We start from the raw sequence: 44,735 nt of genomic DNA on the forward strand, positions 1-44,735 counted from the left end.
CGCGATGCCTTTATTGAGCATCTGACTCATGACAGCTACGTGATCCAGGTATCTGAACTTAAGCAGCGTCGGCGTAACAAGCTTGAGCGGCTATTGTCATTTTTTGAACAAATGCATCTAAAGGCCAATGGACATCTCAAAGTTTACCATGATGATCTTGATGAAGAATTTCAAATTGTTCTGGATCGCCTGGCTCGTGCAGCTTTGGATAAGGTCATCCGTGATGAGATGGATGTTGAGGATGAATTTCTGGAGCTTTTAAAACGCAAGGAACGCTCTCACGCTGAAACCTTGAAGGCAACGAGAAAGGAGTTGGAAGAAGTTAAAGTAAGGGAAGAAGAAGCGCGTGCACGGGCAGAGGAAGCACGAACACGGGAGGAGGAAGCACGAACCCGGGAAGAGACTGAACGTCGTCAGAAGGAAGAAGCACTTGCCGAGCTTGCAGATCTAAAACGCATGCTGCAAAAGGTGAACACATGAGCATTTTGAATGCTGTTTCACTTTTCTATCAGTACAGCGACATCTTGTGTAAATTATGCTTTGTTCATCGGGGACTTGATCCAGGGACCAGGTATTTTTATTTGATCTTGCTGGACACTTGCCAAATGAATACCAAAACACTTTGACTGTCCAGTTCTTTATGGAGATGAGTTTATGGCTACATTAAGGGACTATGGTTCAATAATCAGATTCAGCAGGGATGACGGCCTGAAAAGATGTATGGGGAAAGTTGAGCTGGCCCAGGAAATGTCTCATATTTTTGTTAATGAAAGTTTGCCCAAATATCTACCTTCCTTAATCAAGGGCGTCCAGGAAAGGGATTGTCTTCTTGTTCAGAAGAATGCTCATGGTATCAAAGGTGGATGCGGGGCAATAGGTTTTATCAGGTGCATGGAAATGGCGTATGATCTGGAAAAGGCTGCAAAAGAAAATGATTATGATAGGGTTAAACTGATATTTCCATTATTGCTTGATGAGATCAACGAGGTATCTCAGCTTATTAAAGATGGTAGTTATAGCGAAAATATTAACAATTAACTGATAACAGATAACTTTTAACTCTGAAGTTAAGACAGGAACAGGTTATGAGCGGTGATTCTTTTGGCAGAATTTTTCGGGTTACTACTTTTGGTGAGTCCCATGGACCAGGCCTTGGGGGAATAGTTGAAGGATGCCCAGCAGGCATTGAAATCAGCGAAAATATTATTCAGGCAGAGCTGGACAGGAGAAAGCCTGGCAAGGGTCCACTTTCAACCAAAAGAAAAGAGCCTGATGTCGTCAGACTTTTGTCTGGAGTTTTTAATGGTATGACTACAGGTACAGCCATAGGTTTTTATATTGAAAATAAAGATCAGCGGTCAAAGGATTATTCCCAAATCAAGGATATTTACAGGCCCGGCCATGGCGATTATACTTATGATGCCAAGTTTGGGTTCAGAGATTATCGTGGGGGAGGCAGATCTTCAGGCAGGGAAACAGTATCGAGAGTTGCGGCCGGTGCCATTGCCGGGTCTTTATTGCAGAATTATGGAATCAGCCTGTTTGCTTATACTAAAGAGCTTGGCGGAATTTCCGCTGGCTTTAAGTCAGCTCAAGCCATCTACGAAAATGTTTTTGCCTGCGCTGATCCAGATTCAGTTCCAATATGGGAAAAATTAGTGGCAGAGGTCAAAAAAGAAGGGGATACCTTAGGTGGAGTTGTAGAGATTGTTGTTGAAAATGTTCCAGCTGGACTTGGTGAACCCGTGTTTGACAAACTCGATGCCAGACTGGCCTATGCCCTTATGGGAGTTGGGGCTGTTAAGGGTGTTGAAATTGGCAGCGGTTTTGAAGCAGCCAGGCTTAAAGGAAGTGAAAATAATGACACCATGACTAAAAGCGGTTTTAATTCCAATATGGCTGGAGGAATTCTGGCAGGTATTTCATCAGGACAGCCTGTAGTTGTCCGGGTGGCAGTGAAGCCCATTCCTTCCATAGCCAAAACCCAGACAACGCTTAACAATAAAGGTCAAGAGACTGATATTAATATCGGAGGCCGCCATGATATCAGTGCCATACCCAGGATTGTGCCTGTTTTGAAGGCTATGACTGCTATAACCGTTGCGGATATGCTCCTGCTTCATCAGGCAAGAAAGAATGAGTGATGCTCACATTGATAGATTTTATAACAGGATACATCAAAAGGCTTGAATTATGAAAATTCTTATTGCTGATGATGAAAGGATAAGCAGAAAAACAATTAGCAGAATTGTCGAGGAGTTTGGAGAAATTACTGCTGTTGATGATGGAAAAACTGCTTTTGCCAGCTTCATCAGGGCCCATGAGTCAGGCAAACCATTTGAACTGATACTTCTGGATGTTGGTATGCCTGGAATGCTGGGTACTGAGGTCCTTTTTTTTATCCGTAAATTTGAGGAAAAGAAGAATATTGATCCTGAAAACAGATCCAAGGTCGTAATTATTACTTCATATTCAGATGAAGAAACAGTTAAAAGCAGCATCAAGCATCAGTGCAACGCATATCTGCTTAAGCCATTGAACCGGGAAAAGGTCATGGCCAAGATCGGTGGGCTGTTAAAGGCTGCACCATCCGAGTAGTGTTAAAAAATCATGAGGTTATTATGAGAAAATTTATATGTGTAATGATTTGTTTAATTTTTTTGGCAACATTATCCTGTTCAACGACTCATGTTAATGAACAGACAAATGAGCTGAGTTACTTAGATCAGCTGCCACTTCTGCTGGATCGGGAGCTGTTTTTTGATGACGCAGATATTGACGGAGCCAGGCTGTCTCCAGATGGCAAGTCCATCATGTTTCGGCAAAGGTACAATGGGGTGATGAATATCTGGGTCAAAAGTATTGGCGAGCCCTTTGAAATGGCAAGGCCCATGACTGCTGACTCCCGTCCAGTGCATGGTTTCTTCTGGAGCAGAGACAGCAGGCTGATTCTGTATGTCCAGGACCAGGATGGTGATGAGAATTATAACCTTTTTGCAGTCAATCCAGCACATGAGCCTGATCCTGAGACAGGTGTTCCTGCTCCAAAAATTATTACTGAATATCAGGATGTTCAGACCAGAATTTTTTCTGTTCCCCGTGAAGATCATGAGCATATTATAATTGGCATTAATGAGCGGGATCCATCACTACATGATGCATACAGGGTAAATCTCAATACTGGTGAGCGTGAGCTGATTTTTGAAAATACTCAGAACATTACAGGCTGGACTTTTGATGACTATGGAAAATTACGTTTTGTTTCCAGACAGACCCCGGATGGAGGATCAGAAATCCTGAGGGTAGAGGAAGATGAACTTCAGCAGGTATATCAGGTAGCTTTTGGAGAAAGTGCCTGGATTACAAGGTTTTGTGAAGATAATGAGCGGGTATACATGGTCACAAACAAAGGTGATGATGTTGATCTCAGCAGACTGGTCATTTTTGATCCTGAAACCGGACGAAAAGAGCTTGTGCAAAAAGATCCCAAAGGCGAAGTAGATTTTGGAGGAGCAATTTTTTCTGAATTAACTCATGAATTGCTGGCTACTTTTTATGTTGGAGATAAGGCTCGGATTTACTTTCACGATGAGCAGTTCAAGGAAGATTATGAACAGATAAGATCACAAATCACTGAGGGAGATATTCATTTCAGATCAAGAAGTGATGATGAAAATACTTGGCTCATAGTAGTCAGTCGCGATATTGATCCGGGCAGCGTTTATACTTTTGACCGCAACACTCAGGAAGTTGATCTGTTGTACAGATCCAGGCCTGATCTGCCTTCAGACCATCTGGCATTTATGGAGCCCATCAGGTACAAGTCAAGGGATGGATTGTCCATTCCAGCTTATCTGACTCTGCCGAGAGGCCCGGAACCTGAAAACCTGGCATTGGTAGTGCTCCCGCATGGCGGCCCCTGGGTTCGGGATACATGGGGGTATGACCCGCAAGTTCAGTTTCTGGCAAATCGGGGATATGCGGTACTGCAGCCCAATTTCAGAGGATCTTCTGGTTTTGGCAAAAGTTTTTTGAATGCCGGTAACAAGGAATGGGGCACTGGTTATATGCAGCATGATATAACAGCCGGAGTTAAATATCTGATTGACAAAGGTATAGCCGATCCTGAACGTGTAGCTATTTACGGGGCATCCTATGGTGGGTTTGCTGCATTGTCCGGTCTGACTTTCACCCCGGATCTTTATGCGGCAGGTATATCCAATGTCGGCCCTTCCAATATTATTACCCTTATTGAATCTGTTCCACCTTACTGGCTGCCGGTAATCAGAACCTTTCATCTGCGTGTGGGCGATCCGGATGATCCGGAAGACAGGGCCAGACTGAAGGAACAGTCTCCACTTTTTTCAGCAGATCAGATCAAGGCCCCTCTGCTTGTGGTGCAGGGAGCTAATGATCCGAGAGTCATTCAGCGTGAATCAGATCAGATTGTAGAAGTTTTGCGTGAAAAGGGGAGGCAGGTTCACTATCTTGTGGCCCCTGATGAGGGGCACGGTTTCACTGCAAGAGAGAACAGACTTGCTTTGTTTGTGAAAATGGAACGCTTTTTTTCCCGGTATCTTGGAGGAAGATCTCAGACCCAAGTAGATCCGGATATCGCGCAAAGGCTTGAAGAAATTACTGTTTATCCCAGGTAAATATATTTCCCGCCCCCTGCAAAGGTAATAGGAAAATGAAATCAGACGACAAACTGTTAAATCTGCTTAAGCAAATTCAAGGTGTCAATGTATTGCCTTATGATTTGAATCAGGAAGAACTTGTGATTCTTGATTTGACAGCTGAAAATCAGGAAATGAATAATATAGATCCTGCTGATGCAGTGGCTTTCAGTAAATATATTTTATCGTTGTTGAACCGTTCTGGGGCGCGAGTGGCTATTGGCAAATATAATGAAAATAGAACCATATATGATAAAAGTGCTGTATTCGGCTCAGAAAATACTGATCAAGGCCAGCGTACTCGACGAAGAACTCTACATATTGGTCTGGACTTATGGACTGCATCAGGAACGTCAGTTCTGGCAGCACTGGATGGATGGGTGCACAGTTTTCAGGATAATAATGCACTGGGCGACTACGGACCGACCATTATCCTGAAACACGTAATTGACGAGGTTGAGTTTTTTACATTGTACGGACATTTAAACAGGCAATCTCTCGAAGAAAAAGATATCGGTCAATTTGTAAAGGCAGGCCAGGAAATAGCGCAACTCGGTGATCCTGATGAGAATGGCAACTGGCCGCCTCACCTGCACTTTGAAATTATTAGAGATATGCGCGGAATGCATGGAGATTTTCCTGGGGTGTGTGCTCTTAGCAGAAGAGATGAGTTTCTTGAACTATGTCCTGATCCTAATCTTCTTCTGAAAATCAAAGCCCTTATGGATTGACGGCCATGGGAGATTAAGCATTTCTGAAAAGTCAATATAGGGGGGGCATTATGCGTTTCTGACAATTAGATAGGGGACAGTCCCGAAGCCAGGAACAGTCCCAGCTCCAATCCATTCTGCCTTCCTTCCGTCTTCAGCTTCCCACTTTCCGCTTTCAGCCTTCCACCTTCTTTACTCCCTTAGAAAAAAGTGTCTGTTGCTCGCAACAGTCAGGCCCTTGACTTCTATGACTGGGTGGCCGTCCTGCTCGCTGACTCCCTGAGGCCAATGATAGTCAGGATCTATTTTACGATAGTAGCTTAGAGAGTACGGAAGCAGCTTCATCCATACACTGCCCTCATTTTTGTCTGGATCGCTGCTGTCTGGAATTTCAGCTTTGACTATTCTGGCTGTGAAGTTAAAATCTGCGTCTCCAAGAGGAGTTTTAACTGCGTACAGAGGCACTTCCCTTCCGCTCTGATGTCGGCGCAAATTGGTGGCTATATGAATGACTGTTGTGGCATCTACCGGTGAAGACGCGTTCCATTTTTCCTGGACCGGCATGCCCGCAGTATAAAGAAGCAGCAACTCTATTCCGATCTGCCTGCATTTATAGCAGATTTTTTTCATTTCATCTTCATTGTCGTTTATTCCTGATAAAAGAAGAATATTGTTGTAGACCGTGACTCCTTTGCTCAGGAAATTGCGGATAAGGTGGCCATGTACTTCTTGTATCTCTGAAGAATGAATGAATTGTGTTTCAAGCTCCACTCTTGTGGGAGAGGACGCATTGAGTAGATTGAGCCCGGCAATGGTGTCCACAACTTCATCACTGAAGAGATCGGGCTGATAAGCAAAAGTCAGGCTGCGTACCCGCATGGCCCTGATATGAGGTATCAGCTGCAGTTCTTTGGCATACATGGGCAACATTTCAACGCAATCCAAAAGGCTCTTGCGGGGAGTAAGAATAACATCGGTCAGTTCAGTATGCTCAGAGATGTAGTTCATGGCATCACGAAAGTCTTCAAGAGCCTGGATATCCATTTCAACAGTGGTCAGGTGAGGGCGTTTAAGTGCTGGTATCCCTGTATTAACAATGGAAAAGGGCAGGCGCTGATCTTTGATTGTTTCTTTTTGCAGAAATTCTAAATTTTCCTGTTTAAAAGGTCTGGCCGGGGCAGCGTGTTCAGTTATGGATCCAAGGTAAAGAGACTCATCGCCTATCTCTGCCATAAAAGCTGAATCCAAAGTGCCTGCACTGTTTACTCTTGCTTCCTTGAGTTCAAACTGAGGCGCAAATTCTCTGAAGTATTCCTGGGTATATGGAGAGCGAATCCATATTTTTCCGGAATATTCCCTGCTTGGCTCCACAGCCCATCCACTGGTGTTCCAGTCGATCTTTCCGATGCGGGTGGCAGTGCAGATGATGGGGATGGCCCGATCTGAAAGATAAGCGCGCATGTATGCGGCAGCCTTGTGACCTGCTGAAATGGGTGTCCAATAGACCTTGTTGCCCTGAATGGGGCTGCATGGGATATACACATAATGTATTTCAGAGCCTGCTCCGCGCAATTCATTATACAGGCTGGTAAGCTCCTGCCCTGAGTCGTTGCAATTGTTGAGGAAAGGTGTCTGGGTATAGACCCCGACTCCATTGCTGACCAGCTTGGAGATGATGTCTAAGCTGTAATGTGATATTTCATCAGGGTGGATAAAATGTGTAGCTATTTCAATACGCTTGTTGTCAGCCTGAAGGGATCTGCTTTTTTCAGTAAGATATTCCAGCCAGAATGATTCATGGGCATAAAAGAGCTGGGGATAATATGAGATGCATCTTGAGGCGATTCTAATGGTCTGGATGTGCGGAATCTGCTCGAGCCCTTCGATGGCGCAGGTCAGGGTGTCCTTGTTGAGTAATGGCTCCCCACCTGTCAAAACGATCTCCTTGATGCGCGGTGAGTTCTTAATGTGTTCTAATGCAGTAAGAACGTCTTTAATCTTGGGCGTCGGCAAATTGCGGCAATCCTTATGTTTGCGGAAACAGAATCTGCAATACACGGGACAACTCATATGCAGCACAAATATGGGCCGGTTCTGATACATCTGTTCCAGGAGCCCTTTATGAAACTGACCAACCCAGGTGTTTCTCAGCCCTGATTCGTCCAGTTCCTCTACAAAAGGCATAAATTGATAAGCTACATGCTTAGAAATGCGTGACTGCCTGATTACATGCTTGGATAAACGCACCGGATACTTGTCAATTACTTTCTGCAGATCTTCCCGTTCATCTTCAGGCACACTGACATTGGTCAGCTGTTCATAAGTGGCAACATCTTTTATGCCGCACAGTGTGTCACCAGGTATGATTACCTCCAGAATGGGCAGTAGAAATCTCTTGGGAAGCTCAATATCTCCGGCAAATACCCTGGTTTCTGATTTATGATTTGCAGGTTCAAGCTGAGAAATGACGGTCTTGAAAAAGTCATATTCGCTCATGCCGGCAACATGCAGAAGATTGGAAAAACGGTTTTCGGTACCCAGTATCCGGCAAAATTCCTGCCCCAGGAAAGCCGGTTCACCATAAAGGTCCAGAAATCCCAAAACAGCATTTTTCAATTCTTCAACAAATACTTCAATGTTTTCCCCTGAATGGGTGAAAGTAACATTAATCTCCTGCATGAGTGATTCCTTATTCTTGCACTATATAAGTTTGTGAGGCATGAAGTACTAATAACAGCACAATTATTTAAAGTTGATATTTCTTTTTTTCCACAATTCCATTTCATTCATTTTTTTACGCCGATCTCTTGCCAGTGACTTGCATACCAGTGACGCATTCTTTTTGAATCCCCATTTTTCTTTGTATTCGTCCGGGGTGAGATCGTGTTTGGCAAGGTGTTTTTTGGTTATTACCTTGAATTGCTTGCCACATTCAAGACAGATGATGGTTCTCTCCTTTATTGACTTTTTGGGATCAACTGCTGGTTCGTTCCTGACATCCTCTTCTTCACTGTCAGACATGGCTGATTGAATGCCTTTTGTTACTGTAAGAATCATGGAGTTAATTTCTTCCTCTGTCATGTTACGCACAGATGCTTGAGCTTTCACAATTTCCAGGGCCTGTTTAAGATGGTCTTCCATTTTTTTTCTCCTTGTTGTTAATGGATATTTGTAATGTCTTGGTCTTTTACATGGGGCATAAAAAATTGCATACTCAGTAATTATTTTCGTTTGATATGAAAATTATAATTAAAAAAATGTGCTGGCATGCTTGCCCTTATCTCTTCAATGAACTGATCTGATACAGATATTATAAATATAATGTTATATATTATTGACTACTTGTGAAGATGTGTCAAGTCTTAATACATTTGTGAAAATAATTGCTTATAATGATGTCGCCAAGTGCAGGCCGTGTAATACTGATTATGGCATTTTCAACTATTATCTGATCATTAAAATATATTAATTTTACTGCAACAGTCAATTTTCAAAGTGCTACTCAAGAGCTTGTCATCAAAAGGAATATACTGATATAATGTTTTCATGATGATAAGAATAATGATTGATTCTTAACGTTCAATGTTGATGGTTTTTTTGATATATTTGCTCATGGTAAAATTCGTCAGAGGCATAGCATTTTTCACAATTTCATATGCCAGGGAAGCAATAAGGGGAGCATTACGCGTTTCTGAAAACTGTAAATTTGAATTGTATGTCATAGCTATTTTGGTAATAAAACCCGATTGTGACGGCTTGGCATGGCTTACAGCCCGGAGGTGGACTGTCCCTGGCTTCGGAACTGTTCCAAATTGACTTTTCAGAAACGCGTAGTGCTCCCAAGCAATCCCTGCATCTTATATGAGTTGGAAATACCTTGACAATCAGCCCTGACATTTGCTTTATATATACTTGACAGCGTATTCATTTGCAGGACCATGCCGAACAGGGTGTTGCCGCTAACATGAGAGTTTAAAGTTCCTGGTTGAAAGAAGTACTGTAATCAAATTTGGATGGATACGCGAAATATTCCCCCTGACTTGCGGGGACTTCTTTAACTGATTTTTCAGAGACGTGTAATACTCTCTTAGAAGCTCCTCACCCGGGCTGGCCGGGACCGAACGTGTGAGTAACTTTACGAGTCTGTCACTTTTCTGGAAATTGGGACAGTCCCCGCGAGGTACTATAAAAAAGTTTGATGCTGCATTGGTCCCTGGAAGAAATTGGCTTTAATGACAAAATTTACACAGCGAGGGACAGTCCCTGTGCCAGGCTCAAAGTTCCAATCTTTGACGGAACTTTGCTGGCAAATGTGCATGAATCATAAGCAAAAATCATAAAAATGTGAAAATTGTAACCATTTGAATTTATTAGCAAAACGATTATAGTTACTTGTAAGCTCCTCACCCGGGCTGGTCGGGTGAGGGGCTTCTGATGAAGTAAAGATATTAACTATATTAATGAGGTGTTCTGATGAGATTAGTGACCCGTTCAGACTTTGATGGATTAGGTTGTGCTGCTGTGCTTAGGGAGGCCGGTATAATCGATAAAGATATTTTGTTTGTTCATCCAAAAGATGTGCAGGATGGAAAGGTAGAGGTTAATGAAAATGATGTTATGGCAAATATTCCGTATGTAGAAGGTTGCGGAATGTGGTTTGATCATCACTCCAGTGAAGATGAAAGGCTCAACATCAAGAACTTCAAGGGCAAAAGCGACAGTTCGGCCAAGAGCGCTGCAAGAGTCATATATGACTATTATGGAGGAAGAGAAAAGTTTCAGAATGAACACCTTGATGATCTGGTCAAAGCAGTTGACAAAGCTGATTCAGCCGATTTTACCAGAGAGGAAATATTAAATCCCACTGGCTGGCCTCTTATTTCATTTGTAATGGATCCCAGAACAGGCCTTGGAAGGTATCGTGATTACAGGATAAGCAATTATGCCCTGATGGAGGATATGATTGATTACTGTCGCACAATGAAAGCTAATGAGATATTAGAGCTTTCAGATGTAAAGGAACGGACCGCACGATATTTTGAGCAGAATGAAAAGTTCAAGGAAATGCTCCTTAATAACAGTAAGGTTGATGGTAATTTAGTCATTCTGGATCTGAGGAATCAGGAAGAAATTTTTACAGGAAACCGTTTTTTGCTTTACTCACTTTTTCCGGATCAAAATGTTTCTCTGCAGATTATCTGGGGGCTAAAAAAACAGAATGTTGTTTTTACCTGTGGTTACAGTATTTTGAAAAAAGATGCCACTGCTGATATTGGTTCCCTCATGTTGAAGTTTGGTGGAGGAGGGCACAAAAAAGTGGGAACCTGCCAGGTGCCGATTGAAAAAGCAGACCAGGTACTTAAGGAAATTGTAGATAGTTTGAGGGCCTGATGTGCGGCAGGGTAGGGTTTTATGACGGGCAAATCTCTGCTGAATGAGAAAAGTTGAAGAAAACTTTTCCAGCAAAAGCGTTTGTTTAGAAAGAATTAGCCTGGTACTGATACGCCTGAATACCTCTTTGTAGTTGTGGTGCTGCTACAAACTTTTCAAAGTCAGGGTTGTCCTGCCGGTAGTGATGAGGTATGTTTTGATTAATACGGGCAGACTCTGCTTCATAAGGCGAGTTTTCTTCTCCGGAGAACGGGTCTGCCTGTGTGGATTCAGCTGTGTTGCGCTGTTCTTCCTGTTCTTCACGTTCCTTGTTCATTTTTTCTGTTCGTGCTTCTGCTTCCATTTGCGATGCCTGTGCAGCAACATTCATATCCTGTGCAGAAGGTGCGGCAGGTGCAAGAGCAGCCTGCCTGACTGTTTGTGCCTTTTTCTCGGTCATTTCAGGATTTCCTGGAACTGGAGAGGTGTCTATTGACACTTCTCCACCCACTGCATACTGTCTACCATCCGGTCCTGTTTCATAACTATAATTTGCTCCACTTGTAATGTATTGTCCTCCTGCTGCTATATGGGCCTGTTCATGGGCCCGCACTTCTGCATCGCGTTGTTTGAGTTCATCAAGAATTTGTCTTTCTTCTGCTGAAAGCTCCTGTTTATCTAACGGGTTTGTAAATTCAAGCTTTTCAGAATTATCTCCACTGCTTTGTTCATTTTCGGAGCCAGGGTGCTTGCCTTGAGGTCCTGCAGGATTCAAAATATTCCTTGGACTAAAATCCCTCTCCTTGTCATTAAGATAGTCCTGACCACTATCTTCAAAAGAAGATTCGTGCACAAGTCTGGCATCCGGGCCGTATCCCTGATTGAGTAAATGACCTTCAGGCCTGGCTTCACTTACTCTTTCTGAAGATGGTTTATCCTGACTCGGACGCTGGGTCAGGGATGTTTTGTCCTGTGGCATGCCAGGTTGTGCAAAGCTTCCAGCAACCATGGCTGCTCCATGGGTCTGATCAGAATGGTTTGAGCTCTGCTCAGAAGGAGATGCTGCTCTGGAGGGACAATATGGACAGGGACTGCCTGATGAGCAGATATGCTCCTCAATTCCATTATTGACCTGACCTTGCTGATTCATTACAGCATACATGTTGCCTGTTTGGGACGAATCTAAGCTTGTTGTCTGCATAATTTAATCGTCTTTTTTTACATGTTAAAGTGTCGCTGCAGTGTTAATAGAAGCATTACGCGTTTCTGAAAACTTTAATTTTGAGTTGAATGTCATAGCTATTTTGATGTAAAAACCCGATTATGTCGGCTGGGCACGGGGACTGTCCCCTATTAACTTTTCAGAAACGCGTAATGCTCCCGTGTTAATAGTTGAAGAAAAAGATCATGGTTTCAAGTGTTCTAAGGCTGATGTTTTCTTCCGGGAGAAGCCGTTTATTGATTTTTCACTATACTGGTTTATTCGTTATCGGCTGATTTTTAAAAAAACTTTAGGTTTTTTTTGTAAAATCTTTTATTTTTTCTTTGGGGTGTATGGTGCGAGAAAAAAGATTTCTTGTTGTGGATGACAGCGGCATGGTCAGAATGCATATCCGCAAGCTGCTGGAAAGTATTTTTGCCTCAGTAACAGTTCATCAGGCAGAGGATGGTCATGCTGCTTTAGAATTGCTCGATAAGGAAAAGGTAGACATAGTTATTTCAGACTGGAATATGCCCAACATGAGTGGAGAGGAACTGCTGTACGAAATACGCAGCAGTGAAAAACTTAAAAATACTCCTTTTATCATGATGAGCACCAATGACAGCCGGGATTTTTTGATTACAGCTATTCAACTTGGTGTAACCCAATATATTGTCAAGCCTTTTTCCGCAAATGAGCTGGAAGAAAAGATACACTCCTGCATAGGAATGTTAAACCGCAGGCGAGAGAAACGTTATGCCCTTCCTCAGCATGTTGCCAGACTGACCATAGACAAGCAGACCTTTGAAGGTACACTTATCGACCTCAGCCGGACCGGTGCTGCTTTCACTCTGGACCAGTTCAGTCCGTCGTTTGTCCTTTATAAAGTATGTACCCTTGACCTGATAGTTCCGTGCAACAGAAGTCTTGACAAATCTTCTATGCTCATCAGCGGCTTGAATGGCAGGATTGTACGTCTGGAGGCCAAGGACACCTTTCATCCAACCTCAACCGAATTTCAAGGAGCCTTGTATTTTAACCCTGTCAATATGAAAAGAGAAGTTGAAAGCAAGCTTAATAAGCTTATTAAGTTGCTGGCAGGGAGAACGCCTGATTATATCAATAATGAGTAATGATACACTGCAGATGGGAGCATTGATAGTCTCATTTTGTGGTAAGCTCTTCACCCGGGCGGACCGGAACCGAACCTGTGAGTAACTAAAAAATCAGCCTTAGCGCGTTAGAGATTGCCGCGCTCGAAGACTCGCTCGCAATGACACCTGAGCTGTCAGGGATGTAGTTGCGCAAAACCTGTCACCCACGAGGGAGCCTAAGCGACCGAAGCAATCTGTATGGCAAAACCATAATGCTTTGAATTTATTACTTATTCGATTATAGTTGCTTGTAAGTATGACCCGGAAGAGCCAGTTCCAGTGCAACATTCAAAGAGCTAAACAATTACCGATATAAATTTTTTTTAAGGTTAAATTCTTTTGTTGAATTTTTTGAGTTTATGAGTAAGATCTTTTCAGGAGAGAAGAAATTTAAACGTTATGCAAAAGGAGTAAGAAATGCAGAAGACACAGTTTATCGCAAACCTTGCTGAAAAAACTGGATTCACCAAGGCCGATGCTGACAAAGCTCTTAATGGTGTCCTTGAGATCATTACAGAGCAACTTAAGCAAGGTGATAAGGTTACACTTACCGGGTTTGGAACTTTTTCCGTTGGAGAAAGGGCACCGAGGAAAGGTCGCAACCCCCAGACCGGAGATCCCATTGATATTCCAGCAGCCAGGGTTCCCAAGTTTAAGGCTGGAAAAGCGCTTAAGGATGAAGTGTCATAAAGTCATGGTAGCAGTTTAGCCCTTTGCTTGTGCAGCTATTTTTTGCCCTGAGGCAAAAGCAAGGAAGCAAGATGGTTTTGCAGGCACGTTAACTCGATGAAAATCATCGTTTTAAAGTAATCGTCAGGAAGAGTGTAGTTGCCATCCTGGAAGGGCTAAACTGATACATATATTTTGATTCGCTCTAAAACAAGTTGATTTCTTTACGAAAACAGCAGCATCAAATCCTTGCCCCCAAATACAACTTTGTCAGAATTATTCCTGCTTCAGCTGATTCATAAAGCTCTTCAGATCAACCTCAGTCCAATTCTGGTCTTCCGGCACTCTAAGCCACATCCTTAAAGTTTCAGGCTCTGCGATAACCTGGTAAACAGTTCTGATTGTACCTTGTTCCGGCCAGGTTGCCCCTCCTTTTTCAATGGGAGTCTCCAGAACTGTTTTCATTGTATCAATATTTATCCTTCCTTTCAGTTTACGAGCTAAATCAAGCAAGTTTTCCCGTCTTTGAATGGATTTAAACCCAGTGTTACACTGCATTCCAATGCCCCAGTCCGGATGGACGAAGTGATTCGATGAAATCAGCAGTCCTGGCTGGTCACAATGTCTTTTTTTTAAATCAAAGGGCGGCCATTCATAAGAATAACCCCTGTTTCTGTCAGCAGCATTGATAATGAACGAAAAGTTGGAACGAGTAGTGTTCATGGCTGCATCAAACTGATCTAAGGTTGAGTAGTCCAGCAAAAAGGTCAGAAGATTTACTATAACATGAACTCGGTTGGTAAATTCCAGGCCTCCTCCAGAAGGAAGGCCGTTATTAAGCTGCACAAAAAGCCCCGCAGCATTCATACCTGTGGTAGCGTAGAAGACACCGGGGAAAGTAACGAAGGCAGTGGGAATGGCAGAAGGGGGATTAAGTACAGTCAGGGTCAAGGGAGCGACAAAATCAGCATAGCTGTCAAACCAGTCATAATTTCTCCCTGCAATGAGAGGCTTGTTTCCTGTAAATTCATCCCATGCAAAGACAGATGAACATCCAGGCATGACTCCGTAAAGTTCAAGTGCGTTTAGAAGAATATGCTCTTCCCGGGAAAGTTTTGAAGTTTCAGACATGCCGAATATAAACTGTTTGAACCTTTCTGGGTAGAACTGAAAAAGGCTGCTGGCTGCAGAAAGCATTTCTGATGGATCCAGCCCTTTGTTTTTTATGAACCATTGGTTTACTGCCTTGTTCAGCAGGTCACGCAGATCATCAGCGAGAAGTGAGCCATATTGTCTGCCCATACCCCTGTAATCTCCGCACAAGTGCAAAACACTTACGCACTGGTCCTTGAATAATTTTCCCTGTTCAAAAGTCTTATGAGGCTCTGATTTTTTGTTTATCATGACTGTGGATATTGTTTAGAAGTGAAAAAAACAGATGTTGTAAAAAAAATGCAGACAGAAACATGCAGCCAGACTTCTGTGTCTTTCCCAGATGATACCGAAAATAATTGAAGGAAAAAAAACAGCCATACTCCACAAAACTGACTGATAAAAGAGATGGGCAGCCACAAACAGCAAAGAGGTCAGGATATTGGCCAGAGAAATCCCAATAAGCTTAACACGAAAAAGTTTAAATGTCAGAAAATGGTCATGGATTATATACCTGAATAGAGTTTCCTCCATCAGTGCCAGAAGAGCCAGTGCCCAGAACGCTGGCATAGTATCTGGAGAAGGAAGGAGAAAAGCCGTAATCCCCAGTGCAAGGAAGATGTAAAATAAATAATCCCTGTACCACAGGTTTCTTTTGTATGACCGCTTAATGGCCATAATGTAAGCAGATGAACGTTACTTTTTTTGCTCCATGGCTTTTTTAAGTTGCAGCCCCAATGATCCAAGGTTTTTGTTTTTTGCTGTGGCATAGGATTTCCAGTCGTCGGACTGCACATCTTCTGCTGGTTTCAAAGAGATACGCCTCGCTGCTTCATCAACAGACTCCACAGCAATCATGATTTTATCTCCAGGCTTTTTGCTGGTCAGGGTCTGGTCCTGGGAACGGTTTAGTATGGAAGCCGGAATAAGGCCTACTACACCTGGCTCCAAAGCTACCAGCATGCCAAAATCTGCCATCCTTTCCACTTTTCCTTCGACTTGGGAATTTTTTGGATAGCGAGCACTTACCTCAGCCCAGGGATCCCCTTCAGCGTCGCGCATGCTTAAAGATATTCTTCTTTCCTGGGGATCAATGTTCAACACCTTGACCTGAATATTCTGTCCAGTATCAACCTCGTCTTCGGGCTTATTTACCCTTTTCAGGTAGCTCATTTCACTGACATGAACCAGCCCTTCGATACCAGGAGATATTTCCACAAAAGCGCCAAAAGGTGCGATGCGGGTCACTACCCCATCAACCACGCTGCCCGGACTGAATATCTCATCAATTTTTTCCCAGGGATCTGTCTGAGCCTTCTTCATGGACAGCCCGATTCGTACACCTTTTTCATGGTCTTCAATGTTCAAAAGCTCGGCAGATACTTTCTCGCCAACAGATACAGCTTCTGCAGGATCAAGGTTTCTGGACCAGCTCATTTCACTGACATGGACAAGACCTTCAAGGCCGGGAGCTATTTCAACAAAAACTCCATAAGGCTCGATTCTGGTAACTGTGCCCTGACAATTGTCTCCAGGCTGAAATTTTTCTCTAAATTCACGCAGAGCTTTGGCAGCTTCTTTCTCGAGAAGCGATCTTCTTGAAACAACAATATTGCGTCCATTGGATTCCACTCGACTGACTAAGAAAAGTAGAGTTTCACCCACCAGGGTTTGAGGATCATCAACAATCCGGCTGTCTATCTGGCTCATGGGGCAAAACGCAAGATGGCTGCCCATGACCTGAACTCTGTAGCCGCCCTTGCATGTTTCCTTAACTTTGCCCTGCACTGGAATCTCCTGTTCCATGGCCTGGACAAGCTGTTCTGTTCCTCCATGTACGCCAAAGGAAGCAGCGAGACGTATTCCAGCATGGTCCATTGAAACCACAAAAAGTTCAACTGTATCGCCTTCCTGAATGTTCAGATTACCTTCATCGTCCAACAGGTCCTGCTTATCTGCTACCCCGTCAATTTTTGTTCCGGTGTCAATGTATACCTGCTCCTGACCAATGCTGATCACTTTACCCCGCACCTTGTCTCCGGGCTTAAGCTCGGGCCCGGTATCCATCTCTGAATCGGCCAGCATTTCGGCAAAACTAAGCTGCTCATCTCTGTCTTCCATCATCATACTCCTGATTGTGTTTTTTTCATGGATAATGCAATTCGATTTCTGCGAATATCGACATCAATTACCTGAACCTGTACCTTTTGACCTGGAGAGGCTATGTCATGAGGATTCCTGATGAATCTGTCCGCCATCTGGCTGATATGTACCAGGCCGTCCTGGTGAACGCCTACATCTACAAAGCAGCCAAAGTTGGTTACATTGGTCACAATGCCAGGAATAATCATTCCAGGTTCAAGGTCCTCAATGGCATGAACATCTGCGAAACTGAAAGGGATAAACTTTTCTCTTGGGTCACGTCCGGGTTTATCCAGCTCAGACATAATATCCTGCAATGTGTGCAGGCCCACTTCCCGGGAAATATAGTCGTGAATATTTATTCTGGCTCGAAGGTCAGGATTGTTTACCAGCTCTTTAATTGTGGATTGAATATCGGTAGCCATTTTGTTCACCAGGCTGTAGCGTTCAGGGTGGACAGCGCTGGCATCCAGAGGGTTGCTGCTTTCTTCAACCCGAAAGAATCCTGCTGCCTGCTCAAAGGTGCGGGCTCCCAGCCGGGGGACTTTAGTCAGAGACTTTCTGTCTTTGAATGGTCCGTTTTCAGTCCTGTACTGAACCACAGCTTTTGCCAGACTCGGGCCAAGACCGGCCACGTAAGAGAGTAAAGCTGCACTGGCAGTGTTCAATGATACACCAACCCGGTTTACACAAGAAGATACAACATTATCGAGACGCTTGCGCAGCAGGCTTTGATCCACATCATGCTGATACTGACCTACTCCAATAGCCTTGGGATCAATTTTGACCAGCTCAGCGAGAGGGTCCATAAGCCTGCGGCCAATGGAAACAGCTCCTCTGACAGTGATGTCATGGTCTGGAAATTCTTCTCTGGCAATATCCGATGCAGAATAAACAGATGCTCCTGATTCGTTTACAAGCAAAACAGGTATTTTGAGGTCAAGAGCTCGAAAAAATGTTTCTGTTTCTCTGCCTGCAGTACCGTTGCCAATGGCAATGGCAGATATCTGGAATCTGTCAAGCAGGTTGGAGATGGCATAGCCAGCCTTATTTGGTTTGTCAAAAGGGTGGATCAGAGCGTGGGCAGCAAGATTGCCATTTTCATCGAGTACCACCACTTTGCAGCCTGTCCTGAATCCAGGGTCAACAGCCATTACAGGTTTTGATCCCAGCGGAGGACTCATGAGCAAGGATTCGAGATTAGTGGCAAAGACCTGAATTGCTTCCAGATCCGCTTTTTCCTTTAGATTTTTTCTAAGCTCATTCTCCAAGCTCGGAGCTAAAAGCCGTTTCCAGGAGTCTGAGGCTGCTGCGTCTACCTGAAGTGATGATTTGTTATTTCCAGACAAAACCTGTCGCTGAATTATTTCCAAGGCTGCTGAGTTGTCCGGTCTAATGCTAAGGTGTAAAATTTTTTCCCGTTCGCCTCTGAACATGGCCAGAATTCTATGGGTACCTGCTTTAGAAGCCGACTCCTGATGATCAAAATAATCACTATAAGTGTGGCCATCGACTTCTCTGCCTTTCATAACCCGGCTTTTAACTAATGATTTTGTGGCAAAGAGGTGTCGGAGTCTGGCTCGAATTTCAGCATCCTCGCTGATTTTTTCAGCCAGAATATCTCTGGCTCCAGCCAGAGCTGTGTCCTGGTCAGGAACCTCGTCGTTAACAAACTTCTCTGCTTCTTTATCAGGATCCACATGGTCCTGCTGGATCCAGAGAATTTCAGCCAGTGGTTCCAGCCCTTTTTGTCTGGCAATGGCTGCTTTAGTTTTGCGTTTGGGGCGATAGGGCAGGTATAGGTCTTCCAGAGTGGTTGGATTTTCAGTGTTTTTAATGGAACTTATAAGTTCAGCGTCGGTTATCCCTTTTTCATTCAGTGTGGCAAGTATTGTTTTTCGCCTTTGTTCCAATTTTTCAAGGGCTTCAAGGCGATTTATGATTTCTGAAATTTTTACTTCATCGAGATTCCCGGTCTTTTCTTTTCTGTATCTGGCAATGAATGGTATAGTACCACCCTGAGAAACAAGAGACTGGACAGCTGAGATCTGGTCTGGATTGAGGCTCAGTTCAGCCGCGATTTTATTATGATTGATAGACATGCGTTGTACTGTAAAGATGGGGATTACAAATAAAATTGGAAAAGAAAACAGGCCCTCGGCTTTACGCAAAAGTGGTAAAATAATAGTGAACAGTTACACGACGCTAAAATATATATTCCTGTTTGTGCCTTGATTGGGAGCATTACGTGTTTCTGAAAAGTCAATAGGGGACAGTCCCGAAGCCAGGGACAGTCCCCGTGCCAGGCCGACACAATCGGGTTTTAACATCAAAATAGCTATGACATTCAACTCAAAATTAAAGTTTTCAGAAACGCGCAATGCTACAGTGCCTTGATTCAAATAAAAGGATTGTTTGAAGCAGTCAGTTTATGTCTTTTTGCCGGGATAATCAACTGATTTGAAGTGAAAAATATGACAAGGGCTATAATATGCAATAATGGACGGCAATATATAATCTTACGCGCCAACCGCCCTGGCCAGATTGTTGGAATTAACTAATGCATGGTACTTTTGGGGGTCAAAAGGATAGTCCCAGGAACCGCTTCTGTACTCAATGCGACCTCCAAAGCCGGTCTTGAAGCGGTATAGGCCATAAAATGGATGGTCCCTGTTCAGGGAGGGAGATATAGCACCCATGTCATAAGTATGGCATCCGCCAGCTTTAGACTGCAGCATGGCCTCCCAATGCATGGCGTAAGGAGCCATGAAATTTCGCTTTGTATTGGATGAAGCTCCATAAAGATACAATGCGTTTTTATTTGAGATGCCGATAATTGCGCCAGCCAGAATATCCTGATTGTGAGTGGCAAGAAGGAAGAGCAGCCTGGAATCATCCTGACTTCTTAAGTTTGTGTTAAACAATGCGGTAAAGTGTCTGTATTCACAGATGGAAAAATTATTTCGTTGGGCAGTTTGTACATAAAGATCATAAAATTCATGAAGCCTTTCAGGCCCGGCCTGAATTACCCTTACTCCTTTGCGCTCAGCCAACCCGATATTGTATCTGGTTTTGGACTTCATATTGTTTAAAATCTTCTTTTCAGGTATATTTATGTCAACAATCAGCGAGCTGGATACTGTCATATCCATTGAAGCCTTTCTGAGATTCCACTGACTTGTTCCCATGTTCATACGCATTTCTCTTAATTCTGCCCTGGGATAGTCCAGACGCTTTTGCTGCCTGATTTCTTCAGCGTACTGAGATTTCCAGGGAAGATCATACCTGATGAAGGATATGTCAGAGCCAAGGTGCTGGAACATGGCTTGAGACAATTTTTCAAGATACAGACCGTATTCCTCTTGATTATCAGGCCCACATTCAGGGCCTTGAGGAATATATGCGGCCCTGCCACCGGCTCCATGTGGCTGAATAAGGACGAGAATGTCTCCCTTGCTGGAGGGAGACTTGACATCAAAAGCCACAGGCTTGAAGCCCAGGCATGATTTGACACGACTCCAGAATGGTGTCTGAAACAGGATATCCGTCGGCAACAGGCTTTTGGTTGTTTTTGGTATCAGCTTGATTTTCATGGCCGCACCTGTGACCATGGATTGATCAAGTTGTCAAGAAAATATTTGGATTTGCATGATTTGGGGTGTAGATGTAAATTATTCGCAGCTTTAATCCCGGGACTGCATGGATGTACCAAACAAAAAAGGGAGTATGTATGATCACAAAAAATATTGGTTTAGCCTTAGGTGGAGGAGCGGCCAGAGGCTGGGCGCACATTGGTGTCATGGAAGCTCTGCAGGAGTGCAAGGTTCAGGCTTCATGTGTGGCAGGAACCAGTATCGGAGCTCTGGTTGGCTCTGTATACGCAGCTGGTGGTATCAATGAGTTCAAGCAATCAGTCCTCAATCTGGACCGCAAGAAGGTTTTGTCCATGCTGGATGTGGTTTTTCCCAAGTGCGGACTGCTTGATGGAAAAAAAGTGACGGATTTTTTCGAGTCTTTTATAGCTGGAAAGTCTTTTGCTGACTTGCAGATTCCCTTTGGAGCCATGGCTACTGATTTACAGACCAGTGAAGAAATTTGGCTTTTGAGCGGTAATGTAGTTAAGGCTGTCAGAGCCAGCATAGCAGTGCCGGGTCTGTTCACTCCGGTAATGATCAATGATCGGCTTATGGTTGACGGAGGGCTGGTCAATCCACTTCCGGTAAATATGGTCAGAGAAATGGGTGCGGAATTAGTTATTGCCGTTGATCTCAATCATTATGCTGCCATGCGTTCAAGCGTGGTAGGTAAAAAAACTGAGTGCGCAATCAAGGAAGGGCAGCTGGAAGATGACGCCGGACAGACTGATTCTTTAGACACGGAAAAAAAGGAGTCTGCAGAAAGTCAGGGAAAAAACAGTTTTTTTCCCGGAATTATGGAACACTTGGATCGCATGGAACTATCCTGGTTTGACTCATTTAAAAACTGGCGAAACAAGCCAGCAGGGCCCAATATTTTTGATATTATCTTCGCTTCTACTCTTGTTATGGAAAAGACCATCACTAATCTCCGGCTGCATGATGAACCGGCTGATATTCTGGTACGCCCTGAACTTGGAGAAATAAGATTTATGGATTTTCACAGGGCTGATGAGAGCATCCGGGAAGGATTTGATGCCTGCCTTGCAGCTCTCATCAGCAGTGAAGAAGCTATGGATAGCCTGGAAATAACCAAAAAAGAAGCTCAAAGGCTAAAAGGTCTTATTTCCTTCCAGGGTTGAGTTGTCTTCAATCTGGACCTGTTTGCCAGTAGTATTCTTCAGGGTTACATGTCCTTTTAAGGTTACGTTCCGACCGAAAGAAAAGTCACCTTCGACCTTGAGGTATTCACATTCAATCAGAGATGGTGCGCCATGGGAAAACCTTTTTTCAAACTGGTCAATTTTTTTGTAGTAACTGGAATCCAGTTGCACATCTGGTGTGGGGCCTTTACGTTGGGGATTGGGTATAATGGTGTTCATTTCAGACAGAATGAAGCAGTCGGACATGACTGTTAGCAGATCTCCAGTGGTCTTTACCGGAGCAAAACGGTCTCTTGGAACATTAAGGGCTCCAGCATGATCAAATGCTGAAATGGCAGAGCCCATGGCTGTTTCAAGTTGATAAACACTTGGCGAATCAGAGTTTCTCGGGTCCAGTGTTTTGGTATTGATGATAAGATCGAGAGGGACCATTCTATGACGCAGAAAAACCTTTTCTAAGGCTTCGAGGTTCAGCCAGATGGAATTGGTGTTAAAGAATGAATATTTGTTTATGTCCATAAATTCATCAAGTTCATTTTCCGGGCATTGTGCGATTTCCCTCAAAGCCAGGCGGTTATTTTTCAGCAGACGGCATAAGTGGCCTCCTTTGCGGTCAGAAACTGTCCTGGCGGTTACTTCCATGAGAAAGGTGAATTCCTGTGACTTGACGTATCCCAGTATCTGTTCATTCATGGTAGCACCGAGGTTGTCGGAATTGGAAATAAAGGCGTACTTATAACCTTTGTCCAAAAGGTTTTTCAGAATGCCTGAGGTAATCAAGGCAGTGTAAATATCGCCATGTCCTGGAGGATTCCATTCCAGCTCTGGATTGTCCGGCCATTTGGCAGGTGCATTTTCATCCACGAGAATCTTGGGGTATTTATGTTGCAAAAAGGCCATGGGAAGGTGATAGGGGTTTTCAAGGTCCTTGATATGAAGCATGGTATCCATGTGCGTCCGAAAACTGTTCATGAAAAGCAGTGGTATGGCGGTATTGTATTTTTCCCGTAGCACCCTGATCTGATCCTGAATAAGCTCGAGGAAAGACTTGCCGTCCCTGACTTTTATCAGAGACTTGGCATTTTCCATGCCCATGCTGGTTCCCAGGCCGCCATTAAGTTTTATGACCACCAGTTCGGATATTGCTTCTGCCGCGGCCTCCCTGTACTCTGATATACTGCTTAGGTCCTGAAGTTCTGACTCTTCTACCGGGAGAATCTCTTTTTTGTTAAGTTTTCCCTGGCTGCCGTAAAGCATTTGGGAAAAATAGCATTTAAACAGATTTATCACTATGGGAGGAAGTGATTGTTCTTCCATTTTCAGGGCGAATGGTCTGAAAATCTGCATAAGTTCCGGGTCAGTGTTGGAAATACACGACAGATGCTTATTATCCATATCTTACTCCTTTTTTTATTGTAATAGTTTAGCACTTTGCGTATGGCATGGGGACTGGCTCTTCCGGGACTTACCTGCCTGAAAATGACACGTTTAAAACTTCGGTTGATGCTCAAGCAGGGTCCGGACTGCCTGTCCCCTGCTTTCCATAAAAAAGGGTAAACTACTACTTTTATTTACAATTTTCAGGAGGATTGCTGAGCATGGCCATGGGTTGTCCTGTGCTGGCCATAACTGATCCCCAGTAGTTTGAATTGGTGTTCAAGGTTCTTCTTTTCTGGGTTGCCAGGGACAGGGGCAGATAAATGAACCTGTCCTGCAGCATGCTGACCAGCATGTCGGTTTTACCGGACATGCCGGCGTGCACAGCGTGCTGACCAAGAAATCCACAATAAACCCGATCATTGGAATTAGCCGGTATGGATCTGATGATATAGCTCGGATCAATGAACTTTAAGGTAATTTCAATATCTTTGGCTTTAAAATATTTATCAATTTCCTTTCTTAAAATCGAGCAGATGTCACCGAGAATGATATTGCCGGAAGGATCTGATCCTTTACGCTCAAAAAGTTCCTGTCCTGCTCCTTCAGCTACAACGATGACCGCATGCCCTCTGTCCTTGAGCCTCTTTTCCAGGTGAACCAGAAGACCGTTTTCTCCATGAAGCTCAAAAGGGGATTCAGGTATGAGGACAAAGTTAACCTCTTTGAGGGCAATGGTTGCCTGAGCAGCGATAAAGCCGGATTCCCGGCCCATCAGTTTAACCATGCCTATTCCGTTGGGAGCACCCAGAGCTTCAGTATGCGCACAGCGAATGGCCTCGGTGGCTTTTTCCACTGCAGTGTCAAATCCAAAAGTTCTTGATACAAAGTTGACGTCATTGTCTATTGTTTTAGGAACTCCAATGATGGACATTTTGTTGTTACGTTTGGCCACTTCCCTTGAGATAATCTGAGCTGCCCTCATGGTGCCATCGCCGCCAATCATAAATAATATGCTGATGTTCATTCTTTCCATGGCATCCACAATATCTTCGGGAGGCTGTGGACCTCTGGAAGAAGCCAGGATGGTGCCTCCGAACTCATGTATCTGGGTTACGCTGTCCGGAGTTAACTCCAGAACGGGATGACCATATTTGGGAATAAAGCCCTGAAGCCCATACATTATACCCAGAACAGAAGGGACATTGTAATTGTGGTAGGCTTCCATGACAATCGCTCTGATGACGTCATTTATGCCGGGGCAGAGACCTCCGCAAGTGACTATAGCGCATTTGGTTTTGGAGGGATCAAAATAAAGGTTTTTTCTGGGTCCAGCCTCTTCAAATTTAAGATTAAGGTCGCCGTTTTGTTCTTCACCCAGCATTTCCGGGTTGATATTCATGGAGATTTGTTTGTTATCCTCCACTATGCGGCAGAAGGGAAGGTGGGTTTCAATTTTTGCTGGTCCTACAGTTTTTATGGAAGTATCGAATTTCTGGGTCATGCAAGTTATCCTGAAAGTAGTTAGTGGTTAAAAAATATATTATCCGGTTATCTGTCTTTAGTGGCATCTGATAAATGTGCCGGATTTCACGCTCATTCGGTTGCGTCCCTTACCACCGGTGTGAGGGGTCGGCCCCCGGTCCGCCCGGATGGGACGATTCTATGTCACTGCTCATTTTCCATTTAGGATATTATAAACGTGAAGTTTGTCAATGGTCTGATTATATCAGTGTAGCGCAGGATGAAGATCAGCGCTTATCAGTTCAACAAGCCCGACTCAGAAAGATGTTGACAGAACAGGGTGAAAATTTAGAAGAAAGTCGCCTCAAGGGACAGATCCCATAAAAGCGCTTCACTCGGGTGGGGCGGCACCGAATATGCGAGTAGTTTATATTTCTCGTTCCCAGGCTCCAGCCAGGGGGCGTTTTGTTATTGCGGCTTCAGCCGTTTCTTCAAAATGAGGCTGGAGCCGCAAAAAAAGAGGTGTTCTTAGACTGGACCCAGGGAAAAAGAGTAAAAGGTCAGCTTTTCCTGTAAGCCTGACAAAAAAATATGGAGGTAGTGTCATGAGTGATAAACATAATCCATGGGCTGAAATAAAGACAATGCGTGAGGAAATGGATAAAATCATGAATGAGTCTTTCAACCGGAAAAATCAACAAGGTCTGGGGCAGGACAAATTGTCATTATGGCAGCCTGCGGCTGACATGTATGAAAATACAACTCAGATAGTCATTGAACTTGAATTGCCCGGGGTGACTCGTGAAAACATTAATCTGGAGGTTCAGGGTGAACAACTGGTTGTTTACGGAGAGAAAAGGATGGAGAAAGATGCCTCTTCAACCGGGTATCAGTTTCTGGAAAGATCTTACGGCCCTTTCAGCCGGGTTTTTGTTCTGCCGGAATATGCTGATACATCTAATGTTAAGGCCATATTTTCCCAGGGGATTCTAAGTGTTACCATTGCCAAAACCGGAAAGCGCAACAGAACATTACGCATAGATATTGAATGAGGTCAGGGGTCAGGGGTCAGAGGGCAGATGTCAGATGTCAGAAGTTAGAGGTCAGGGGTGCCTTAGTAGCTTACCGTTTCAATCCAGTAGAAAAAAAAAGAAATTTATTTAATCTTGAAAGAGCAATGATGCCCAAGATCCATATTCTTCACCCTTCAACCTTCAGTCTTCACCCTTCACCCTTCAGCCTTCAGCCTTCACCCTTCAGTCTTCAGTCTTCAGCCTGAAGAGTAAGGTTATCGCCCAAACTTAACTATGCTTGTTTAAATTGGTTTGTGGGCACAGCCCGCATTAGTGCAGGGTTTCTTTGTAAATATTTTGTGAAAAAAAACTTTATTGGAGATAAAGCCTTGATATCACATATATAAATATAAATATTTCTTGTTATTTTTTTCTCAAATTGTCTTGACGATAAAAGACGGCTGATTTAAGAGAGGTTCATCTCAACGCATGTTGAAAGGTTTTTTGTCAGTTTATTCCGGTAAGATGAACAGTTATCAACAGCCTGCTTTGGATAGACCCAGGAAAAACTTCGAGCTTATTTTAAAATAATAATTTAACTCATAAATCAAAACTAATTAAAATGAAGATAGAAGATTTAATTAAAGAAAATAAAACTCAAATCATCAATTTGTGGCTTAAAAAATTCATTGATACTTATCCCAAGGAATCCGCCAGTTTTTTTCTTGGTGGAACAGCACAGTTTGCCAATCCTGTAGGACATACTTTTCGAATAAACCTGGAAAATATTTTTGACGAATTTCTGTCTGATGCTGATGAGGACAGGATGAAGAAATATGTAGATGCTGTGGTTCGCATCAGGGCTGTGCAAGGTTTCACTCCCTCAGAGGCCCTTTGCTTTGTTCCTATGTTCAAGGAATCAATCTGGGAAACCTGCGGCAAACAGTTCAGTCAAAAAAGTCAGCTTGAAGAATGGATAGATTTTCTCGGACGTCTGGAATATCTGAACAATATGGCATTTGATATATATATGTCATGCAGGGAGCTTCTCTGGAAGCACAAGGCGGAGTTTATGAACTCCAGGACTCATAAGCTCTTGGAGCGAGCAAATCTTCTTGAAAAAGCCGTTGAATAATTTTTAGATAATGTTCAATCTTTAAGTGAGGTAGCAGCACATGAAAGCGATTTATTCAATGTTTCTGGTCTTCGCCCTGATCCTACTGGCCATGATAGGCGCTGGAGCTATGGGTATGGAATACCTTTTTGGGGTGATAATTCCATATCTGGCCGTTGTGGTTTTTATTGTAGGGTTTGCGGCAAAGGTGGTGGGCTGGGGAAAGGCGGCAGTGCCATTCAACATAACCACTACCTGTGGGCAGGGCAAGTCATTGCCCTGGATTAAAGAGAACAAAATTGAAAATCCATCCAGTACAGGCGGCGTTATTGCCCGGATGTTTTTTGAGATTTTTCTTTTTCGTTCTCTTTTTCGCAACTCCAAGGTCGAGCTTCATGACGGCCAAAGAGTAGCATACTCCTCGAGCAAGTGGCTCTGGCTGTTTGCGATTCTTTTTCATTACACATTTTTGGTGATCTTTCTCAGGCACATGAGGTTTTTCACTGAGCCGGTACCATTTCCCTTTGAAATGCTGGATAAAATGGACAGCATGCTTCAGATAGGAGCGCCAGCACTATATCTTTCCAGTGTTGTTGCAATCGCAGCACTGAGTTATCTCCTGCTGAGAAGGCTTTTTGTACCTTCTGTGCGCTATATTTCGCAACCGGCTGATTATTTTCCCCTTTTTCTGATTCTTTCAGTACTGGTGTCCGGCATTATGATGCGTTATTTTGTCAAGACGGATATCATGGCAGTCAAAGAGCTCACAATGGGGCTGGTTACATTCAGGCCAGTGGTGCCTGAAGGTGTGGGAAGCATATTCTATGTCCATCTGTTTCTGGTATCAGTGCTCCTTTTCTACTTCCCCATGAGCAAACTGATGCATATGGGCGGAGTATTTCTCAGCCCTACCAGGAATATGCCTGCCAACACAAGAGAAGTGAGGCATGTCAACCCATGGAACTATCCGGTCAAGGTTCACACTTATGAAGCTTACGAAGATGAGTTCAGAGAAAAGATGGTGGAGGCTGATCTGCCTGTGGTGAAGCCCTTGGAAGAGACTGTGGAAAACGCTGAAAATAAGGAGTAAATAATAATGGCCATAGAAAAACCGGATGTACTGTTTAAGAACATCTCTCACAGACCTCCGCAAGGGGACTGGATGGATGTGCAGTCCAAAATTAAGCCTGGCAGATACTGCTATGCTGGAGATCCTGAAGCTCTTGAATATGTCGGATTGCCCAATCCCAGAAAATGGAACCCTTTGGATGATGACTGGAAATTGCCTGAGAATTGGCAGGAAATCGTAATAGGCGGGCTTAAAGAACGTCTGGACCGTTTTCGGTCATTCAAAATTTTTATGGATGTATGTGTGCGTTGCGGGGCCTGTGCTGACAAATGTCATTTTTTTATAGGATCCGGTGATCCAAAAAATATGCCTGTTCTCAGAGCGGAACTGCTTAGATCGATTTACCGTGGTGAGATCACCAAGGCAGGGAAAATTCTGGGTCGCTTCGCCGGAGGCAGAAAACTTACCGAAGAGGTGCTTAAGGAAATCTGGTACTACTATTATCAGTGTACTGAGTGTCGCCGCTGTTCCGTGTTTTGCCCTTACGGCATTGACCAGGCTGAAATAACCATCATAGGTCGAGAGCTTCTCAACCTTATCGGGCTTAATATTGACTGGATAGCCAAACCCGTTGCCAACTGCTACCGCACCGGAAATCATCTTGGCATCCAGCCTCATGCTTTTAAGGACATGATAGACTTTTTCTGTGACGATATCGAGGAAGTCTGCGGCATCAGACCTGAACCTACCTTTAACAAAGTAGGCGCTGACATTTTGTTTGTCACACCTTCCGGAGATGTATTTGCTGATCCGGGCACTTACACCTGCATGGGATACCTGATGCTTTTTCACTATCTCAAGGAAGAGTACGGGTTAGATGTAACCTGGAGTACGTATGCTTCTGAAGGTGGTAATTTCGGATTTTTTACTTCTCACGAAATGATGAAACGGCTGAACGCCAAAATGTACATGGAGGCCAAACGCCTTGGAGTTAAGTGGATTCTGGGCGGTGAGTGCGGACATATGTGGCGGGTTATCCATCAGTATATGGACACCATGAATGGCCCTGCAGACTTTCTGGAAACTCCTGTGTCACCCATAACCGGCACCAAGTTTCAAAGTGCCGCATCAACCAAGATGGTGCATATTGTGGAGTTTACAGCTGATCTGATTAAAAATGGCAAGCTGAATCTGGATAAGTCCCGCAATGCCAACATCAAGGCAACCTTCCACGACTCCTGCAACACTTCCAGAGGTATGGGCTTTTTTGAAGAACCGAGATACATCATTAAAAATGTTCTGGATAACTTTTATGAAATGCCGGAAGGAACTACGAAAGAGCAGACTTTCTGCTGTGGAGGCGGTTCTGGATTGAATGCCGGTGAAAATGAAGAGATCAGGATGATGGGTGGACTGCCGAGAGCCAATGCTGTTAAGTTTGTTCATGATCGTCATGACGTGAACATGCTCAGCTGTATCTGTGCCATCGACCGTGCTACCCTTACTCAATCTGTGAATTACTGGGTTCCCGGGGTTGAAGTTTGTGGTTTGCATGAGCTTGTGGGCAATGCTCTGGTCCTTCCTGGTGAGTCTGAAAGAGAGACAGACCTGAGAGCAGAACCTCTTCCGGGTAAGGAGGAAGAATAATGTATCATTCCAATAAGATAATACCGGGCTTAGTTATTTTTTTCCTGGCAATGACTTTTCCATTCTGGTTTAATATAGGCAGCGAAGCCTACTCAACTCCAGAACTGGTATTGCCGGAAGACCATGAGCACTGTGTAGAGGCTGTTGAGTTCATGCGGGCGGAGCATATGACAATGCTCAATGAATGGCGTGATGCTTATGTCCGAGACGGTTACGGCGAATATCAGAGCATGCTGACCGGGGAAATGTATGCCATGAGTCTGACCAAGACCTGTATGAACTGCCATAATAATAAGGGTGATTTCTGTGATCGATGCCATGATTCAGTATCGGTTGATCCTTATTGTTGGGATTGTCATATAGAGCCAGAGGGGGTTGAGTAAATGAAAAGCAGTAGAAGAAAATTTATAGCAATGGCCGGCTTTGCCGCCCTTGGCTGGAGTGTTTGTCCTTCTCTAACCAGGGCTGCCACAGAAGCCGGGCCCAAGCTGTATTTTAAAGAAGAGGGCAGTCTGGAAGCTTCTCAGTGGGCAATGGCCATTGATACCAAGAAGCTTGACAGACAAATCATGAATAAGTGTATTGAAGCTTGTCATACCCTTCATAACGTTCCTGACATTGACTCAGACCAGAACATCAAGTGGATCTGGATTGAGCCTTTCAGGAATCTGTTCTATGATCAGTCCCATCCCAACCTTAAAAACAAGGCTAATCAGCCCTTTCTAACCTTGTGCAATCATTGTGACAATCCACCCTGCGTACGGGTTTGTCCCACAAGAGCTACTTTCAGAAGGCCTGACGGCATAGTGCTTATGGACTTTCATCGCTGCATAGGATGTCGCTTCTGTATGGCTGGATGTCCTTACGGGTCAAGAAGCTTCAACTTTTATGATCCAAGGATATATCTTGAAAATCTTTCTCATGAGTATCCTACAAGATCCAAGGGTGTAGTGGAAAAGTGTGAATTTTGCGCCCACAGGTTAGACAAGGGGCAAATGCCAGCCTGCGTAGAAGCTTCTGAAGGAGCTCTGCTTTTCGGCGACCTCAATGATTCCAACTCAGATGTGAGAAAAGCCCTCAGAGAGAGGTATTCTCTGGTCCGCAAACCCAAACTGGGCACTGGTCCAAAAGTTTATTATCTAATATAAGGGGTGTACGATGCTCGAAAAAGCAATAAAAGGAAATATACTATACTGGGGCTGGATATTCTTTCTGCTGGCCATCATTGGAGTAGGAGCCGGTGCCTACCTGATGCAGCTTGAGCATGGGCTGGGCATTACAGGCCTTAACAGAGATGTATCCTGGGGGTTTTATATTGCCCAGTTTACCTTTCTCGTTGGAGTTGCTGCATCTGCGGTAATGATGGTTATTCCAAAATATCTACACAATTTCAAGGCATTTGGAAGGATGCTCATTCTTGGTGAGTTCCTGGCCATAGCAGCGGTCAGCATGTGTCTTATGTTCATCATAGTTGACCTTGGCCAGCCTGCCAGGCTTATGAACGTTATACTTCATCCTTCACCCAACTCCATACTGTTCTGGGATATGATCGTCCTTAATGGCTATCTATTTCTCAATCTGCTCATCGGTTGGGTTACTCTTCAATCCGAGCGTAAGCAGGTGGCTCCTCCGCGCTGGATAATGCCGTTTATTTACCTCTCCATACCCTGGGCGGTCAGTATTCATACAGTAACAGCGTTCCTGTATGCTGGTCTTCCCGGCCGTGATTTCTGGCTGACCGCTGTCATGGCTCCATCATTTCTGGCATCAGCTTTTGCTGCTGGACCTGCTCTTCTGATTCTGCTGGGGCTTATAGTCAAGGCCTTTGCCAAGTGGGATCCAGGCAAGGAGTCCATTCAAGCCCTTGCCAAGATCGTGGTTTACGCCATGTCCGTGCACCTGTTTATAGTGCTCTGTAAAGTGTTTACCGCTGCGTACAGCCAGATTCCTGACAAGCTTTACCACTACAAGTTTCTGTATTTTGGGCTTGATGGCCATACCACTCTGGCAACATTCAGCTGGGTGGCCATATTTGCAGGGATTGTCGCAGTGATTATACTCCTTAATCCCAAAAACAGGCAGGCGGAAAATGTTCTGGCCTTTTCATGTATTCTAATACTTATGAGTACCTGGATTGATAAGGGCCTTGGTCTAATTTCTGCTGGATTCATACCCAACCCCATGAAGGAAGTAGTCATTTATACTCCCACACAGCCGGAATTGCTGATAACTCTGGCCATATGGGCTAAAGGGTTCTTGATCCTGACCATCCTGTATAAAGTTGCCATTGGGGTCAAAAAAGAGATTGAGGTTTAATAATAGTCTAAGCTTAAATGTCATGTAACAGTTTAGCCATTGGCATGTGGCATAGGGACTGGCTCTCTCAACCTTTGCTTTATTGAGACTGTTATTTTCGTCAGCGAAAAACAGGTTGGGTGGCCAGTCTCCTGCTTTCCTTAAATGCGCTGAACAGATACCCATATAGAGATGAAAGACTTTGCTCAGCAAGTCACATCATGTGTTTTTACAGGTAACGGACCGCTATGCCGGTCCGTTACCATTTATTTCTGCGGTTTCTGAACTCACTGCCTTCCCCGGGATAAACCCTTTTATCGCCATCTGAAGTAGGTGATGCTTCAGGAAATGCATTGTTGACTGGCTGAGGTCCCTGCATGGCACGATATGTTGGTTTCAGGTCGAGCATTTTAGGGTTTTGATGTAAATCCAGGTCAGAATCAGGTATAGTCCAGGAAAATTCGATGGCAATGTTGTTGGGATCAAATGAGTATACTGAATAGATAAAACCATGATCCATAACCTCTGAGACCCAGATTTCGGCTGCACTGAGGCGGTCGTATATTTCCCATAGATCATCTTTTTGTTCTACTTCAAGGGCAAGATGGTCAAAGGCAAACGGACCTTTAACCGGAACTCCGTGATCTTTTTCAGGTATCGGTTCAACCTGGTTCCACTCAAAAAAAAGAAGCATGTTGAGATGACCGGCCTCGAAAAAGTATTGCCGATACCCCGGTTTTCCAAGTCCGGCAATAAGCCTGAGACCGATTAAATCTCTCCAGAACAAAATTGTTTGATCCATATTGCTGGTTACCAGTGCAATATGATTTATTCCTTTGATTTTCATGATGATGGTCCTTTTTGTTTTTTTAAAATGTAACTGGACAGTCAAAAGTTTTTTTGTAATCGTTTCTTTTTTTCAGATGCTTTCAGTTTGAGTGTGAAGTAGCTCCCTGTTTTCCTGAAATATCTGATCCGGTATTATTACATAAGGTTTTGAATTTTCATGTCTTTAAAATTGTTGAAAATCCGGCTTGACATTGAATTGTAATTTTGACTAAGTCGCATTTACTTTTGGTTTGCAGATTTTTTCTCAGCCTAATTTAATTTTGGAGGTGTTATTATGGGTTGGCAAGTCACAGTTGATACAGATAAGTGTAACGGCGACGGCGAATGTGTTGATGTTTGCCCGGTTGAAGTTTTTGAACTCAACGACGGAAAGGCAGATCCAGTTAATATGGAAGAATGCCTTGGCTGTGAGTCATGTGTTGAGGTCTGTGAGACCGAGGCCATCACAGTAATTGAAGTCTAACTTGACTTTCCGGGGAGGCCTTCAAGCCTCCCCCTTTTTTCCCACAAGCTATGCCGCAGTAATGAATTTATCTATACACGGCTACCAATCCTATGATTTTGCACAAATCCTTAAGCCAGTCAACAGTATGGCCTTTCTGCAGCATAAAATATCCAGTCAGCTGACTAACTTACAGATGCAGTTCATGCGCAACCAGGAACCGCCTTAAACATGTCTGATATTGCAAAATCCTGATGATGTCTGAAGTGATCATTCATTTGTTCACGTTCAGTTATTGCTATAGTGTTAACAACAAACCTTTCCCGCAGGAGGAAGTTGATGGACCTTGGAACTGATCTGTCAAGATATTTCAAAGCTTATGAAGATCTGCAAAAAAGAACTGATGATCTTTTTTTGCAGATGAAAAAAAATTTTTCCGCAGAAGTTCAGTGTGATAACGGCTGTACAGAGTGCTGTTATGCCCTGTTTGACCTGCCCTTAGTTGAAGCCCTTTATCTTAACAGCAGGTTTCAGGATGTTGAGTCAAGCGTCAGGCACCAGATTCTCATTGAGGCTGATAAGGCAGATCGAAAGCTGCACAAGATCAAAAAGAAACTGGCTCAATATCACCATGATGGGGCTGATGCCAGAGATGTTTTATTGAAAGCATCCAAAGAAAAAGTGCAGTGCCCTTTGTTATTTGATGGTCGATGTGCTATGTATCAGCATCGTCCAGTTACCTGCCGACTTTATGGCATTCCATTGAATACTGAATACGGAGTGGCAGCATGTGCCCTTTCCGGTTTTACTCAAGGTAAGCAATATCCGACTGTACACATGCAGAAACTTTATCAGGAGCTTATGGCCTTGAGTGAAGAAATTGCAGTCTCCATCAACTCAAGATATTCGCAGTTGCATACCATGCTGGTTCCAGTTTCCATGTGCCTGTTGACTGAGTACACAAAACGATATCTTGGAGTAAAAGAAAAGCCTGAAAAGCCTGACAATAATGCTCCTACCAAGGAGTGGGTACTGGGCCCCAGGGAGGACTAATTTATGAGTAATATCATTCATCAGGAACAAACTCAGGACAGCCAGAAAGCTGCCATTTATGAGTCATTATCGCCAAGAAGAAAGAAATTTATAGACCGCATCGGCTTTGATAAATGGGATCCTTTTCAGGAACCCAAAAATCCTATTGAAATCAGAACCGATACCACAAGAAGGACCAGTAAGCAGCTTATGCAGAAATTTTTGCATGACTGTCCACCGGACGAATATAGCAATGCCTATGGCAGAGGCGTATTGGAGATGTGTCTGGGAATCATTAATGGTGATGACAAATCCAGAGCCATGTATGAATTTTCTTTATGGTACAAAGAGCTGTTGAAGAAGGAAAATAAGGAATTTAAAAGCGGCGTATAGGGTCAGGGGGCGGAGGTCAGAAGTCAGAGGTCAGAGATCAGGGGGCATAACGTATAGAGGAAAATAATTTTCAGTTATTTGTCGATTTTGTCCCAGCCTCCAGTATGGTACTTACAAAATAAACAAAAATTATACAACTTAGGGGATATAATGAGCAATGTTTCAACTGAACAACAGATTAAAGAGTTGGAAGAAAGGCTGGAGCAGAATCCAGACTGCGGTATAACTCATTACAATCTTGGAGTGAACTACCTGGCCACTCGAGATTTTGAAAAGGCCAGGGAATTTTTTAGAGAAGCTATCCGCAAGAATCCGGACATTGCAGAGGCATATGTGCAGCTTGGAGGAATTGCCATGAATGAAGGAGATCTTGATGGCTGCTTCAGTTACAATCAAATGGCCAGCAAAGTCAGACATCGTTTTGCTGTGCCTCATGGCAATATGGGATTTGTGCATTTACAGCGTAACGACGTGGATAAGGCTATTGGGTCACTTAAACGGGCCATTTCATTTGACCCCAAGTTTGTCCAGGCTCATGCCACTTTGGGCAGTGCCTATCTTATGCAGGGAGATGTAGACGGCTGTATAGCGCAGAGTAAAAAGGCAATTGAGCTTGAACCCAGGTTCGGACCAGCTTATAATAATATGGGGCTGGCGTACATGGAAAAGGGGGATTATCAGCAGGCCAGAGAAAGTTTCAATAAGGCTTCTGAAACAGGTTATGAGGTTGCCCCGGAAGTTCTGGAGGAGCTTGAAAAACTGATGTCATCATAAGATTTCTTCGCGGCATGGTGCCAGTTGAAAAATTTATTCAGGAAAATTATATTGACAACGGTTTATCTTTGTGTGAAAAATCACAAGAGCCGGATCAAGTACAAGTGTTAAGCGAGTTGTGAAGTCGTCAGATTTATTTTTTAAGTGGGACGACTTTTTATTCATAAGGTTATAACCATAATTCAAGGAGGATTTTCAATGCCTAAACATGAAACCCCTTTGCTGGATCAGCTTGAAAGCGGTCCATGGCCAAGTTTTGTGTCTGATTTGAAAAGGCAGTCAGAGGCAAGGCACGCCAAGAAGAATGAGATCGAGTATCAGATCCCTGAAGATGTTGTTGACGATCTGCTTGGCGTACTGGAGCTTTCATACAAAGAAGGCGAAGTACACTGGAAGCACGGCGGTATCGTTGGTGTATTCGGTTACGGTGGTGGAGTTATCGGCAGGTATTGTGACCAGCCTGAGCAATTCCCCGGTGTAGCTCACTTTCACACCATGCGTGTCAACCAGCCTGCAGCCAAGTACTACAAGACTGACTTTCTGCGCAGTCTCTGTGATCTCTGGGATTTCCGCGGAAGCGGTCTGACCAACATGCACGGCTCAACTGGTGACATCGTTTTTCTTGGAACCAGAACAGAGCAGTTGGAAGAGATCTTCTTCGAGTTGACCCACAACTTGAACACAGACCTTGGTGGTTCAGGATCAAACCTGCGTACCCCTGAGTGCTGTCTTGGCGAGTCCAGGTGTGAATGGGCCTGTTATGATTCCCAGGAACTTTGTTATCAGTTGACCATGGAATATCAGGATGAGCTGCACAGGCCTGCATTTCCTTACAAATTTAAGTTTAAATTTGATGCCTGCCCCAATGGATGTGTTGCTTCCATAGCACGTTCCGACCTTTCTTTTATTGGAACATGGCGCGATGAGATTCGTATTGATCAGGAAGCAGTTGCTGCTTATTCTGGTGGTGAAATTGCACCCAATGGCGGAGCCCATGCAGGCAAAGACTGGGGTAAGTTTGATCTTCAAAAAGAAGTTATTGACCTCTGTCCTACAGAATGTATGTGGATGGAAGATGGTAAGCTCAAAATCAATGACAAGGAATGTACACGCTGCATGCATTGCATCAATGTAATGCCCAGAGCGTTGCGCATTGGTAATGATCGCGGTCTGTCAATTCTTGTTGGCGCTAAGGCTCCGATTCTTGATGGTGCTCAGATGGGCTCACTGCTTGTTCCTTTTATCAAGGCTGAAGAACCTTACGATGAAATCAAAGAAGTCATCGAGAATATCTGGGATTGGTGGATGGAAGAAGGCAAGAACCGCGAGCGTATTGGTGAGACCATGAAAAGAATGGGCTTCCAGAGACTTCTGGAAGTTACCGGCATCAAGCCCATGCCCCAGCATGTACAGGAACCCAGGACCAACCCATACATCTTCTGGAAAGAAGAAGAGGTACCCGGCGGCTGGGATCGCGACATTGCAGACTACAGATCACGTCACCAGAAATAAGGGAGGTAAAAAATGGCTTTTATATCATCAGGATACAATCCAGACAAACCGATGGAAAACCGTATTTCCGACATCGGTCCAAGACATTATTCCGAGTTCTTGCCTCCTGTTATCAAAAATAACAAGGGCAAATGGCTCTGGCATGAAATTCTCGAACCAGGCGTGCTGATGCACAAGGCTGAAAGTGGGGATGAAGTTTATACTGTTCGTGTTGGATCTCCAAGACTTATAGGTACAGAAACCCTGCGTGAAGCACTTGAAATTGCAGACAAGCATTGCGACGGTTATCTTCGTTTCACCACCAGAAATAATATTGAATATATGGTGGACAGCAAGGATAAAGTGGCAGCTCTCAAGGAAGATCTGGCTTCACGTAAGCATGAAGGTGGAAGTTTTAAGTTTCCTGTTGGCGGAACTGGAGCTGGAGTTACAAATATAGTACATACACAGGGCTGGATTCATTGTCATACACCAGCTTCGGATGCTTCAGGAACAGTAAAGGTTGTACTGGATGATCTTTTTGAAGAGTTCCAGCAAATGAGGCTTCCAGCTCAGCTCAGGATTTCCATGGCCTGTTGTCTGAACATGTGCGGTGCGGTTCATTGCTCTGATATTGCCATTCTTGGCTATCACCGCAAGCCCCCCATCATTGACCATGAAAACTTAGAAAACCTTTGTGAAATTCCTCTGGCCGTAGCTTCCTGTCCTACAGCAGCCATCAGGCCTTCCAAGACTACCATAAAGGACCCCAAAACAGGCGAAGACAAAACCGTTAAAACTGTGGCCATTAAAAATGAAAGGTGCATGTTCTGCGGTAACTGCTACACCATGTGCCCTGCACTGCCATTGACAGACGGTGAAGGTGACGGACTTGTTATCATGGCTGGCGGTAAGGTTTCCAACCGTATCTCCAACCCCAAGTTCTCCAAAGTCGTTGTAGCCTTTATTCCGAACGAAACACCTCGCTGGCCTACATTGGCCAAGGTTGTTCGCCAGATCGTGGATGCCTATGCCAAGGGCGCGCGCAAGTACGAGCGTGTTGGTGACTGGGCAGAGCGCATTGGCTGGGAGCGTTTCTTTGAGGCATGTGATCTTGAATTTACACATCATCTTATTGACGACTTCCGTGATCCTGCTTACTATACCTGGAGACAAACAACGAACTTCAAGTTCTAATCGTCTTATTAACCAGTGTGGCGCCGTCAAATCCGGCGGCGCCTAAACCAAAGGATGGTGAATATGGATCAAGAAGCAGCTAAACAAGAAATTATTAATTTTTTGGATTCTAAAGAAAAGTCCAAGACAAAGTTTTATTTCAATGATTTTACCAAACTTTTCCCGGATATGAAGGCCAGGGAAGTTAAAAAGCTTTTGACAGCTCTGGTTCAGGAAGGCAAACTGGTCTTCTGGTCCAGCGGAAGCACCACAATGTACGGTAAAAAAGATGCCGGTAAAACAGCTGAAGGATAAATCCTTAGTCAGTTATACCTTACAATTCCAATGTGGAACATAAAACTGATAAATTAATTTTTCCGAGGATAACCCTGGCAGGCCTAAAGGGCGGGTCAGGTAAAACGATAGTATCATTAGGACTGTCCAGACTTTTTTTTCAAAAAGGTCTTAAGGTCAAGCCGTTCAAGAAGGGCCCAGATTATATTGACGCTAAATGGCTGTCTCTTGCAGCTGAAAACAGCGCTTCAAATCTGGACCCTTTTTTATTTCCAGTCTCCAAAGTCCAGTCACTTTTCTGGTCTTTTGCAAATTTTCATGACATAGCGGTTATAGAAGGCAATCGCGGCCTTTTTGATGGAAAGGATGTGCATGGATCTTATTCCACTGCCGAGCTGTGCAGAATTCTTCAGGCCCCGGTTGTGCTGGTTATTGATTGTACCAAGGTGACCCGTACCATGGCTGCAGTAGTCCTGGGCTGTAAACTCTTTGAAGAGGATTTGAATCTGGCAGGGGTTATCCTGAATCAGACAGCTGGACAAAGACACAGGACCATAATCCGCAATTCCATCGAGCAATATACAGATGTACCCGTATTGGGTGCTTTGCCCAAGATCAGGCATAACCCCATTCCTGAAAGACACATGGGGCTTATTTCCGACCAGGAACATGCAGATCTTGAAGATATTTTTCAGTCCATTTCCAAGCTTGTTGAAGACAATGTGGACACTGATAAGGTTCTTGAAATAGCCCGTCATGCCCCCTGTGCTGCTCCAGTACACGAAGAAACAAATAGTCTTCATAAGTTCCATAATCACGACAAGCCAACTATTGGTGTGGTCAGAGATAAGGCTCTCTGGTTTTATTATGAAGAAAATCTGGAAGCTCTCAGACAGAGCGGAGCTGGACTTATAGACCTGACCCTTCTTGATAAAAAAGACTGGCCTGAAATCCATGGTCTTTATCTCGGCGGAGGATTTCCTGAAACCATGGCACAAGCCTTAGATGAAAATACTATTCTCAAGAAAAGATTGAAAATTCTTTCTGCCAGGGGGCTTCCCATTTATGCTGAGTGCGGGGGCTTCATGTATCTTGCCGAAAGTCTTGAGTATGAAGACAGATGTTTTTCCATGGCAGGCATTCTTCCTGTGAGGACCAAGCTGTTTAAAAAGCCTCAGGGGCACGGTTATGTCCAGGCCAGAGTGGCCCGCAAAAATCCCTTCTATCCAGTAGGAGAGTTAATTACAGGACATGAGTTTCATTACTCCAGATGTCTTGAATTGCCGGATAATCTCAGTTTTTGCTTTGAGCTGGACAGGGGGGTTGGAATAGCTGATGGGTTAGATGGTATATGTTACAGAAATGTTCTGGCCGGTTATACACATATCCATGCGTTTGGTGCTGGCAAATGGGCAGAAAATTTTGTCAAAGCAGCCCTGATCTACAAAAATTCAGTGCTGAGTAATCAAGAGTCATGTCCGGATATTCATTGTCAATGATGCATCAAGTCATTATGCGTTTCTGAAAACTGTAAATTTTTGTTGTATCTCATAGCTATTTTGGCTTTAAAATCCGATTGTGACGGCTTGGCACAGGGACTGTCCCTGGCTTCGGGACTGTCCCCAGTTGATTTTTAAGAAACGCGTAATGCTCCCATGATACAGTTGCTCATTGTATCTGTTTTCTTTGTGAGTTGCACTCCAGAAAAGGACAAAATTCCAGGGCATGAGCAGTTATGCTGTTGTCGGTATTGTGCAGGATAAGCGGGGGAAGAAGGGTTAGCCCCGGGCCGGCGTTTTTGACTCCTTCCACAAGGATGATTCGTGAAGGCCTGTCTTCTCTTCCATAAACCGGCAATATTTTTTTTGGCTCAAGTCTGTTGTTCTTCATGCTGCAGAGCAATTCTTCCATCCTGTCAGATAAAAATACCACTCCGATTTTTGATCTGTTTTTCAAAAGATAGTTTGAGGCTTTGAAAAAGTCATTCAGTGTGCTTTGCGAACTGAAGGATGCCCCATTGCGGCCCTCATGGGCAGATAATCTGCCGGACCCAGTGCGGTAATAGGGCGGGTTGGTTAGAATCATGTCATAAGTATCAGGCCTGAAACCAGCTTGCGCCAGGTTTGCTGCATCAGCCTGCCTGAAATCAAACCTGTCTTCAATTCCCATAATTTTCGAGTTACTTACAGCAGTCTCAAGCATATCAGGGCTTTTGTCGATTCCTGTGAAAGTCAGGTCTGCCTCAGGATTTCTTAGAAATACTCCAAATCCAATAACCCCGCAGCCGCAACCTAAATCAGCTATAATGCTGTTTTTTCTAAGAGGAATAAAGCAGGACAGAAGTAAAGAGTCCACTGAAAACCTGTATCCCTGCCTGGGCTGGATAAGACCTCTTGGAAAGTTTACTGGGTTTTTCATCATATGAGAAGTAGGTCTAAGGTCTGAAGTCTGAAGTCCTAGGTCTAAAGTCCAAGGTCTGAAGTCCAAGGTCTGAAGTCTGTCTAAAGGTCTAAACCGTTACAAAGCCTGAGCTTTATGATTTTAGCCTATCTGCCCCAAAGGTGAAAAAGAATTCCTGTGGGCAGTTTAGGGTAAAAATAAGTTGATTTTCTGGGCATGACCTGGCCGACCTCACAAACTTTTTGAAGAATTTTCATGGGCACCGGCTGTAATAAAAAACCTGCCTGGGCTTTTGTGGATTGAACATCACTTATAACCTGATTTTGATCATGGGTGTAACTAAGGTAGTTTCCTGAAGCCAGTTCATGTTCGCTTAGCTGCATGGCCTGACGCAGAAAAAGTTTATCAAGGATATAGGCACCGATATGCTCAAAAGTGTCATGCGGTTGTTTATGGGGAGTAAAATGGAAAAAGCTCTTTTTTAGGCAAAGAGTAAAAGCATCAGGTCTGTTAATATCCTTTTGGCCAGCAGAGTCTGCTGGTGTGATCAAAAAGTGGTCCTTAGCTTTATCAATTAACTGCTCCCAGTCAAAATTACTCTGCCAGGAAAGGATCCTGTGGTACGGAAATATTTCCAGTCCAGGGGAGGAGATATTGCTTAAGTAAGTAAATACATAATTCCACGGGGCATCAATGCTCTGGGGCATGCTGTTCTTATAGTTCAGGGCGGTTTCATAACGGTGGTGTCCATCAGCGATAAAGACCCTGCGGTCCTGCAGCATACCAGTTAAGACAGCATTGTATCTGTCAGGAACGGACCAGACTCTGTTAAAAATACCCGGCTCCTGAAAAAATGACGCAGCAGGCTCTAAGGACAGGCATACTGTACCGATTTCTTCCATGGTCAGTGAAGGATCATCATAAATACCGAAAATGGGACTCAGTTGTCCCTGGGTAGTCTTCATAAGGTTAAGCCGGTCATTTTTGGCCTTGGGGTAAGTCTGTTCATGGGGAAAGACTTTTTTGTCCTCAAACGGGTGCACTTTCATGCCGCCAAATATGCCCCAGCGCATTTTGTTGCCGCTCTGGGCATACTCTGTAGCCATAATGTAAAAACCGGGTTTATCATCCTGTTTTATAAGCCCCTCACTGATCCACTGGCTCAATGTTTCAGCGCCCTTATTGTAAGTTGGTGGTGAATCTATATGCACAACATTATATTTATGATCTGCAAGGGCTTTGATATCAGCCTGGGATAAAACATCATAAGGAGGGGATATGACACCCTCGGATGATATTGCAGGATGACTCCAGCTATACTGATAAAAAGGTAATGGTTTGAATTCAGGCATATTATTTGTCTCTCAGGTTCATGATGATTTTCGATAAAAGATTTTCAGGATCATTATTGTTTCAGGTATTTGAAGTGCTCGGGCCAGCATAAAATAGGCCATGCCCCAGACAGGGATGCAGGCCACAGCAGCCCAGGAAGGCATAGATAAAAATTTTATGGACAAAAGTAAAACACAACTTGCTCCAGTCATTTTCAGGATGCTTCGCGTTTCAGTAAGCCATCTTCCAATTTTTTTGTTTAGAGCAAGGATAAGCAGAATTATATTGACCCATGAAGAAATACTGGCTGCCAGGGCCAGGCCTGTATGCTGTAGTTTCTGCATAAGTACAATGCTAAGTATAATGTTCACAATCAGGCTGACGACAGCTATTTTAACAGGAGTTTTAGTGTCTTCCAAGGCATAAAAAGCTGAGATCAAAGGTCTTACGCATGAGAAGGCAGGCAAGCCTGCAGCAAAACCCACCAGGGCCAGAGATGTGGCTTGAATTGCTGTTGGTCCAAACTCGCCCCTGCCGAATATTATTTCAATTAATGGATAGCTTAGTCCTATCAGGCCTGCTGTGGATGGCAGAGCAATAAAAAGTGTCAGATTTAATGAGGTGTTTAATGTTTTTTTAAAGTTTGTAATATCACCTTGTCCTGCGAGAGAGGAGAGAGAGGGCAGGGCAGCGGTACTTATAGCTACAGCAAATACGCCCAGAGGAAATTGAACAAGTCTGTCAGCATAATAAAGATAGGAGATGGATCCTGCAGCAAGAAAGGATGCCAGAATAGTGCCAATAAGTATATTGATCTGGTATACAGCTGCACCAAAAATTGTGGGCAGCATAAGCTTGCCTATTCTTGATATTCCCGGGTGCGAGAGAGAGTAGCTGCCTTTCCAGGAAAACCCCGCTTTTTTAAGAAAAGGGTACTGGAAAAACCATTGCAAAATACCTGAAAAGAAAACTCCAGCAGATAGAAACAAGGCTACTTCTCCTCCGCTTAAATAGGCTGAAAGGGCAAAAGCGATGAGAGTCAGGTTCATAATGGCCGGGGCCGCGGCAGGAGCAAAAAAGTGATTGAGCGAATTAAGTATGCCCATGCACAGGGCCACAGCTGAAATGAACAAAATGTAGGGGAAGCAGATGCGCACAAGAGTGACTGCAGCATCAAAAGTTTCAGGATCATTTTTGAATCCCGGAGCAATAAGGGCTGTCAGGGGAGCAGCAAAAATAATTGCCAGGAGGGTGATAATACCTACTATGATCAGCAGCCATAGCTGAACTGACCTTGCCAGAATAAAAGCTTCTTCCTGTCCGTGCAGGTCCCTGGTTTTGGTAAAGACGGGTATAAAGGCCATGGTTAAAGATCCTTCAGCAAAAAGACGGCGCAACAGGTTGGGCAGTCTGAAGGCTACAAAGAAAGCGTCAGCCATAGGGCCTGCGCCGAGAGCAAAAGCAATGATCAGATCCCTTATAAAGCCGAGAACCCTGCTGAGCAGGGTTGCACCTGCCACTACAGATGCTTTTCGGGCCAGAGATCCTGAGCTGTGTTTGTCCTGTTTAGAATTCAAGATGATCCTCAGCAGCTTTTCGCCCTCTTTTTTCATCCACCATGAGACTGATTAGAAAGGACAGGCTGAAAAAGATAATGCACAGCAGGACAGCTGAGCGCAAACCTACAAAAGATTGAAGTAAACCAAGGCTCAGGATGCCAAAAATGGCAGCGAGCTTAATGGTCATTCCCCAGAATCCAAAGAATTCCGCTCCCTTGCTGCCTGGAGTAAAAATACCCACAAGAGTTCTGGCGCAGGACTGAACAGATCCAAGTCCTGCACCGGCAAGGCAGCCCACAATGAGAAAAAAATGCTGGGGTTCAATTTCAGTATTAAAAAAGTTAGACAATAACCTGGCAATATCCGGAGTATAATAAATGAGGGTGATGGCAACAATCCACAGCAATAGTGTTATATTAAAAGTTTTTCGTGCTCCTGTTCTGGATTGGACAATCCCGAACATAACAGCTCCTGCAGCAGCTGTTACCTGAGTCAGCACAAACATAAGCATCTGAAATTTTGGCTCCCACTTGATTACCTGATCTCCGTAAATAAAGGTAAAGCTGATAATGATATAGAGACCTGCCATGGCAAAAAAAAGTGAAAGCAGAAACACAGCAAGATCTTTGAAACTGGTAAGATGTGACAGGGTGCTTCTGATCCTTGTGTAGCCTGTCTTGACATAACCCAACAGGGGTTGAGGAACAGTTTTATAAACTGGACCTTCTCTTAGCCACAGAAATGTAGGAACAGCACCAAGCATAAAAAATAGTCCGGCCAGAGGACCGGTCAGGCGTAAACTTTCAAAATTACTTTCCTCGATACCACCCAGACCCAGCAGCACCAGACCAGTTGCAAACAAACCTCCGATATAACCAAGGGCCCAGCCAAAACCGGATATTTTTCCGAGAGATCCAGGGGGCCCAAGTTGAGGCAGAAAGGAAGCAATAAAACCTTCTCCGAGGGAATAGGCCAGGTTGGATATGATCAGAAGACTCATGCCCAGTATGATCATGCCAGGTTCTACGAAATAGAGGCATGCTGTGCTCAGGATTGTTACAACATAACTCACAAAAAGAAATTTCTTTTTGGATCTGGAATGATCCATGATTGCTCCGCAGACTGGAGCCATAATTACCACC

40 protein-coding genes are annotated in these 44,735 nt (G+C 44.1%); 25 read left to right on the top strand and 15 right to left on the bottom strand.

All coding sequences use genetic code 11. The features are described from left to right. From LZ23_RS24540 to LZ23_RS06445, 6 genes are all read left to right on the top strand, one after another. The coding region (locus LZ23_RS24540) for a hypothetical protein (protein WP_198145919.1) at positions 1-480 on the top strand (480 nt) is incomplete at its 5' end. A 174-nt stretch (positions 481-654) separates the two neighbouring features. Continuing rightward, on the top strand, positions 655-1,038 hold the full coding sequence (locus tag LZ23_RS06425) for an Hpt domain-containing protein (RefSeq protein ID WP_045212583.1): 384 nt from the start codon (positions 655-657) through the stop codon (positions 1,036-1,038). Positions 1,039-1,085: 47 nt separating this feature from the next. After that, entirely contained in the window at positions 1,086-2,144 is a 1,059-nt protein-coding gene (gene aroC, locus LZ23_RS06430; RefSeq protein ID WP_045212584.1) for a chorismate synthase, read from the top strand. A gap of 49 nt (positions 2,145-2,193) precedes the next feature. After that, complete coding sequence (locus tag LZ23_RS06435) at positions 2,194-2,598, top strand: response regulator (protein ID WP_045212585.1); 405 nt, start codon at positions 2,194-2,196, stop codon at positions 2,596-2,598. Positions 2,599-2,621: 23 nt separating this feature from the next. Continuing rightward, entirely contained in the window at positions 2,622-4,655 is a 2,034-nt protein-coding gene (locus LZ23_RS06440) for a S9 family peptidase (RefSeq protein ID WP_045212586.1), read from the top strand. Positions 4,656-4,690: 35 nt separating this feature from the next. Further along, positions 4,691-5,407, top strand: coding sequence for a peptidoglycan DD-metalloendopeptidase family protein (locus LZ23_RS06445; RefSeq protein ID WP_045212587.1), 717 nt, complete (start codon positions 4,691-4,693; stop codon positions 5,405-5,407). 171 nt (positions 5,408-5,578) lie between these two features. Here LZ23_RS06445 and LZ23_RS06450 read toward each other — a convergent pair whose 3' ends face one another. Beyond that, complete coding sequence (locus LZ23_RS06450; RefSeq protein WP_045212589.1) at positions 5,579-8,065, bottom strand: radical SAM protein; 2,487 nt, start codon at positions 8,063-8,065, stop codon at positions 5,579-5,581. A 63-nt stretch (positions 8,066-8,128) separates the two neighbouring features. After that, positions 8,129-8,527, bottom strand: a complete 399-nt coding sequence (locus tag LZ23_RS06455) for a Ros/MucR family transcriptional regulator (RefSeq protein ID WP_045212590.1) — start codon at positions 8,525-8,527, stop codon at positions 8,129-8,131. Positions 8,528-9,859: 1,332 nt separating this feature from the next. On the opposite strand from LZ23_RS06455, the gene LZ23_RS06460 reads away from it, so the two are divergent. After that, positions 9,860-10,777 carry a DHH family phosphoesterase gene (locus LZ23_RS06460; protein WP_045212591.1) on the top strand — a complete coding sequence of 306 codons (918 nt, stop codon included), beginning with the start codon at positions 9,860-9,862 and terminating at the stop codon, positions 10,775-10,777. 85 nt (positions 10,778-10,862) lie between these two features. Here the strand turns inward: LZ23_RS06460 and LZ23_RS22390 are convergent, their stop codons facing one another. Continuing rightward, entirely contained in the window at positions 10,863-11,957 is a 1,095-nt protein-coding gene (locus LZ23_RS22390; RefSeq protein ID WP_084590919.1) for a putative metalloprotease CJM1_0395 family protein, read from the bottom strand. A gap of 353 nt (positions 11,958-12,310) precedes the next feature. Here LZ23_RS22390 and LZ23_RS06470 point away from each other — a divergent pair, with 353 nt between their 5' ends. Both LZ23_RS06470 and LZ23_RS06475 read left to right on the top strand, forming a co-directional pair. Beyond that, on the top strand, positions 12,311-13,090 hold the full coding sequence (locus LZ23_RS06470) for a response regulator (RefSeq protein ID WP_198145920.1): 780 nt from the start codon (positions 12,311-12,313) through the stop codon (positions 13,088-13,090). Positions 13,091-13,528: 438 nt separating this feature from the next. Continuing rightward, positions 13,529-13,801, top strand: a complete 273-nt coding sequence (locus tag LZ23_RS06475; protein WP_045212592.1) for an HU family DNA-binding protein — start codon at positions 13,529-13,531, stop codon at positions 13,799-13,801. Between the two features lie 255 nt (positions 13,802-14,056). Here LZ23_RS06475 and LZ23_RS06480 read toward each other — a convergent pair whose 3' ends face one another. The 5 genes from LZ23_RS06480 to LZ23_RS06500 all read right to left on the bottom strand — a co-directional run bounded on the left by LZ23_RS06480 (position 14,057) and on the right by LZ23_RS06500 (position 20,667). Next, positions 14,057-15,184 (bottom strand): C45 family autoproteolytic acyltransferase/hydrolase, encoded by a 1,128-nt coding sequence (locus tag LZ23_RS06480; RefSeq protein ID WP_052507159.1) that lies wholly within the window; start codon positions 15,182-15,184, stop codon positions 14,057-14,059. A 15-nt stretch (positions 15,185-15,199) separates the two neighbouring features. Further along, positions 15,200-15,610, bottom strand: a complete 411-nt coding sequence (gene mrtJ, locus LZ23_RS06485; RefSeq protein WP_052507160.1) for a JDVT-CTERM system glutamic-type intramembrane protease MrtJ — start codon at positions 15,608-15,610, stop codon at positions 15,200-15,202. A gap of 18 nt (positions 15,611-15,628) precedes the next feature. Then, complete coding sequence (locus LZ23_RS06490; RefSeq protein WP_052507161.1) at positions 15,629-17,059, bottom strand: S1 RNA-binding domain-containing protein; 1,431 nt, start codon at positions 17,057-17,059, stop codon at positions 15,629-15,631. Beyond that, entirely contained in the window at positions 17,056-19,176 is a 2,121-nt protein-coding gene (locus tag LZ23_RS06495) for a Tex family protein (RefSeq protein ID WP_045212594.1), read from the bottom strand. The genes LZ23_RS06490 and LZ23_RS06495 overlap by 4 nt, the downstream gene beginning before the upstream one ends. A gap of 417 nt (positions 19,177-19,593) precedes the next feature. Continuing rightward, positions 19,594-20,667: a lipid II:glycine glycyltransferase FemX gene (locus LZ23_RS06500; RefSeq protein ID WP_045212595.1), complete on the bottom strand. Its 1,074-nt coding sequence runs from the start codon at positions 20,665-20,667 to the stop codon at positions 19,594-19,596. A gap of 137 nt (positions 20,668-20,804) precedes the next feature. Here LZ23_RS06500 and LZ23_RS06505 point away from each other — a divergent pair, with 137 nt between their 5' ends. After that, a complete protein-coding gene (locus LZ23_RS06505; protein WP_052507162.1) occupies positions 20,805-21,851 on the top strand; it encodes a patatin-like phospholipase family protein in 1,047 nt (348 codons plus the stop codon). Here LZ23_RS06505 and LZ23_RS06510 read toward each other — a convergent pair. Together LZ23_RS06510 and LZ23_RS06515 are read right to left on the bottom strand one after the other, a co-directional pair. Then, positions 21,822-23,267: a UTP--glucose-1-phosphate uridylyltransferase gene (locus LZ23_RS06510; RefSeq protein WP_045212597.1), complete on the bottom strand. Its 1,446-nt coding sequence runs from the start codon at positions 23,265-23,267 to the stop codon at positions 21,822-21,824. The two genes, LZ23_RS06505 and LZ23_RS06510, sit on opposite strands and share 30 nt — an antisense overlap. 172 nt (positions 23,268-23,439) lie before the next feature. After that, positions 23,440-24,753: an ATP-dependent 6-phosphofructokinase gene (locus tag LZ23_RS06515; protein WP_045212598.1), complete on the bottom strand. Its 1,314-nt coding sequence runs from the start codon at positions 24,751-24,753 to the stop codon at positions 23,440-23,442. Positions 24,754-25,318: 565 nt separating this feature from the next. On the opposite strand from LZ23_RS06515, the gene LZ23_RS06530 reads away from it, so the two are divergent. The 7 genes from LZ23_RS06530 (at position 25,319) to dsrP (ending at position 31,872) form a co-directional block, all read left to right on the top strand. Further along, positions 25,319-25,765 carry an Hsp20/alpha crystallin family protein gene (locus LZ23_RS06530; RefSeq protein WP_052507163.1) on the top strand — a complete coding sequence of 149 codons (447 nt, stop codon included), beginning with the start codon at positions 25,319-25,321 and terminating at the stop codon, positions 25,763-25,765. A 583-nt stretch (positions 25,766-26,348) separates the two neighbouring features. Continuing rightward, positions 26,349-26,861, top strand: a complete 513-nt coding sequence (locus LZ23_RS06540; RefSeq protein ID WP_045212605.1) for an RsbRD N-terminal domain-containing protein — start codon at positions 26,349-26,351, stop codon at positions 26,859-26,861. A 40-nt stretch (positions 26,862-26,901) separates the two neighbouring features. Continuing rightward, the gene (dsrM, locus tag LZ23_RS06545) at positions 26,902-27,930 is read left to right on the top strand and encodes a sulfate reduction electron transfer complex DsrMKJOP subunit DsrM (RefSeq protein ID WP_045212606.1); all 1,029 of its coding nucleotides are present in this window, start codon (positions 26,902-26,904) and stop codon (positions 27,928-27,930) included. A 6-nt stretch (positions 27,931-27,936) separates the two neighbouring features. Continuing rightward, complete coding sequence (dsrK, locus tag LZ23_RS06550) at positions 27,937-29,556, top strand: sulfate reduction electron transfer complex DsrMKJOP subunit DsrK (RefSeq protein ID WP_045212608.1); 1,620 nt, start codon at positions 27,937-27,939, stop codon at positions 29,554-29,556. Beyond that, complete coding sequence (gene dsrJ / locus LZ23_RS06555; RefSeq protein ID WP_045212610.1) at positions 29,556-29,939, top strand: sulfate reduction electron transfer complex DsrMKJOP subunit DsrJ; 384 nt, start codon at positions 29,556-29,558, stop codon at positions 29,937-29,939. The genes dsrK and dsrJ overlap by 1 nt, the downstream gene beginning before the upstream one ends. Continuing rightward, positions 29,940-30,704: a sulfate reduction electron transfer complex DsrMKJOP subunit DsrO gene (dsrO, locus tag LZ23_RS06560; RefSeq protein ID WP_045212611.1), complete on the top strand. Its 765-nt coding sequence runs from the start codon at positions 29,940-29,942 to the stop codon at positions 30,702-30,704. It begins immediately after the preceding gene. Positions 30,705-30,714: 10 nt separating this feature from the next. Continuing rightward, positions 30,715-31,872 (top strand): sulfate reduction electron transfer complex DsrMKJOP subunit DsrP, encoded by a 1,158-nt coding sequence (gene dsrP, locus LZ23_RS06565; protein ID WP_045212613.1) that lies wholly within the window; start codon positions 30,715-30,717, stop codon positions 31,870-31,872. Between the two features lie 238 nt (positions 31,873-32,110). Here the strand turns inward: dsrP and LZ23_RS06570 are convergent, their stop codons facing one another. Then, positions 32,111-32,698, bottom strand: coding sequence for a VOC family protein (locus tag LZ23_RS06570; protein ID WP_045212615.1), 588 nt, complete (start codon positions 32,696-32,698; stop codon positions 32,111-32,113). Between the two features lie 276 nt (positions 32,699-32,974). Here LZ23_RS06570 and LZ23_RS06575 point away from each other — a divergent pair, with 276 nt between their 5' ends. The 8 genes from LZ23_RS06575 to LZ23_RS06615 all read left to right on the top strand — a co-directional run bounded on the left by LZ23_RS06575 (position 32,975) and on the right by LZ23_RS06615 (position 39,801). Next, positions 32,975-33,163: a ferredoxin gene (locus tag LZ23_RS06575; RefSeq protein WP_028575099.1), complete on the top strand. Its 189-nt coding sequence runs from the start codon at positions 32,975-32,977 to the stop codon at positions 33,161-33,163. A gap of 318 nt (positions 33,164-33,481) precedes the next feature. Next, on the top strand, positions 33,482-34,195 hold the full coding sequence (locus LZ23_RS06585; RefSeq protein ID WP_045212621.1) for a YkgJ family cysteine cluster protein: 714 nt from the start codon (positions 33,482-33,484) through the stop codon (positions 34,193-34,195). A 3-nt stretch (positions 34,196-34,198) separates the two neighbouring features. Further along, positions 34,199-34,567 carry a hypothetical protein gene (locus tag LZ23_RS06590; protein WP_045212623.1) on the top strand — a complete coding sequence of 123 codons (369 nt, stop codon included), beginning with the start codon at positions 34,199-34,201 and terminating at the stop codon, positions 34,565-34,567. Positions 34,568-34,717: 150 nt separating this feature from the next. Then, positions 34,718-35,341, top strand: coding sequence for a tetratricopeptide repeat protein (locus LZ23_RS06595; protein ID WP_045212624.1), 624 nt, complete (start codon positions 34,718-34,720; stop codon positions 35,339-35,341). Between the two features lie 198 nt (positions 35,342-35,539). After that, a complete protein-coding gene (dsrA, locus tag LZ23_RS06600; RefSeq protein ID WP_045212625.1) occupies positions 35,540-36,853 on the top strand; it encodes a dissimilatory-type sulfite reductase subunit alpha in 1,314 nt (437 codons plus the stop codon). A gap of 12 nt (positions 36,854-36,865) precedes the next feature. Next, positions 36,866-38,029: a dissimilatory-type sulfite reductase subunit beta gene (gene dsrB, locus LZ23_RS06605; RefSeq protein ID WP_045212626.1), complete on the top strand. Its 1,164-nt coding sequence runs from the start codon at positions 36,866-36,868 to the stop codon at positions 38,027-38,029. A 63-nt stretch (positions 38,030-38,092) separates the two neighbouring features. After that, the gene (locus tag LZ23_RS06610) at positions 38,093-38,323 is read left to right on the top strand and encodes a dissimilatory sulfite reductase D family protein (RefSeq protein WP_198145922.1); all 231 of its coding nucleotides are present in this window, start codon (positions 38,093-38,095) and stop codon (positions 38,321-38,323) included. Between the two features lie 32 nt (positions 38,324-38,355). Further along, positions 38,356-39,801, top strand: a complete 1,446-nt coding sequence (locus LZ23_RS06615) for a cobyrinic acid a,c-diamide synthase CobB (protein ID WP_084590921.1) — start codon at positions 38,356-38,358, stop codon at positions 39,799-39,801. Between the two features lie 169 nt (positions 39,802-39,970). On the opposite strand, the gene LZ23_RS06620 is transcribed toward LZ23_RS06615, so the two are convergent. From LZ23_RS06620 to LZ23_RS06635, 4 genes are all read right to left on the bottom strand, one after another. Then, on the bottom strand, positions 39,971-40,723 hold the full coding sequence (locus LZ23_RS06620) for a tRNA1(Val) (adenine(37)-N6)-methyltransferase (protein ID WP_045212627.1): 753 nt from the start codon (positions 40,721-40,723) through the stop codon (positions 39,971-39,973). Between the two features lie 125 nt (positions 40,724-40,848). Next, the gene (locus LZ23_RS06625) at positions 40,849-42,054 is read right to left on the bottom strand and encodes a DUF1015 family protein (RefSeq protein ID WP_045212628.1); all 1,206 of its coding nucleotides are present in this window, start codon (positions 42,052-42,054) and stop codon (positions 40,849-40,851) included. A gap of 18 nt (positions 42,055-42,072) precedes the next feature. After that, positions 42,073-43,611 (bottom strand): murein biosynthesis integral membrane protein MurJ, encoded by a 1,539-nt coding sequence (murJ, locus tag LZ23_RS06630; protein WP_045212647.1) that lies wholly within the window; start codon positions 43,609-43,611, stop codon positions 42,073-42,075. Next, positions 43,601-44,735: MFS transporter (locus tag LZ23_RS06635; protein WP_045212630.1), on the bottom strand; the 1,135-nt coding region annotated here is incomplete at its 5' end. The genes murJ and LZ23_RS06635, both read right to left, overlap by 11 nt.

It is taken from the genome of Desulfonatronovibrio magnus, from assembly GCF_000934755.1.
Classification (GTDB): Bacteria; Desulfobacterota; Desulfovibrionia; order Desulfovibrionales; family Desulfonatronovibrionaceae; genus Desulfonatronovibrio; species Desulfonatronovibrio magnus.

What these genes read in the sequence shown, in the direction of transcription:
- dsrM (WP_045212606.1), top strand. Translation starts at nt 26,902, where the DNA reads ATGAAAGCGATTTATTCAATGTTTCTGGTCTTCGCCCTGATCCTACTG.
- LZ23_RS06595 (WP_045212624.1), top strand. Translation starts at nt 34,718, where the DNA reads ATGAGCAATGTTTCAACTGAACAACAGATTAAAGAGTTGGAAGAAAGG.
- LZ23_RS06610 (WP_198145922.1), top strand. Translation starts at nt 38,093, where the DNA reads ATGGATCAAGAAGCAGCTAAACAAGAAATTATTAATTTTTTGGATTCT.
- dsrJ (WP_045212610.1), top strand. Translation starts at nt 29,556, where the DNA reads ATGTATCATTCCAATAAGATAATACCGGGCTTAGTTATTTTTTTCCTG.
- LZ23_RS06575 (WP_028575099.1), top strand. Translation starts at nt 32,975, where the DNA reads ATGGGTTGGCAAGTCACAGTTGATACAGATAAGTGTAACGGCGACGGC.
- LZ23_RS06435 (WP_045212585.1), top strand. Translation starts at nt 2,194, where the DNA reads ATGAAAATTCTTATTGCTGATGATGAAAGGATAAGCAGAAAAACAATT.
- dsrB (WP_045212626.1), top strand. Translation starts at nt 36,866, where the DNA reads ATGGCTTTTATATCATCAGGATACAATCCAGACAAACCGATGGAAAAC.
- LZ23_RS06470 (WP_198145920.1), top strand. Translation starts at nt 12,311, where the DNA reads ATGGTGCGAGAAAAAAGATTTCTTGTTGTGGATGACAGCGGCATGGTC.
- LZ23_RS06500 (WP_045212595.1), bottom strand. Translation starts at nt 20,667, where the DNA reads ATGAAAATCAAGCTGATACCAAAAACAACCAAAAGCCTGTTGCCGACG.
- LZ23_RS06490 (WP_052507161.1), bottom strand. Translation starts at nt 17,059, where the DNA reads ATGATGATGGAAGACAGAGATGAGCAGCTTAGTTTTGCCGAAATGCTG.
- dsrP (WP_045212613.1), top strand. Translation starts at nt 30,715, where the DNA reads ATGCTCGAAAAAGCAATAAAAGGAAATATACTATACTGGGGCTGGATA.
- LZ23_RS06475 (WP_045212592.1), top strand. Translation starts at nt 13,529, where the DNA reads ATGCAGAAGACACAGTTTATCGCAAACCTTGCTGAAAAAACTGGATTC.
- LZ23_RS06530 (WP_052507163.1), top strand. Translation starts at nt 25,319, where the DNA reads ATGAGTGATAAACATAATCCATGGGCTGAAATAAAGACAATGCGTGAG.
- LZ23_RS06570 (WP_045212615.1), bottom strand. Translation starts at nt 32,698, where the DNA reads ATGAAAATCAAAGGAATAAATCATATTGCACTGGTAACCAGCAATATG.
- dsrK (WP_045212608.1), top strand. Translation starts at nt 27,937, where the DNA reads ATGGCCATAGAAAAACCGGATGTACTGTTTAAGAACATCTCTCACAGA.
- LZ23_RS06450 (WP_045212589.1), bottom strand. Translation starts at nt 8,065, where the DNA reads ATGCAGGAGATTAATGTTACTTTCACCCATTCAGGGGAAAACATTGAA.
- LZ23_RS06590 (WP_045212623.1), top strand. Translation starts at nt 34,199, where the DNA reads ATGAGTAATATCATTCATCAGGAACAAACTCAGGACAGCCAGAAAGCT.
- mrtJ (WP_052507160.1), bottom strand. Translation starts at nt 15,610, where the DNA reads ATGGCCATTAAGCGGTCATACAAAAGAAACCTGTGGTACAGGGATTAT.
- aroC (WP_045212584.1), top strand. Translation starts at nt 1,086, where the DNA reads ATGAGCGGTGATTCTTTTGGCAGAATTTTTCGGGTTACTACTTTTGGT.
- LZ23_RS06480 (WP_052507159.1), bottom strand. Translation starts at nt 15,184, where the DNA reads ATGATAAACAAAAAATCAGAGCCTCATAAGACTTTTGAACAGGGAAAA.
- LZ23_RS06495 (WP_045212594.1), bottom strand. Translation starts at nt 19,176, where the DNA reads ATGTCTATCAATCATAATAAAATCGCGGCTGAACTGAGCCTCAATCCA.
- LZ23_RS06620 (WP_045212627.1), bottom strand. Translation starts at nt 40,723, where the DNA reads ATGATGAAAAACCCAGTAAACTTTCCAAGAGGTCTTATCCAGCCCAGG.
- LZ23_RS06455 (WP_045212590.1), bottom strand. Translation starts at nt 8,527, where the DNA reads ATGGAAGACCATCTTAAACAGGCCCTGGAAATTGTGAAAGCTCAAGCA.
- LZ23_RS06445 (WP_045212587.1), top strand. Translation starts at nt 4,691, where the DNA reads ATGAAATCAGACGACAAACTGTTAAATCTGCTTAAGCAAATTCAAGGT.
- LZ23_RS22390 (WP_084590919.1), bottom strand. Translation starts at nt 11,957, where the DNA reads ATGCAGACAACAAGCTTAGATTCGTCCCAAACAGGCAACATGTATGCT.
- LZ23_RS06460 (WP_045212591.1), top strand. Translation starts at nt 9,860, where the DNA reads ATGAGATTAGTGACCCGTTCAGACTTTGATGGATTAGGTTGTGCTGCT.
- dsrA (WP_045212625.1), top strand. Translation starts at nt 35,540, where the DNA reads ATGCCTAAACATGAAACCCCTTTGCTGGATCAGCTTGAAAGCGGTCCA.
- LZ23_RS06440 (WP_045212586.1), top strand. Translation starts at nt 2,622, where the DNA reads ATGAGAAAATTTATATGTGTAATGATTTGTTTAATTTTTTTGGCAACA.
- LZ23_RS06515 (WP_045212598.1), bottom strand. Translation starts at nt 24,753, where the DNA reads ATGACCCAGAAATTCGATACTTCCATAAAAACTGTAGGACCAGCAAAA.
- LZ23_RS06510 (WP_045212597.1), bottom strand. Translation starts at nt 23,267, where the DNA reads ATGGATAATAAGCATCTGTCGTGTATTTCCAACACTGACCCGGAACTT.
- LZ23_RS06505 (WP_052507162.1), top strand. Translation starts at nt 20,805, where the DNA reads ATGATCACAAAAAATATTGGTTTAGCCTTAGGTGGAGGAGCGGCCAGA.
- LZ23_RS06425 (WP_045212583.1), top strand. Translation starts at nt 655, where the DNA reads ATGGCTACATTAAGGGACTATGGTTCAATAATCAGATTCAGCAGGGAT.
- LZ23_RS06540 (WP_045212605.1), top strand. Translation starts at nt 26,349, where the DNA reads ATGAAGATAGAAGATTTAATTAAAGAAAATAAAACTCAAATCATCAAT.
- LZ23_RS06585 (WP_045212621.1), top strand. Translation starts at nt 33,482, where the DNA reads ATGGACCTTGGAACTGATCTGTCAAGATATTTCAAAGCTTATGAAGAT.
- dsrO (WP_045212611.1), top strand. Translation starts at nt 29,940, where the DNA reads ATGAAAAGCAGTAGAAGAAAATTTATAGCAATGGCCGGCTTTGCCGCC.
- LZ23_RS06625 (WP_045212628.1), bottom strand. Translation starts at nt 42,054, where the DNA reads ATGCCTGAATTCAAACCATTACCTTTTTATCAGTATAGCTGGAGTCAT.